At 70.9% G+C, this 57,671-nt stretch carries 40 protein-coding genes (1 of these 40 running past the window's edge); 25 read left to right on the top strand and 15 right to left on the bottom strand.

Features of this window, described 5'->3' with window-relative positions; all coding sequences use genetic code 11:
* On the bottom strand, positions 1 to 885 hold the 5' portion of the coding sequence (locus K8625_RS35110) for an SRPBCC family protein (RefSeq protein ID WP_370642014.1). The gene continues 357 nt to the left of window position 1, outside the view; 885 of the gene's 1,242 nt are visible here — the first part of the coding sequence; it begins with the start codon at positions 883 to 885; its stop codon lies off the left edge, out of view.
* A gap of 171 nt (positions 886 to 1,056) precedes the next feature.
* Between K8625_RS35110 and K8625_RS35105 the strand changes: the two genes are divergently transcribed.
* Positions 1,057 to 1,317, top strand: coding sequence for a hypothetical protein (locus tag K8625_RS35105; RefSeq protein ID WP_223785143.1), 261 nt, complete (start codon positions 1,057 to 1,059; stop codon positions 1,315 to 1,317).
* Between the two features lie 6 nt (positions 1,318 to 1,323).
* Here K8625_RS35105 and K8625_RS35100 read toward each other — a convergent pair whose 3' ends face one another.
* The gene (locus K8625_RS35100; RefSeq protein ID WP_223785142.1) at positions 1,324 to 1,953 is read right to left on the bottom strand and encodes a hypothetical protein; all 630 of its coding nucleotides are present in this window, start codon (positions 1,951 to 1,953) and stop codon (positions 1,324 to 1,326) included.
* A gap of 885 nt (positions 1,954 to 2,838) precedes the next feature.
* On the opposite strand from K8625_RS35100, the gene K8625_RS35095 reads away from it, so the two are divergent.
* From K8625_RS35095 to K8625_RS35030, 11 genes are all read left to right on the top strand, one after another.
* Positions 2,839 to 3,510 (top strand): phosphoribosyltransferase, encoded by a 672-nt coding sequence (locus K8625_RS35095; RefSeq protein ID WP_223785141.1) that lies wholly within the window; start codon positions 2,839 to 2,841, stop codon positions 3,508 to 3,510.
* Positions 3,511 to 3,634: 124 nt separating this feature from the next.
* The gene (locus K8625_RS35075; RefSeq protein WP_223747607.1) at positions 3,635 to 5,758 is read left to right on the top strand and encodes a PAS domain-containing protein; all 2,124 of its coding nucleotides are present in this window, start codon (positions 3,635 to 3,637) and stop codon (positions 5,756 to 5,758) included.
* Positions 5,755 to 7,116, top strand: coding sequence for a sigma-54 dependent transcriptional regulator (locus tag K8625_RS35070; protein WP_223747606.1), 1,362 nt, complete (start codon positions 5,755 to 5,757; stop codon positions 7,114 to 7,116). The genes K8625_RS35075 and K8625_RS35070 overlap by 4 nt, the downstream gene beginning before the upstream one ends.
* A gap of 110 nt (positions 7,117 to 7,226) precedes the next feature.
* The gene (locus K8625_RS35065; RefSeq protein WP_046718138.1) at positions 7,227 to 7,601 is read left to right on the top strand and encodes a response regulator; all 375 of its coding nucleotides are present in this window, start codon (positions 7,227 to 7,229) and stop codon (positions 7,599 to 7,601) included.
* Positions 7,601 to 9,412, top strand: a complete 1,812-nt coding sequence (locus K8625_RS35060; RefSeq protein ID WP_223785140.1) for an OmpA family protein — start codon at positions 7,601 to 7,603, stop codon at positions 9,410 to 9,412. The genes K8625_RS35065 and K8625_RS35060 overlap by 1 nt, the downstream gene beginning before the upstream one ends.
* Positions 9,409 to 10,581 (top strand): FecR domain-containing protein, encoded by a 1,173-nt coding sequence (locus K8625_RS35055; RefSeq protein WP_223785139.1) that lies wholly within the window; start codon positions 9,409 to 9,411, stop codon positions 10,579 to 10,581. The genes K8625_RS35060 and K8625_RS35055 overlap by 4 nt, the downstream gene beginning before the upstream one ends.
* Positions 10,582 to 10,590: 9 nt before the next feature.
* Positions 10,591 to 12,018 (top strand): CHASE2 domain-containing protein, encoded by a 1,428-nt coding sequence (locus tag K8625_RS35050; protein ID WP_223785138.1) that lies wholly within the window; start codon positions 10,591 to 10,593, stop codon positions 12,016 to 12,018.
* 87 nt (positions 12,019 to 12,105) lie between these two features.
* Positions 12,106 to 13,905, top strand: coding sequence for a diguanylate cyclase domain-containing protein (locus K8625_RS35045; RefSeq protein WP_223747602.1), 1,800 nt, complete (start codon positions 12,106 to 12,108; stop codon positions 13,903 to 13,905).
* An 11-nt stretch (positions 13,906 to 13,916) separates the two neighbouring features.
* Positions 13,917 to 14,519, top strand: a complete 603-nt coding sequence (locus tag K8625_RS35040; protein WP_223747601.1) for an aspartyl/asparaginyl beta-hydroxylase domain-containing protein — start codon at positions 13,917 to 13,919, stop codon at positions 14,517 to 14,519.
* Positions 14,509 to 14,715, top strand: coding sequence for a Nif11-like leader peptide family natural product precursor (locus K8625_RS35035; protein ID WP_223747600.1), 207 nt, complete (start codon positions 14,509 to 14,511; stop codon positions 14,713 to 14,715). The genes K8625_RS35040 and K8625_RS35035 overlap by 11 nt, the downstream gene beginning before the upstream one ends.
* The gene (locus K8625_RS35030; protein ID WP_223747599.1) at positions 14,712 to 15,701 is read left to right on the top strand and encodes a sulfotransferase family protein; all 990 of its coding nucleotides are present in this window, start codon (positions 14,712 to 14,714) and stop codon (positions 15,699 to 15,701) included. The genes K8625_RS35035 and K8625_RS35030 overlap by 4 nt, the downstream gene beginning before the upstream one ends.
* Here the strand turns inward: K8625_RS35030 and K8625_RS35025 are convergent.
* The 3 genes from K8625_RS35025 to K8625_RS35015 form a co-directional block, all read right to left on the bottom strand.
* Positions 15,695 to 16,153: a DUF4823 domain-containing protein gene (locus tag K8625_RS35025; RefSeq protein ID WP_223785137.1), complete on the bottom strand. Its 459-nt coding sequence runs from the start codon at positions 16,151 to 16,153 to the stop codon at positions 15,695 to 15,697. The two genes, K8625_RS35030 and K8625_RS35025, sit on opposite strands and share 7 nt — an antisense overlap.
* Before the next feature lie 55 nt (positions 16,154 to 16,208).
* Positions 16,209 to 17,174: a ribokinase gene (locus tag K8625_RS35020; RefSeq protein ID WP_223747597.1), complete on the bottom strand. Its 966-nt coding sequence runs from the start codon at positions 17,172 to 17,174 to the stop codon at positions 16,209 to 16,211.
* Between the two features lie 218 nt (positions 17,175 to 17,392).
* The gene (locus K8625_RS35015; RefSeq protein WP_223785136.1) at positions 17,393 to 18,235 is read right to left on the bottom strand and encodes a hypothetical protein; all 843 of its coding nucleotides are present in this window, start codon (positions 18,233 to 18,235) and stop codon (positions 17,393 to 17,395) included.
* 246 nt (positions 18,236 to 18,481) lie between these two features.
* Here K8625_RS35015 and K8625_RS35010 point away from each other — a divergent pair, with 246 nt between their 5' ends.
* From K8625_RS35010 to K8625_RS34990, 5 genes are read left to right on the top strand one after another with little or no spacing between them, the layout of a single operon-like run.
* Positions 18,482 to 19,147, top strand: coding sequence for a TetR/AcrR family transcriptional regulator (locus K8625_RS35010; RefSeq protein ID WP_223747595.1), 666 nt, complete (start codon positions 18,482 to 18,484; stop codon positions 19,145 to 19,147).
* Positions 19,144 to 19,941 carry a CoA transferase subunit A gene (locus tag K8625_RS35005; RefSeq protein ID WP_141325865.1) on the top strand — a complete coding sequence of 266 codons (798 nt, stop codon included), beginning with the start codon at positions 19,144 to 19,146 and terminating at the stop codon, positions 19,939 to 19,941. The genes K8625_RS35010 and K8625_RS35005 overlap by 4 nt, the downstream gene beginning before the upstream one ends.
* On the top strand, positions 19,938 to 20,678 hold the full coding sequence (locus K8625_RS35000; protein WP_223785135.1) for a CoA-transferase subunit beta: 741 nt from the start codon (positions 19,938 to 19,940) through the stop codon (positions 20,676 to 20,678). Before K8625_RS35005 ends, K8625_RS35000 begins: the two co-directional genes overlap by 4 nt.
* 46 nt (positions 20,679 to 20,724) lie before the next feature.
* Complete coding sequence (locus tag K8625_RS34995) at positions 20,725 to 21,762, top strand: alcohol dehydrogenase catalytic domain-containing protein (protein ID WP_046714462.1); 1,038 nt, start codon at positions 20,725 to 20,727, stop codon at positions 21,760 to 21,762.
* Between the two features lie 57 nt (positions 21,763 to 21,819).
* The gene (locus tag K8625_RS34990; RefSeq protein ID WP_223785134.1) at positions 21,820 to 23,082 is read left to right on the top strand and encodes a hydroxymethylglutaryl-CoA synthase family protein; all 1,263 of its coding nucleotides are present in this window, start codon (positions 21,820 to 21,822) and stop codon (positions 23,080 to 23,082) included.
* A gap of 158 nt (positions 23,083 to 23,240) precedes the next feature.
* Here K8625_RS34990 and K8625_RS34985 read toward each other — a convergent pair whose 3' ends face one another.
* The gene (locus K8625_RS34985; RefSeq protein ID WP_223785133.1) at positions 23,241 to 23,522 is read right to left on the bottom strand and encodes an amidohydrolase family protein; all 282 of its coding nucleotides are present in this window, start codon (positions 23,520 to 23,522) and stop codon (positions 23,241 to 23,243) included.
* A gap of 35 nt (positions 23,523 to 23,557) precedes the next feature.
* On the opposite strand from K8625_RS34985, the gene K8625_RS34980 reads away from it, so the two are divergent.
* Positions 23,558 to 24,541, top strand: a complete 984-nt coding sequence (locus K8625_RS34980; protein ID WP_223785132.1) for an aldo/keto reductase — start codon at positions 23,558 to 23,560, stop codon at positions 24,539 to 24,541.
* Between the two features lie 6 nt (positions 24,542 to 24,547).
* Here K8625_RS34980 and K8625_RS34975 read toward each other — a convergent pair whose 3' ends face one another.
* The 3 genes from K8625_RS34975 to K8625_RS34965 are packed head-to-tail and all read right to left on the bottom strand — an operon-like array spanning position 24,548 to position 30,014.
* A complete protein-coding gene (locus K8625_RS34975; protein WP_223785131.1) occupies positions 24,548 to 25,696 on the bottom strand; it encodes a HAMP domain-containing sensor histidine kinase in 1,149 nt (382 codons plus the stop codon).
* Positions 25,697 to 25,699: 3 nt separating this feature from the next.
* Positions 25,700 to 26,509: a protein-glutamate O-methyltransferase CheR gene (locus tag K8625_RS34970; protein ID WP_223747588.1), complete on the bottom strand. Its 810-nt coding sequence runs from the start codon at positions 26,507 to 26,509 to the stop codon at positions 25,700 to 25,702.
* 28 nt (positions 26,510 to 26,537) lie between these two features.
* On the bottom strand, positions 26,538 to 30,014 hold the full coding sequence (locus tag K8625_RS34965) for a response regulator (RefSeq protein ID WP_223785130.1): 3,477 nt from the start codon (positions 30,012 to 30,014) through the stop codon (positions 26,538 to 26,540).
* Between the two features lie 303 nt (positions 30,015 to 30,317).
* On the opposite strand from K8625_RS34965, the gene K8625_RS34960 reads away from it, so the two are divergent.
* Positions 30,318 to 31,091: a hypothetical protein gene (locus K8625_RS34960; RefSeq protein WP_223785129.1), complete on the top strand. Its 774-nt coding sequence runs from the start codon at positions 30,318 to 30,320 to the stop codon at positions 31,089 to 31,091.
* A 3-nt stretch (positions 31,092 to 31,094) separates the two neighbouring features.
* Here the strand turns inward: K8625_RS34960 and K8625_RS34955 are convergent, their stop codons facing one another.
* Positions 31,095 to 33,578: a WD40 repeat domain-containing protein gene (locus tag K8625_RS34955; protein ID WP_223785128.1), complete on the bottom strand. Its 2,484-nt coding sequence runs from the start codon at positions 33,576 to 33,578 to the stop codon at positions 31,095 to 31,097.
* A 118-nt stretch (positions 33,579 to 33,696) separates the two neighbouring features.
* A complete protein-coding gene (locus K8625_RS34950) occupies positions 33,697 to 34,326 on the bottom strand; it encodes a glutathione binding-like protein (RefSeq protein ID WP_223785127.1) in 630 nt (209 codons plus the stop codon).
* 104 nt (positions 34,327 to 34,430) lie between these two features.
* Here K8625_RS34950 and K8625_RS34945 point away from each other — a divergent pair, with 104 nt between their 5' ends.
* On the top strand, positions 34,431 to 35,384 hold the full coding sequence (locus K8625_RS34945) for a LysR family transcriptional regulator (RefSeq protein ID WP_223747583.1): 954 nt from the start codon (positions 34,431 to 34,433) through the stop codon (positions 35,382 to 35,384).
* Here the strand turns inward: K8625_RS34945 and K8625_RS34940 are convergent.
* Positions 35,367 to 36,479 carry a Gfo/Idh/MocA family protein gene (locus tag K8625_RS34940; RefSeq protein WP_223785126.1) on the bottom strand — a complete coding sequence of 371 codons (1,113 nt, stop codon included), beginning with the start codon at positions 36,477 to 36,479 and terminating at the stop codon, positions 35,367 to 35,369. The two genes, K8625_RS34945 and K8625_RS34940, sit on opposite strands and share 18 nt — an antisense overlap.
* Positions 36,480 to 36,791: 312 nt before the next feature.
* On the opposite strand from K8625_RS34940, the gene K8625_RS34935 reads away from it, so the two are divergent.
* The 3 genes from K8625_RS34935 (at position 36,792) to K8625_RS34925 (ending at position 39,461) form a co-directional block, all read left to right on the top strand.
* The gene (locus K8625_RS34935; protein ID WP_223785125.1) at positions 36,792 to 37,916 is read left to right on the top strand and encodes an NAD(P)-dependent alcohol dehydrogenase; all 1,125 of its coding nucleotides are present in this window, start codon (positions 36,792 to 36,794) and stop codon (positions 37,914 to 37,916) included.
* Between the two features lie 18 nt (positions 37,917 to 37,934).
* Complete coding sequence (locus tag K8625_RS34930) at positions 37,935 to 38,780, top strand: SDR family oxidoreductase (protein ID WP_223785124.1); 846 nt, start codon at positions 37,935 to 37,937, stop codon at positions 38,778 to 38,780.
* A gap of 84 nt (positions 38,781 to 38,864) precedes the next feature.
* Positions 38,865 to 39,461, top strand: a complete 597-nt coding sequence (locus K8625_RS34925) for a hypothetical protein (RefSeq protein WP_141325854.1) — start codon at positions 38,865 to 38,867, stop codon at positions 39,459 to 39,461.
* A gap of 13 nt (positions 39,462 to 39,474) precedes the next feature.
* Here the strand turns inward: K8625_RS34925 and K8625_RS34920 are convergent, their stop codons facing one another.
* Genes K8625_RS34920 through K8625_RS34910 form a run of 3 tightly spaced genes read right to left on the bottom strand, consistent with a single transcriptional unit; the run spans position 39,475 to position 44,412 of the window.
* Positions 39,475 to 42,150: a DUF5916 domain-containing protein gene (locus tag K8625_RS34920; RefSeq protein WP_223747579.1), complete on the bottom strand. Its 2,676-nt coding sequence runs from the start codon at positions 42,148 to 42,150 to the stop codon at positions 39,475 to 39,477.
* Positions 42,151 to 42,158: 8 nt separating this feature from the next.
* Entirely contained in the window at positions 42,159 to 43,502 is a 1,344-nt protein-coding gene (locus K8625_RS34915; RefSeq protein ID WP_223747578.1) for an MFS transporter, read from the bottom strand.
* Positions 43,426 to 44,412, bottom strand: a complete 987-nt coding sequence (locus K8625_RS34910) for a TauD/TfdA family dioxygenase (protein WP_223785123.1) — start codon at positions 44,410 to 44,412, stop codon at positions 43,426 to 43,428. The genes K8625_RS34915 and K8625_RS34910 overlap by 77 nt, the downstream gene beginning before the upstream one ends.
* On the opposite strand from K8625_RS34910, the gene K8625_RS34905 reads away from it, so the two are divergent.
* Both K8625_RS34905 and K8625_RS34900 read left to right on the top strand, forming a co-directional pair.
* Entirely contained in the window at positions 44,361 to 55,517 is an 11,157-nt protein-coding gene (locus tag K8625_RS34905; RefSeq protein WP_370642011.1) for an amino acid adenylation domain-containing protein, read from the top strand. The genes K8625_RS34910 and K8625_RS34905 overlap by 52 nt on opposite strands.
* A gap of 37 nt (positions 55,518 to 55,554) precedes the next feature.
* Positions 55,555 to 57,671, top strand: a 2,117-nt coding sequence (locus K8625_RS34900) for a condensation domain-containing protein (RefSeq protein WP_223785121.1), incomplete at its 3' end; no start/stop codon positions are given.

Genomic DNA, 57,671 nt, shown 5'->3' with positions numbered 1-57,671 from the left:
ACGGACCTTCCAGCGGGAGCGACCGCGCTCGTCGACGCGCACCTCGTCCACGTGGGTCATGAAGCGCGGGAAGTTCTGCATCGCGTCCCAGAAGGCGAAGACCTCCTCCACGGGCGCGTTCACGGTGATGTCCTTGTGCAGGGTGATGGCGCGAGGCCCCGCGCCGATACCCGTGAGCCGGCGCAGCTCCAGGTTGCTGAGCGCGCGGATGCCGAGGACCGCGCCGCCGAGTCCCAGGAGCGAGCCCAGGACACCGCGTTGCTGGAGCGCCCAGGATGCGAGGGAGATACCTCCGAGCGCGCCGAAGAAGCGTGACGAGGGGGACCAGTGCCTGGAGCCGAAGGGGCGTCGCCGCGCGATGCCGCCCTGGAGCTCGGACTGGCGGCCGGGCTGGGCGAAGGGGAGCAGTCGATTGTCCACGCCGCGCACGCCTCGGACGCGGCCGAGGTAGGGAACGGCGGACTTGAGCTCCTCGAGCAGGATGGAGCCCTCGAGCGTGACGATGCCGTCCCTTGCGGACACCTTCACGGAGCCCGGATGCGAGCAGACCCGTCCGAGGGCCGCGCGGACACGCTCGGTGAGGGTGACGTCGTCGACGGGCTCCGAGCGGAAGCGACTGACGGACTCGAAGAACAGGCCTCGCGAGCGCTGGGCCAGGTCGCGGCGGACGACGTCGACCGCGGAGCTGGCCTCGTGGGCGGCGTGCACGGCCCTGCCCTGCAGATGAGACCTGCGCCAGCGGCCGCTGCGTGGATCGCTCCAGTACATCAGCCCCACGCCCAGCCCCAGTCCCCCGAGCCCCCAAATGGCTGCCTTCATGAAGTGCCTCCTGTTGGGTTGTCGATAAGTCCCATCGGGAGAACCTGACGGCGGACATGGCGCGATGCAGCAACCACGGGACGTCCGAGCCGGGCCCCGTGAGCACGGCCCCCGCGCGTGAGGGCCACGAGAGCCTGGGTGGCCCACGCGAGCGTGTGCGGGAAGGTGCCCGCATGGCTGGGCGTGCACACCTTGAGCGGGCAGACGGACCGAATCTCTTCAAGGAGCGCCGCAAGAATGCCCACGCAGCAGCCGCTGATCCCCGGGACTCCGCACCCGACGCCCCTGCCTCCCGAGCCCGAGCCCAACGCGCCGGTCAAGGAGCCGGACCCTCGGCAGCCCCAGCATGAGCCGCCCTTCCGGCAGCCTCCCGCCGAGGAGCCGCCGCGCAAGCAGCCGCCGGAGATCGAGCCTCCCCTGCCTCCTGACATCTCGCCGCCGGGGATTCACGACCCGCCGCCTCCCGGGCAGCCGGGCAAGCCGAACATCATCGCGTAGAGAGGCTCACGGCGACCACGGGTCGCCCGCGCGAACGTCCGATGCGCGCTGGGCGATGGTCAGCCAGGAGAACCGGGCCGCGAGGGCGTCGAGCACTTCATCCGAGTGCACGTGCGCTCTCGCTGCATCATTGAAGAAGAGTGGGTCCAGCTCGAACACGACGCGCGAGCCGTTCGACGGGCCTGTCCTTGAGTCCTGCAAGGGAGAGATGAGGCCGCCTCGAGAATAGGCACTCTCGCAGCATCGCTCTCCGTTCGAGACCTGCAGGAGTACGCGGGATGACAACGCACTGAGTAGAATGCCGTGGCCATCGAGGAACTCCCAAGTCCTTGGGCCCCCCGCGAAAAGGTTCAACATTCTCCACTCGACGGAACTGAGGGTGGAGCGCCCACGGCCAAGAAACTCGGACGAAGAACACTGCCAGGGGCAGGTCATCTCGAATGCGGGGCCTGGCCAGAGCCGGAGCACGACCGGAAGCCGCTCGGCACCATTTCCTGTGATGGCCATGCTCTCGACAGTCAACTTGAGCAACACCTCGGCCTGCGAGCACGGATCAGAGGCACCCTCCAAGTACATCCCCGGACGAGCCCGGATGGCTTCATGCGGCCAGAGAATCTTGATGTTCACGGTCGTCATGGATGCAAACTCTCACCCTGAGTGGTCGCCCACGTCTACGTCGACCTCGCAGGACGACGAACTGCTTCACGGGCCAGAGATCATGCCCACAGGGCCCAGACGGGCCGTGCCCGAGCAGGGACCCCATCCCCTCTGCGTCGACCACGAATAGGGAATGTCCGGCAGCAGATAGCGACCCGGTCATCCCAGACAGTGGCCAACCGGCCAACCCGGGCTCCATTCTCAGAGCAACCAGACACTGGATGCAGTATCTGGCCGCCCTGGCTCTCCCCTATGACCAGGGTCTCTTCTTCAACCCCTGGCCTGAACCATGTCGATCCCCAATCGGACATTCTTGTGGATGTTGAGCTGTGCACTGATGCTGGGAGCATGTGGCCCCGAGCACAATGACAGCCTTGGCGAGAATCAAAGTCTCCCACCCATGGACAACACAGCGGAGGCGTCGCCCGAGATGTACTCCGAGACTTCATCACCAGTCTCCGGAGGCGAACCTGAATCCCTATCCGTCCAAACATGCAGACTCGAATGGCACGACGTCTGTCGGTCGGACCTCACGACCTGCAACGTAAGGTGCTGTGATGGCTACTACGACAACACGCATGTGGCCTGCTCCGACTGTGAGCCTTGGGCCCGGGGCAAGTGCATCAACCGTGGTGGAGTGAAACGCATCCGTTGGACACCGTGACGCGTACCCAAGCAGAAACATTCGCAGACCCTGAGTCATGGCGTGTGAAAAAGAGAAGCGCCATGCCACGCTCCATGGGCCCGAGCCAAACAGGGCTCGGGCAGCAGGATGTGACTAGGCCGTCCGTGCACCTCCGCTGAGTGCATGACCACGTTGAACTCCGAGGCACGTCCACCCACCCACGCACCGAGGAGCCACACATGACAGGACCCGCGTTCCAGGATCGCTCCACGGCAGGCCGGGCCCTCGCGCGGCTGCTCGGCCACCACTCCCACCGTCCCGACACCCGCGTGCTCGCGCTTCCGCGCGGCGGTGTCCCTGTCGCCTATGAAGTCGCCCGCGCGCTCGGCGCCCCGCTGGACGTCTTCATCGTCCGCAAGCTGGGCACGCCCGGCCACGAGGAACTCGCCATGGGCGCCATCGCCACTGGCGGCACACGCGTCCTCAACCCCGAGGTCATCGACGAGCTCGGCATCACCTCCGCGCAGCTCGACGCCGTCACCGCGCATGAAACCCGCGAGCTCCAGCGTCGCGAAGTCAGCTACCGCCAGGGCCGCCCCGCCCTCGATGTCCACGGATGCGACGTCATCCTCGTCGACGACGGCCTCGCCACCGGCTCCACCATGCGCGCCGCCGTCGCCGCCCTGCGCCTGCAGCACCCCTCCCGCATCACCGTCGCCGTCCCCGTCGCCCCTCCCGACACCTGCGACGCCCTGGCACCACTCGTCGACGAGATGGTGTGTGCCCGGACCCCGGAGCCCTTCGGCGCCGTGGGCCTGTGGTACCGGCACTTCGACCAGACCTCCGACGAAGAGGTCCAGGACCTCCTCGCCCGCTCGGCCCATGACGCCGCGCCGCGGCCAGGAGTCTGAGCCACCCCCGCGGCGCCCCCCGGACCCGCCCCCTTGCCCACCAGACGACGAGAGCACCCGTCCCTGGGCCTCGATGCACGGCGCGCCCCTGGATTCCAGGTAGGCTCGCGCGGCCCACGCCCCCATGCACGAGTTCCCCTCACGCAGTCAGATGCTCCTGGCCGCCTTCACCGCCGCCGCGCTCGCCGCCCTCATCGAATGGGCCTGGACCAGCGCGGACGCGGCCAATCCCCTGCCCCGCATCCTCGCCACCTCCGCGCTCGTCCTCACCTGCGCGGGCGTCCCCGCCCTCCTGCTCGCCCACGCCCGCGAGCGCACCCGCCGCGAGCGCGACGCAGCCCTCCGCAGCGCCGGTGACTCCAGCGCCCTGCGCGACGCCCTCATGGACGTCACCCCCGTCGGCTTCGCCTTCTTCGACCGCAACCTGCGCTACATCCACGTCAACACCGCGCTCGCCGCCATGAACGGCCTGCCCGCCGGTGGACACCTGGGCCGCCACGTCACCGAGGTCATGCCCGAGCTGGGCCGACTCCTCGCCCCACGCCTCGAGCGCGCCCTCGGCACCGACGCCCCCGTCCAGGACACCTGCCTCGAAGTCGAAACCCCCGCCGCCCCCGGCGAGCCCCGCTTCTGGTTCGGCAGCTACTCGCGCGTGCGCGGCGCCGGCGGCGAAGTCCTCGGCGTCATCGCCTCCCTCTCCGAGCTCACCGAGCGCATGCGCGCCGAGCAATCCCTCCAGGAGCACGAGGGCCGCCTCGACGTCCTCACCCGCTCCCTGCCCGACTACCTCTGGGGCGGCAAGCTGCGCGACGGCAGGCTGCGCGACTTCTACTGCACCCCCGTCATCGAGCGCACCACCGGCTACCCCGCCTCCGCCTTCGTCGAGCCCTCCCCCGGCGGCGGCCCGCCCCGCCTCTGGGCGGAGATGATCCACCCCGAGGACCGCGCGCGCTACCGCTCCCGCATCGAGTCGCTCGCCCCCGGCTCCGAGGTGGAACTGGAACACCGCCTCATCTGCGCCGACGGCCGCGTGCGCTGGGTCCGCAGCCGCGCCGCCGCCTCCGCGCGAGACGCCCAGGGCGAGCTCCACGTCGGCTGCGTCGTCACCGACATCACCGACCGCTACCTCGCGGACGAGCTGCGCCAGCGCCTCCACGACAGCTTCCGCCGCTCCGCCCAGGAGTGGACCCGCACCTTCGACGCCGTCGCTGCTCCCCTGCTCGTGCTCGGCGCGGACGGCGTCATCCACCGCCTCAACGCCCCGGCCTGCGCGCTGTTCGGCGGCCTGGACCCCTCCGGCCAGCCCCTGTCCACCGCCGCCAGCAGGCCGCCCTGGTCCAGCACCCCGCCCCTCATCGACGAGCTGCGCCGCACCCACGGCACCATCACCCGCGAAGTCACCGACCCGCACTCGCGCCGCACCTGGGAGCTGTCCGCCGCCTGGGTCGACGAGGCCGGAGGCGACGACTCACGCATCATCCTGGTCGCCACCGAAGTCACCCGACTGCTCGAGCTGCAGGCCAGCCTGCGCCGCAGTGAGACCATGGCCGTCATGGGCGCCATCGTCGCGGGCGTGGCCCACGAGGTGAGAAACCCCCTCTTCTCCATCTCCGCCGTGGTGGACGCGGTGGAGGCCACCGTGGGCCAGCGCGCGGACCTGGCCCCGTACATGGACGTCCTGCGCGGCGAGGTGCGCCGCCTCAACCACCTCACCCAGGAGCTGTTCGAGTACGGCCGGCCCACGCGCGGCGAATGGGTGGAGGGCCCCGTGCACCCCGTCGTCGAGGAGGCCCTGGCCGCGTGCGCCCTCACCGGCGAGCAGGCCCGCGTGGCCGTCACGCCGCTGCTCACCGAGTCCCTACCGCCCGTGCGCATGGACTCGCGGCGGCTGTTCCATGTCTTCCGCAACGTGCTGGAGAACGCCGTGCAGCACTCCCCCGCGGGAGCCACCGTGCGCGTGTCCACCGCGGTGCTCGAGGAGGAGGGCCGCGCCTGGGTGCGCTGCACCGTGCGCGACGGCGGCCCGGGCTTCCGCGAGGAGGACCTGCCCCACGTCTTCGAGCCCTTCTTCAGCAAGCGCCGGGGCGGCACCGGCCTGGGCCTGTCCATCGTCCAGCGCATCCTCGAGGAGCACCAGGGCGCCATCCGCCTGGGAAACCACCCCGAGGGTGGCGCCGAAGTCACCCTGCTGCTACCAGCGGTTTCCTCGCCTCCGGCCACCGTGCCCCTAGACTCGCTCGCCTCATGACCCGTACCCGCATCCTCCTCGTGGACGACGAGCCCGGCGTCCGGCTCGGCATGAGGGGCTATCTCACCGCCCACGGCTTCGACGTGGACGAAGCCCAGAGCCTCGCCGAGGCCCAGGAGGTCTTCCGCACGCACCGCCCCGACGTGGCCGTGGTGGACTACCGCCTCACGGACGGCACCGCCCTGGAGCTGCTCCCGCGCCTCAAGGAGATCGACGCGGCCGTGCCCCTGGTCGTCCTCACCGGCCATGGCTCCATCGAGCTGGCCGTGCAGGCCGTGAAGGAGGGCGCCGAGCAGTTCCTCACCAAGCCCGTGGAGCTCGCCGTCCTCAAGGTCGTGCTGGAGCGCCTGGTCGCCCAGCGCCGCGAGCGGCAGCGCCTGCGCGCGGACCTGTCGCGCACCGCGCGCGCCTCGGTGGACCCGTTCCTGGGCACCAGCGTCGCCATCCAGAACCTGCGCGCCGAGGCCGAGCGCATGCAGCACAGCGACAGCCCCGTGCTCGTCACCGGCGAGACGGGCAGCGGCAAGAGCGTGCTCGCGCGCTGGCTGCATGAAGGCGGCCCCCGCGCCGACGCGCCCTTCGTCGACCTCAACTGCGCGGCGCTGTCCCGGGACCTGCTCGACTCGGAGCTGTTCGGCCACGAGAAGGGCGCCTTCACGGGCGCGGTGGCCAACAAGCAGGGCCTGCTGGAGGTCGCCGACCGGGGCACCCTCTTCCTCGACGAGATTGGCGACATGGACCTCACCGTCCAGCCCAAGCTCCTCAAGGTGCTGGAGGAGAAGCGCTTCCGGAGGCTGGGCGACGTGCGCGACAGGCGCGTCGACGTGCGCCTCATCGCCGCCACGCACCAGGACCTGGGCACCGCCACCCGCGAGAAGCGCTTCCGCAGCGATTTGTACTTCCGCGTCAGCACCCTCATCCTCCACGTGCCCGCCCTGCGCGAGCGCCCTGAGGACATCCCCGTGCTGGCCCGGAGCTTCCTCGCGGAGATGGGCACCGCGCGCGGACGCGGCGGCGTGGGACTCCAGCCGGACGCCGAGACGGCCCTGATGCGCTACGCCTGGCCCGGCAACATCCGCGAGCTGCGCAACGTCCTGGAGCGCGCCGTGCTGCTCTCCGGCGGCGGCGCCCTGTCCCGCGGCGACCTGCGCTTCGAGTCCTCCCCCGACGAGCCCGCCGCCGAGGATGACCTGACCCTCGAGGAGCTCGAGCGCCGCCACATCGAGCGCGTGCTTCGCCGGGAGAACGGCCACGTCGAGCGCGCCGCCGTCCGCCTGGGCATCCCCCGCTCCTCCCTCTACGAGCGCCTCAAGCGTTTGGGAATCAACAGATCTGGATTCCAGAAATCGGATCCGTGATCTGGACGCAAGGCGGACGAGGCACCGGGCGACAGCCCGCAAGTATCGGGAAAGTCGTATCGCGGGGGGCCTGAGTACGGTTGGCCCCAGGCTTGCTCTCCGGCGGCCGCGTGTCTCAGAACCTCCTCATCGTCGACGACGAATCCACCCTGTGCTGGGTGTTGGGGCAGTTCTTCTCGGGGGCCGGCTACCGCGTGGACTCGGCGCAAGCGCTCGATGAGGCGCTGGGGTTGATGACGACGGGCCGCTACGACCTGGTCATCAGCGACCTGCGGCTGAGCGGCACGCAGTCCGAGGAGGGGCTGGTGCTGGCGGACTTCGTGCGCCGCTTCACCCCGGACACCCGCGTGGTGCTGCTCACGGCCTTCGCTTCTCCGGAGCTGACGGCCCGGGCCCGTGAGCTCGGCGTCGACCTGGTCTTGCCCAAGCCGCAACCCCTGCCTTCCCTGGCCCAACACGTGTCGCAATTGTTGGCGGCACGTTGATGTGGGTGGTGCCCTTCTGGCACCGTCGGAGCATGCGAGTGCTTTTTCCTCCCACCCGCCCGTGGGCGTGGTTCGCGCTGGTGCTGTTGCTGGCGAGCGGCGCCCAGGCTCAGATTCCGGCCTCCCAGGCCATCGACGTGCAGCAGTACAAGCCCGGCCCGGGCGCCTATGACGTGCTGGGGCTGCACGGCGCGCGCGTGGGCCGGCACCTCGACTGGAACCTGGGGCTGTCGGTCAACTACGCGGATGATCCGCTCAACCTGCTGGACCCGAGGCGGGACGCGTTCGTCTACCGCATCGTCGACAGCCAGCTCACCGTGGACGTGCTGGGCGCGCTGGCGCTGTTCGACTGGCTGGAGGTCGGCGTGGCGCTGCCCATCTCCACCACCACGTCGCAGCCCGCGGGCGAGGTGGCCCCGTCGCTGGCGCAGGGCGTGGATGCCACGGGCATCGGGGATTTGCGGCTGGTCCCCAAGGCGCGCCTCCTGTCCACGGACGGAGGCCTGCACCTGGCCGTGGCCGCGTCGGTGACGATTCCCACCTCGGGAGGCGACGAGTTCCTGGGCTCCGACGGGCTCACCTTCCAGCCGAGGCTCATCGCCGAGTGGGCCACCGAGCGCGTGCGCCTGCTCGCCAACGTGGGCGTGAACCTGCGCGGCGAGGAGCGGCTGCGCAACCTGCGCGTGGGCAGCGAGTTCGCGTACGGAATCGGCGCCGAGGTGCCGCTCACCGAGAAGCTCTCGGTCGCCGCGACGCTCGCGGGCGCGCTGGGGTTGAAGGAGACGAACACGGAGGAGCGGCCCCTGGAGGCGCTCGGCGCGGTGAAGTACCGCTTCACCCGTGAGCTCGCGGCCCATGTGGGCGCGGGCCCCGGCCTCACCCGAGGCTACGGCACCCCGAGCTTCCGCGTGCTGGGTGGACTGAGCTGGACGACGTCCTCGGCGCCCTCGTCGGCCCCCGCGTGCACGCTCGGCCCCGAGGACTACGACGGCTTCCAGGACGACGACCACTGCCTGGACCCGGACGACGACAACGACGGCATCCTCGATGGACCGGACGTGTGCCCCGGCGAGCCGGAGACCTTCAACGGCTATCAGGACGAGGACGGCTGCCCCGATTCGCCTGGCGAGCACGCTCCCGCGTCCGAGGACGCACCCACCCAGGCCCCCGAGGCGAGCGCGCCGATGACGCTCCCCCCCGCCCCCGTGGACACGGACCAGGACGGCATCGTCGACAGCGAGGACCGCTGCCCCAGCGAGCCCGAGGACCTGGATGGCTTCGAGGACGCGGACGGCTGCCCCGACCCGGACAACGACAGGGACGGCATCCCCGACACGGCCGACGCGTGCCCGCTGGAGGCGGAGACCATCAACGGCGTGAAGGACGAGGACGGCTGCCCCGACCAGGGCACGTCGAGCGTGCGCCTGGAGGGCTCGCGCATCGTCATCCTGGAGAAGGTCTACTTCGCCACGGGCAAGGACGTCATCCTGCCCAAGTCGTTCAGCCTGCTCGCGCAGGTGGCCTCGGTGCTCAAGGCGAACCCGCAGCTCCAGCTGGTGCGCGTGGAGGGCCACACCGACAGCCAGGGCTCGGACGCGAAGAACCTGGACCTGTCGCAGCGCCGCGCCAACAACGTGAAGGCCTTCCTGGTGAAGTCCGGCATCGCGCCGGAGCGCCTGGAGGCGGTGGGCTTCGGTGAGACGAAGCCGGTGGACACCAACAAGACGCCCAAGGGACGCGAGAACAACCGCCGCGTCGAGTTCAACATCGTGAAGGCCGCCGACTCCTCGGCGGGGGAGGCCACGCCATGAGTCGGTCCACTTCCTGGCTGATGGTGCTGACGCTCTCGGGCTCGCCCGTGCTCGCGCAGTCGCAGGGCGCGGAGCCGTGCGGCGGCGTGCGCTTCAACAATGGCCGCGTGGAGCTGGGCCGCACGCTCGCACCCCAGGGCCCGGAGACGGAGCAGTGCCTGAAGCACGTGGGACAGGCGCTCGTGGCCCGTCCCGCCATCCGCTCGGTGACGGTGGCCGCCCGGCTGCCGGACGCGGAGCGGCTGGGAGGCCAGGGCCTCGCGGTGGCGAAGGCGGCGGCGCAGGTGCTGGTGGCGGCGGGCGTGCCCCAGACGCGCGTGTCCGTGGTGGCGCCTCCCGCGGTGCCAGGACAGCCGGGGCAGCTCCAGCTCGCCTACGTCGAGCGCCCCGCGCAGCCCCGCGTGGCCCGCGTGCGCGCGGCGGGTGGAAGCATCCTGGCGGGCGCCACGGAGGACGCCCTGCAGCCGCGCGCCATCGGTGACTCGCTCCACACGGGCGAGCTGTTCCAGACGGCCAGCGACGCGAGCGCGGAGCTGGAGCTGGCGGACGCGAGCCGGGTGCGTGTGCAGCCCGACAGCCTCTTGCGGCTGGGCACCCTGGAGCTGAGCGCCCAGGGCACGCGCGTGGTCCGCCTGGAGCTCTTGAAGGGCTCGGTGGAGACGGTGGCCGCGCCCGGTGGCGAGGGCTCCGTGTTCGAGGTGCGCACGCGCGGCGCGGTGGCCGGGGTGCGCGGCACGCAGTTCCGCGTGACGGCGAAGGAGGACGGCGTCAGTCGCCTGGAGACGCTCGAGGGCAAGGTGGCGCTCGGCGCGCAGGGGGCGGAGGTCGACGTGGGCGCGGGCCAGGGCTCGCGCGTGCTGCCGGGGGTCGCGCCCGAGGCGCCCCGGGCGCTGCTCACGGCGCCGCGTCTCGAAGGGCCCCGCGGCGGGACGTTCACCACGCCGCCCACGCTGAAGTGGTTCGAGGTGAAGGAGGCGAAGCACTACCGCGTGGAGCTGGCGCGGACGGCGGACTTCGCCGCGGGCGTGCGGACCCACGAGGCCACGGGACTCACGCTGACAGTGCCCGGGGAGCACACGGGCAAGTGGTTCTGGCGCGTGTTGCCGGTGGACAAGGACGACTTCATCGGCTTCCCTTCCAAGATCCATGCGTTCGAGCTGAGGCCCTGAGACGCGCCGATGAACCCGAGCCCCGACACGCCTGCGCGAGGCCCCTGGCTTCCCCGCCCCTCTCCGGGGCTGCTTCGCGTGGTGGCGGCGGGAGTGGGCGTGGCGCTGGCGTGCGTGACGGCGGCGACGGGCGGAGCGCCGGGGCCCCTGGAGCGCTCGCTCTATGACCAGGTCGTCAGCCGGCTCTTGCCGGGGGTCCCACGCAGCGCGGACCTGGTGCTGGTGGAGGTGGATGACCGGGCGCTGATGGCGCTGGGTGAGCGCTGGCCCCTGTCGCGGGCCACGTGGGCGCGGGCCTTCAAGGCCCTGGCGGCGCAGCGTCCGGCGGCGGTGGCGGTGGACGTGGTGTTCGACCAGCCCGGGCCGCGCGACGCGCTGGAGCTGGGCGAGGACGTGCTGGCGGCGCTGCGGGAATCGGGGCTCGCCGGGCAGCCCGCGGGCGCGGCGCTGGTGGCGGACCTGGAGGACCGGCTGCGCGAGCAGGACGGCGACGCGCGACTGGCGGAGGCGCTCGGGGAGAACGGCGCCGTCATCCTGGGCGCCGCGGCGTTGATGGACGAGGTCTCGATGATGGCGCCGCTCGAGGACACCGCGGCCGCCGATTCGGTGTCGATGCCCGTGGACCGGCTGCGGCTCCAGGCCCGGAGCGTCGCGGGCAGCATCGCCCCGCTGCGGATGGCGGCGCACGGCAGCGGCACCTTGAACATGCTGGTGGACGCGGATGGCGTCATCCGGCGCTACCCGTTCGCCGTCGACGTGGACGGCCGGAGGTGGCCCTCGCTGGCGCTGGCGACGGCGCTCAAGCTGATGCCGGAGCAGTCGGAGTCCCTGCTGCGCCGGGCGAGCGTGGACCAGGGCGCCCCGCTGATGCGGCTGCCTTCACCCGACTGGCTGCCGAGGGTGAGCCTGGCGGACGTGCTCCAGGCGGACCCGCGCTCGGTGGGGCTGGACCTGGCGCTGCGGGGCAAGACGCTCTTCGTCGGCGTCACCGCGACGGGGCTGCACGGCCAGAGCACGCTGCCAGGCCAGGTGGCGGTGCCGGGAGTGGAGATCCACGCCTTCGCGCTGGACAACCTCCGCGCGGACCGGCTGATGCGCTCGTCGGGCGGGGTGGCGCTCATGGGCCTGCTGGAGACCGTGGCCCTGCTGTGGCTCTTCGGCTGGCGCTGTCGCCGCGTGCGGACGCTGGGGGCCGTGGGGAGCACGGCGCTGGTGCTCGGCATGCTGCACGTGGCGCTGGTGGGGTGGCTGGCGGCGGACCTGGGCTGGGTGTTGCCGCTGGTGCCCGGGTGCCTGGGGTTGGGGCTGATGCTGCTGGTGGACTCGGCGCTCCGGGCGGAGGAGCTGGGCCGTCAGCGTGGCGCCCTGCGTCGACTCTTCGTGCGCTATCCCCAGTCCGCGCCGGGGACGTCGGCCCCGCCGGGCGAGGGCCGGTAGCGGCCGGGCGGGCAGCGTTGCCCGAACAACCTCGCGCGGTGGCGACCATCACCGGCGCGGGCCCATCCGTGGCAGCATCGGAGAGACATGGCCCGCTACGCCCTCATCGCCGAGCCCGACCCGCACCGCGCCGCCAGCCTGCTCACCCTCGTCGCGGGGGAAGGGCTCGAGGGCATCCTGGCCCGGGATGGCGCGGAGGCCCAGGAGGTGGTCCGCCAGCGCAGCGCCCCGGCCCTGTTGCTCACGGACCTGGCCTTGCCGCGCGTGGATGGCTTCACGCTGCTGTCGTGGCTGCGCGAGCGACAGGACGCGGGCGGCACGCAGGTGGTGGTGGTGACGGCGTTCGACGAGCTGCGGGTGCGCGCGTGGCAGCTCAAGGAGGCGCTCGGCATCCACTCGCTGCTCAGCCGACGCGCGCCGACGGAGACGGTGCGGGACACCGTGCGCCGGGTCCTCGCGGGACAGCGTCCCCTGCCCGCCACGCCCACGGAGAGCGGCCCCGACGACGAGCACCAGCGCCTGGCGCACATCGACGCGCTGCACCTGGTGGACGACGGCCCTCCGGAGGCGGAGCTGCAGGAGCTCGTCACGGAGGTGGCGCAGGCCTTCGGTGTGCCGGTGGCGTTGCTGACCTTGGTGCTGGGCGACAGGCAGTGGTTCAAGGCGCACGTGGGGCTGCCGCACGCGCTGGCGCGAGACAGGGGCACGCCCCGGGACTGGGCCTTCTGTCACCACGTGGTGATGGGGCGCGAGTCGCTGGTCGTCCCGGACGCCACGCGGCACCCGGTGTTCAAGGACAACCCGCTGGTGCGCGACGGCATCGTCGGCAGCTACGCGGGCGCGCCGCTGGTGACGCCGAGCGGTGAGGTGCTGGGCACGCTGTGTGTCATCGACACGCGGCCCCTGGTGCTCGGCACCGAGGACATGGCGGCGCTGCGGGAGCTGGCCCGGCGCGTGGCCGGGGACCTGGAGCTGAAGTCCCGGGCGAGGACGGAGGCGAGGGACTGGAGCCGCTCGCGGCAGGAGCCCTCGCGCTCGGAGCTGGCCGCGCTGACGCAGGTGCGGGACGCGATTCAAGCGCTCGACGTGGCGACGCTGCTGGTGGCTCCGGGCCGGCAGCCCTTCGCGGGCAACGCCGCGCTGGCGGAGCTGCTGGGGCTGCCGTTGGAGGGGATTGCGAAGCTGACCTTCGACACCTTCCGTCAGCACGTCGCCAGCCTGACGGCGGACCCGACGGGGCACTCGCCGTTGCTCGACCTGGCGTCGGACACGTCGCGGGGGCTGCACCTGTCGCTGACGCTGGAGCACCCACGTCCCCGTCGCATCCGGTGGGTGGCGCGGCCGTTCGCCATCCCGGGCGGCATGGCGCAGCTGCTGACGCTCTCGGAGCCGGGGGGCGTGTCTCCGCGCGACGAGCGTGAGCGGATGCTGCGGGTGGATGCGCTGACGGGACTGGCCACGCGACGCGCGGGTGAAGAGCGCCTGCTGCGTGAGATTGGCCGATGCCGGAGGGACGGCGTGCCCTGCGGCGTGTTGCTGGTGGACCTGGTGGGGCTCGGTCGGCTCAACCTGCGGCACGGGTTCGACGCGGGCGACACGGCGCTGCGGGATGTGGCACGGCATCTGGAGCCGGTGGGGGCGCCCACGGGCTTCGCGGTGCGCTGGGAGGGCGGCACGCTGCTGGTGGCGCTGCCAGGGCTGGACGCGGGCGCGACCGAGGCGCTGCGGGAGCACCTGCTCTCCGAGCTGGAGACGTTCGAGGTCCACACCGTCGCCGTGGCGGTGGAGGGCGAGGAGGACCCGGGGCAGACGCTCGCCCGGGCCCATGCGGCGCTCGCGCGGGTGAAGGCGGAGCACCGCGGGTTGAGGGACCGGGGAACGGTGTAGAACAGGGGCTCATGGCCCCGCCCTCCGTGCCCGACCGGCTGCGATTGCCTCTTCGCTTCGACGTGAGCCGTCTCCAGGAGGAGCTGGCGCGGGTGCCCTCGGAGGCGTGGGTGCCGCACTTCAACACCCGCTTCTACGAGGGCGAGTGGAGCGGCGTCCCGCTGCGCTCGGTGGGAGGGATGGAGGGGCGCATCTACCCCGACCCCACCGCGCGACAGGAGTACGCGGACACGCCGCTGCTCGGGCGTCACCCCGCGTTCCGGGAGGCGCTCGCGATGTTCCGGTGTCCCATCGGCTCGGCGCGGCTGTTGAAGCTCGCGGCCCGCGCGAACATCCGCGAGCACACGGACTACAACCTGGCGTTCGAGGATGGCGAGGTGCGCATCCACGTCCCCATCGTCACGCATCCGGAGGTGAGCTTCGTGCTCTCGGGCCAGCGCGTGGACATGAGGCCCGGGGAGTGCTGGTACCTGAACTTCAACCTGCCCCACCGCGTGGACAACTCCGGGGACACGGACCGCGTGCACCTGGTGCTCGACTGCGTGGTGGATGACTGGCTGCGGGACGTCTTCGCGAGGGCCGCGACGGAGGAAGGCGGCGCTCGTGTCGCTTGAGGACTTCGAGCGCTTCCGCGTGCGGGTGCTGGAGGACGGGGTGCTCCAGGAGGCGCTGCGCGGGCCGAAGGATGTGCCTGGGTTCATCGCGCTCGCCATCCGGTTGGGGGCGGAGCGGGGCTGTCACTTCACGGAGGCGGAGCTTCGCGAGCTGATGCGCGAGGAGCGCAAGCGGTGGCTGGGGACGTGGGTATGAGCTCGCGGCTGGACGGGTGGATACCAGCACGACTGCAGGTCGAGGGTGAGCAGCCCTGGGTCGACTGGTGTCACCTGGGGAGCCAGCGCTTCACGGACCCGTTCTTCGACGAGACGCTGGAGCGCCGGCTGCGGCATCCGTTCCCCCTGCTCTTCCGACATCGGACGTCGATGGAGACGCTGGTGGAGAGACAGACGTCGCACCCGGGGTTGCCGGTGCGAGGGCTCGTGTTCCACATGTCCCGCTGCGGCTCCACGCTGCTCGCGCAACTGCTGGCGTCGCTGCCCCGCCACATCGTCCTGTCCGAGGCAGCCCCCGTGGACACGGTGCTGCGCATCCATTCGCGGCTCCCGTGGGTGGATGAGGCGCGGCGAATCGAGTGGCTGCGCGCGGTGGTGGCCGGGCTGGGGCAGAAGCGGAACCCCGAGGAGCAGGCGGTGTTCCTCAAGCTGGATGCGTGGCACGTGTTGGAGCTGCCGTTGCTCGAGCGGGCGTTTCCCGGGGTGCCGTGGCTGTTCATGTATCGGGACCCGGTGGAGGTCATGGCCTCACATCAGAAGCACCGGGGCGCGCACATGCTGCCGGGGGTGCTGGAGCCCGCACGCGTGGGGCTCGGCACGGCGCAGTTGTCCGAGCTGTCGCTGGAGGAGTACGGCGCACGGGTCCTCGCGCGACTATGCCAGGCGGGGCTGGAAGGCTATCGCGCGCGGAAGTCACCGGCGTTGCTGCTGAACCACCGGGGGCTCCAGGACACCGCCGTGTCCCGGCTCGTGGAGCTGTTCGGGTTGGAGCCTGATGCCCTCGAGCTGGAGTTGCTGACCCAGGCCGCGTCCCGTGACGCGAAGAACCCCGTGCTCCCGTTCGAGGACGACACGAGGCAGAAGGCCGAAGCGGTCAGCGAAGCCTCACGGAAGGCGGCCGAGAACTGGGTGCGCCCCGTGTACGAGGCGCTGGAAGCGGAGCAACCGCGGGCCGAGCCTCAGTAGAGCGACGACACGAACTGTTCGAGCGGCTTCGGCAGCAGGGCCTCCGGGCGGCTGCTCATGTGCGACATGCTCTCGCTCGTCGCCTTCAAGCGGGTGCTGTTCACGACCTTTCCCGTGGCAACGTCGATCAACTCGAGCTTCACGTCGATCTGATCAGGCTTCCCTGACCACTGGGTGGCGCGGTCCTCCCAGTGCACGAGGGTCGGCCGGACCAGGTACTTGCTCTGGGCCGCACGCGCGGCCTTCATCCCCTCCTCGAAGCTCTCCGTCAGGTTCCCGAGCTTCACATGCTGGGTGCGTTTGTAGAAAGCGACGAACACGGCCTTGGAGGTCGCCAGGGCCGAGCCAGCAAACCGCTTGCTTTCATAGACACCGTCCGCGGGAACGAACATGAAGGTCGCCGACCCACGCTTGTTCGAAGAGCTGTCCCAGGCCCCCGGGTTCATCTGCATCCGAGCCCGTCGAGCGGCCTGAGCCAGAGACCCGCGACGGGCGCTGGCGCCTCCGTCACCACCGGGCCGACTCGCCCGACAGCGCCGACATGGCCAGACGCGCCATGAAGGACTCCACCTGCTCGCGGTTCGGCAGCCCCGACAGCGCCCCCAGCCGCATCGTGGCCAGGGCCGACGTGGCGTGCGCGAAGCGGGCCGCGTCGGATAGAGAGCGCCGCTCACCCAATGCCACACATAGGGCCGCGGAGAAGGCATCTCCCGCCCCCGTGGTATCCACCCAGTCCACGGGGAGGTTGGGCAACCACAGCTCAGCCTCGGACCCGAGGAGCAGGTTGCCCTGCGGCGCGGCGACCACCGCGGAGCCGACGCCCCGACGCAACAGGTTCTCCGCCGCCTGACGGGCGGACTCGCGGTCCACCACCTCGACGCCCGTCAGCACCTCCGCCTCCAGGTCATTGAGCCGGATGACATGGACCGCCTCGAGCAGCTCCTCGGGCAGCGCCGTGGGCGGCGCCGGGTCCAACACCACATGCGTCCCCGCGGCCCGCGCGACATGGACCGCCGCGACGACGACCTCGAGCGGGACCTCCAGCTGCACCAGCAGGACATCCGCGCGGGAGATTCGCTCCTCGGCGGCGAGCACGTCGGGGACTCGCATCCGTCGGTTGGCCCCTTCCGCGGACAGGCTCTGCCGGTGCCCTGACTCATCCACCATCTCGAGCACGACGCCCGTGCTCGCGCCCGGGTCCCTCGTCACGGCGAGCGTGTCCACGCCCTCGCCCTCCAGTTGCTCCAAGAGCCCGAGTCCCCGGGCATCCGCGCCCACCCGCCCCACCAGCGTCGCCCGGGCCCCCAGGCGCGCGGCGGCCACCGAGGCGTTGGCGCCCTTTCCTCCCAGGCTCTCCAGGAACAGGTGCCCCTCCACGTTCTGCCCCTGCCTCGGGAGCCGAGGCCCCTGGACCAGGAAGTCCGTGCTGATTCCACCGACCACCAGGATGTCCGCCTGTCGACGCGCAGCCATGACCGTCATCCCCCTCCCCACCCCACCGTCCGATGCCACGACGCGCGCGGGAGCACCCCGAGCGCGAAGCCTCATCAAGCTAGGCATCACCGGGACACGGCACGGCGGACGGCCAGTCGTGCCACCGCCGCGCCGGCATCCCGAATGGACGGCGGCGTCGCACTCCCCGCATCGGCTCCGAACAGGGATTCAGGACCCGGGACGCACCTCGCGTCCGCTCAACAACCTCGGCCGTACGCGAGCAGGAACACGTCGTGATCCACCTGATTCACCACGCCGTTCCCGTCGATGTCCGCCCACAGGGAACCACTGCCCCAGTACGCCATGAAGGCAGCGGCATCCATCACGTCGACCACGCCGTTCGCGTCGAAGTCCGACGAGCAATACAGCAGCAGGTCCATGCTCCACGCCCCCGACACGCCCCCCGACGCGGGCCCTCTCGCATCCACCGAGGCCGAGACATCGCCCTGCAAGGTGTACGGCCCGGCCGGCAGCCAGCCCGCGAGCTCTTCCGTGTCGCTCTCCGAAGGAGACACATCGAAGGACAGGACCGGCACCCCGCTCTCCAGATTGGCCAGATGCAACAACGTCGAGACACCACCGAAGGACTGCCCCCCGTTGCTCGCGTTCGACCAGGCCGACACCGTCACGAACGCCCTGTAGCGCGCGCGGCGGTTCAACTCGAACGTGAGGTACATGTCCGCGTTGCTGGTGCCCTGCCCCCGCGCGGAGGCATCCACCGCGGTGCCAGAGGCCCAGGCACTCAGCGAGGCCCGGATGCGTCGCTCCGACATCTCCGACGACTGGCTCCCACCCGCCGTCGCGTCCAGTCGCGGATTCGGAGCCTGGGGCGGCGACGCCGACAACGCGAGGGACGCGTTGAACGACTCGAACCCCTCCGTCTCCACGAAGTCCGAGTCCTCCGACTGGCCCGCCGCGTCCACCGTCAGGAAGCTCGCGGAGACGGAACGGCGGCCTTCAACCGGGGTGATTCGCTGGGCGTACGCCGACGTCGACAACAGCAAGGAAACCGCACCGGCCCACAACACGCTCGGACGCATGCCGACCTCCACGGGTGTGACGAGGGAAGCCCACCACGTTAGGCCGCTCGCTCTCCGCAACCCGAATACCCCGCGCGCAATCCCCTCCCCGAAGTCCCAGCGCTTCCCCAACCCACTGAAACTCCTATGCGGAGCCCACAATCCCCGACCCACGAGCGCGTTGACACCTCGCGTCGACCGGTGCTACCTACCGGTCGGTAGGTCGTGGCTTTTGAAAACTTTACAGTCCACCGTGACGAGGCACACGTGACGCATAGCGGACGGAAGCCGGATGAAGGCGAGCGCTACAAGGCCATCCTGGAGACGGCGGCGCGGCTCATCTGCGAGCGCGGCTACGAAGGCACCTCGATGCAGGAGATCGCCGCCGCGTGCCGGATGACGAAGGCGGGGCTCTACCACCACATCCAGAACAAGGAGCAGCTGCTCTTCGCCATCATGAACTACGGGATGGACCTGTTCGAGGAGCAGGTCCTGTCGCGCGTGCAGGACATCGCGGACCCGGTGGAGCGGCTGCGCGCGTGCATGCGCCACAACATCCTCTTGGTGACGCGCGGGTGGAGCAAGGAGGTCATCATCATCCTCCACGAGCACGCCACGCTCACCGGTGAGGCGCGCGCGTTCATCGACAGCCGCAAGAAGCGCTACGTCGACTTCCTGGAGGAGGCCTTCTCGCAGGCCGCGCAGCAGGGGCGCATCCGTCCCGTGGACCCGACCATCGGCGCGTTCTCGTTCCTGGGCATGGTGCTGTGGGTCTACAAGTGGTTCAAGCCCGACGGCCGCCTCTCGGATGAGCAGATCGCCGACGGCATGGTGGAGCTGCTCTTCCCGCCCATCGTCGCCGCCGCCGTGGATGGCCAGCCCGGGGTGTCCTCGCTGCGCATGGTGTCTCGCTCCGGAACGGAGGGGACGTGAAGACCGCGCGCTGGTGCTCGCTGGAAGACGCCGTCGCGTCCATCCCCGACGGCGCGTCGCTGGCCACGGGCGGCTTCATGCTCGGCCGCGCGCCCATGGCGCTGGTGATGGAGCTCATCGCCCAGGAGCGCCGCGGCCTTCGCCTCATCTCGCTGCCCAACCCGCTGCCCGCCGAGCTGCTCGTCGCGGGCGGGTGTCTGGCCCACCTGGACATCGCCTTCGGCGCGCTGAGCCTGGAGGGCCGCGTGCGCCCCATGCCCTGTATCAAGCGGGGAATCGAACAGGGCACCCTGTCGTGGCGCGAGCATGACGGCTACCGCGTCGTCCAGCGCCTGCGCGCCGCCTCCATGGGCCTGCCCTTCATCCCCGCGCCGGACGCCGATGTGTCGGGGCTGGCGCAAGCCGAGCCGCCACGCACCGTGGTGGACCCGTTCACCGGTGAGAGCGTCCCGGTGGAGCCCGCGTACTTCCCGGACGTGGCGCTCATCCACGCGCGCGCCGCGGACGAGCGCGGCAACCTGTACATGGAGGACCCCACCACGGACCTGCTCGTGGCGGGCGCCGCGCGCCGCGTGATTGCCACGGTGGAGGAGCGCGTGACGAAGCTGCCTCGCGCCACCATCCCCGGCTTCCAGGTGGACCGCATCGTCCTCGCGCCCGGCGGCGCGCTGCCCACCGGCTGCGCGGGGCTGTATCCCCACGACGACGCGATGCTCGCGCGCTACCTGTCGCTCGCCGAGACGGGCCAGGAGGCGGAGTTCCTCGCCTCGCTGAAGACGCGGAGGGCGGCATGAGCGCGGCCCTGGACATCACCCCCGCGGAGACCGTGGTCTCCCTGCTCGCGCGACAGATTGACGACGGCGCCGTGGTGGCCACGGGCGTCGCCTCGCCGCTGGCCATCCTCGCCATCGCCGTGGCCCGCGCCACGCACGCGCCGGGCCTGACGTACCTGGCCTGCGTGGGCTCGCTGGACCCGGACATCTCCTCGCTGCTCCCCTCCTCCGAGGACCTGGGCTACCTGGAGGGGCGCTCGGCGGAGATCACCATCCCCGACCTGTTCGACCACGCGCGCCGGGGCCGGGTGGACACCGTCTTCTTCGGCGCCGCCGAGGTCGATGCCACCGGCAGCACCAACATGACGGCGAGCGGCAGCCTGGCGCACCCGCGCACCAAGTTCCCCGGCGTGGCCGGCGCCGCGACGCTGCGCCAGTGGGTCCACCGCCCCGTGTTGCTGGTGCCGCGCCAGTCCCGCCGCAACCTGGTGCCCGAGGTTCAGGTGGCCACCACCCGGGACCCGCGCCGCGACGTGCGGCTCATCTCCGACCTGGGCGTCTTCGAGCTGGGCGCCTCCGGCGCAAGGCTGACGGCGCGCCACCCGTGGGCCTCGACCGAGGACATCGCCGAGCGCACGGGCTTCGACTTCACGGTGGACGACTCGCTCACCATCACCCCGCTGCCGGACGCGCGCACCGTCGCCGCCATCCGCGCGTTGGACCCTCGCGGCCTGCGAGACCAGCTCGTCGGTCGCTGAATCCAGACATCCCTGTTTCGACTTTTGTGTCTCGCGGAGGTACGAGATGAAGGCCATTGTTCTGCGCAGTTTTGGTGAAGCCGGCAACTTGAAGCTGGAGGACGTCCCCGTGCCCGCACCGGGCAAGGGTGAGGTCTTGCTGCGGGTTCACGCTTGCGGGGTTTGTTATCACGATGTCATCAACCGTCGCGGCAACCTGCCTCGCACCCACGTGCCAGCGATTCTCGGCCACGAGGCCGCGGGTGAAGTCGTCGCGGTGGGGCCTGAGACACCGGGGTGGAAGACAGGCGACCGGGCGGCGACGCTCCAGCGGATGTCCTGTGGCACCTGCGCGCTGTGCCGCAGCGGGCGTAACAGTCTGTGCAAGACGGACAACCGCTTCTTCGGCGAGGAGCTGCCGGGCGGGTATTCCCAGTTCATGGTGGCGCCCGTCGCGGGACTGGGCCGCGTGCCGTCGTCGCTCCCCTGGACGGAGGCCGCCACGGTGTGCTGCACCACGGGCACGGCGGTGCACACCCTGCGCACGCGCGGTCGCATCCGGGCGGGCGAAACAGTGCTCATCACCGGGGCCAGCGGCGGCGTGGGAATGTCCGCGGTGCAATTGGCCAAGCTGGACGGAGCGCGAGTCATCGCCGTGACGTCTGGCGAAGCCAAGGTGCAGCCCTTGCGGGCCGCCGGCGCGGATGAGGTCATCCTGTCTCGGGGGCTGGATTTCGCGGCGGAGGTGCGCAAGCGGACGCAGGGCCAAGGTGTCGACCTCGCGGTGGAGATCGTCGGCAGCGCCACCTTCGACCAGACGCTCAAGGCCATGGCTCCCGGCGGCCGGCTCGTCGTGGTGGGCAATCTGGAGTCGGGGCTCGTGCAAGTGAATCCCGGGCTCATTATCGTCAAGGAGCTGGAGATCATCGGTGCGTATGCCACGAATCAGGCCGAGCTCGATGAAGCACTCCGGCTGACGGCGACGGGCGGGGTGCGCCAATTCGTCACGGACACGGTTCCGCTGGCTGAAGCAGCGCGGGCGCATTTCCGACTGGAGAACCGCGAGGTGGCGGGCCGGTTGGTCTTGGTGCCGCCAGAGGCGTGAGCAGAAAAAGTCCTGCAACCCCAGACATCGACGCTCGAGTTGGAAATGAGGAAGCCCATGCAGAGAAAAGTTGGAATCGAGGCCCTGGCGGTCGCGGTGCCCTCCCGGTACGTGGACATCGAGGACCTGGCGCGCGCCCGGAACGTGGACCCGGCGAAGTTCACCTCGGGGCTCGGCGCTCGGGAGATGGCCGTCACGGACCCGGGTGAGGACACGGTGGCGCTGGCCGCCACGGCGGCGGCGAGGCTCATCCGGCAGCAGGGCGTGGACCCGTCGCGCGTGGGCATGCTCGTGGTGGGCACGGAGACGGGCATCGACCACTCCAAGCCTGTCGCGTCCCACGTCCAGGGTCTGCTGAAGCTGCCGCGGACGATGCGCACGTATGACACGCAGCACGCCTGTTACGGCGGCACCGCGGGGCTGATGGCCGCGACGGAGTGGATCGCCTCCGGCGCGGGTGCGGGCAAGGTCGCCATCGTGGTGTGCGCGGACATCGCCCGGTATGGCTTGAACACGGCGGGCGAGCCGACGCAGGGAGGCGGCGCGGTGGCGCTGCTGGTGTCCGAGCAGCCGGACCTGCTGGCTCTGGACGTGGGGCTCAACGGCACGTGCACCATGGATGTGTATGACTTCTGGCGGCCCATCGGCCGGCGGGAGGCCGTGGTGGACGGGCACTACTCCATCAACTGCTACCTGGAGGCGCTGTCCGGCGCGTACCGGGGCTGGCGCGAGAAGGCGCTGGCGGCGGGGCTGGTGCGCTGGTCCGGCTCGCTGCCGGGGGAGCAGTTGGCGCGCATCGCCTACCACGTGCCCTTCTGCAAGATGGCGCGCAAGGCGCATACGCAGCTGCGGCTGTGTGATCTGGAGGACGCGAAGGACTCGAAGGTTGGGACGCCGGAGGCTCGCGAGGAGCTGGCGAAGTCGGCCGCCAGCTATGACGCGCAGGTGGCCTCGTCGCTGGGGCTCAACGCGCGCATCGGCAATGTGTACACGGCGTCGCTGTACCTGGCGCTCGCGGGGCTGCTGCATGGCGAGGGCGCGAAGCTCGCGAACCAGCGCATCGGGCTCTTGTCCTACGGCAGCGGCTGCATGGCGGAGTTCTTCTCCGGCGTCGTCGGGGAGAAGGCCGCCGAGCGCATGGCGCGCGCGGACCTGGACACCGTCCTGGCCCGGCGCGAGCGCGTGCCCATCGAGGAGTACGAGCGGCTGATGAAGCTGGGCTCGGATGCGCCCGAGACGAAGGCTCCGCCCCCGGGCGCGTTCCGCCTCACGGAGATTCGCGACCACAAGCGCCTGTACACCGAGGGCGGCGCGGCCTGAGGCTCACGGCTCCGTCCCGCACTCAGCGGGACGGAGTGAGCCTGCGGACCCGCCACGGCTCCGCGCGGAGGACGAACGCGCGCGGGGCCACTTCACCCCGGGACGGAGGGCTGCGTCTCGCGCTCCATGGCAACGAGGGCGCGGGGAGCCCCTCCTGCTCAGGGCGTGAGTTCCTCCACACCGCCACTCACCCTCTTGCCCCGGTGCCACACGCCGACGATGCGGCGGGTGTCCAGGATGTCCGCCGCGGGGTGGCCCTCCACCAGCACGAAGTCCGCGCGCTTGCCGGCCGCCAGCGTCCCACGGTCATCGAGCTTCAAGAGCGCGGCCGCGTCCCGCGTACATCGCCTCGCGGTGCCGGGAAGTCCCTCGTGTGAAAACCAGCGCCGGGCCCCGCGCCACACGCTCGCGCCTTGACGGGCGGGGCCACGCCACGTCATCCACCTCCCCCGCCACCGAAGTCACAGGAGCCCGTATGACCCAGATGACCTACCGCCGCCTCGGCCGCTCCGGCCTCACCGTCTCCACGGTGGGCCTGGGCTGCAACAACTTCGGCCTGCGCATCGACGCGCAGGGCACGCGCGCCGTCGTGGACGCGGCGCTGGACGCCGGCATCACCTTGTTCGACACGTCGGACTCCTACGGCACGTCGGAGGAGCTGCTGGGCGAGGCGCTGGGCAAGCGCCGGGGCGACGTCATCCTCGCCACCAAGTTCGGCAGCGACCTGAAGGGAGACAACGGCGCGGACTGGGGCGCGCGCGGCTCGCGCCGCTACATCCGCCGCGCCATCGAGCGCTCCCTGCGGCGGCTGCGCACGGACTGGATCGACCTGCACCAGCTGCACTGGCCCGACCCGGCGACGCCGCTCGAGGAGACGCTGAGCGCGCTCACCGAGCTCGTGCGCGAGGGCAAGGTCCGCTACATCGGCTCGTCGAACCTCAAGGGCTGGCAGGTAACGGAAGCCGAGTGGCTCTCCCGCACGCGCGGGATGGAGCGCTTCATCAGCGCCCAGAACGAGTACAGCCTCATCGGCCGCGGCGTGGAGGAGGACCTGGTCCCCGCGCTGCAGGAGCACGGCATCGGCCTGCTCCCCTACTTCCCGCTCGCCAGCGGCCTGCTCACCGGCAAGTACCAGCGCGGCGCGAAGGCGGGCGAGAACACCCGCGTGAAGCAGTGGAACATGGGCGGCCTGCTCGCCGACAAGGTCTTCGACGCCATCGAGAAGCTGGAGACCTTCGCGAAGGAGCGCTCCCTCTCCCTGCTCGACGTGGCCATGGGGGGACTGGCGGCCCGGCCCACCGTGGCCTCCGTCATCGCCGGCGCCACCTCCGCCGAGCAGGTGCGCGCCAACGCCAAGGCCGGCCTGTGGACGCCCAAGCCCGAGGACGCCGCCGCGCTCGAGGCGCTCCTGCCCAAGGGCCGCGGCATCAGCGTCAACGACGTGCTGCGCGGCGAATAGCCGCCGCTACAGCTTGATGACCTCGGTGCCCCGGCGCGGCAGGCTCACCCGGAACTCGGTGTAGGGGCTGGAGCCCGACTCCACCTCCACCGCGCCGTGGTGGGCCTGGATGATCTGCTGGACGATGTAGAGCCCCAGCCCCAGGCCGCCGGTGCGCCCTCGTCGCTGGGCGCCGCCCCGGAACGGGTCGAACAGGTGCGGCTGGAGGTCCAGCGGGATGACGCCCAGGTTCCTCACCGAGAAGCGCACCGCGTCCACGTCCGTCCCGTCCAGCCGCAGCTGCACCGGCGCGCTCGCGTCGCCGTGCTGGAGCGCGTTGCCGATGAGGTTCGACGCCACCTGCGCGAGCCGGTCCGAGTCCCAGTCCCCCACCAGGTCTCCCTGCTGGGACACCTCGATGGTGGGCCGCGTCGACGCCGACTGGTGCTCCTGCACCATGCGCAGCACCAGCGCGCCGAAGTCCGTCTCCCCACGTCGGAGCGGGATGCCACCGGCGAGCCGCGCCCGCGCCAGGTCCAGCACGTCCTCGATCATGCGCCCCATGCGCTTGCCGCTCGACAGCATCCGGCCCGCGGTCTTCCGGACGTGCTCGTCCTCCGAGCGCCGCTGGAGCAGGTCCGCCGCCGTGAGCATGGCGCTCAAGGGGTTGCGCAAATCGTGGCCCAGCACCGCGGTGAACATCTCGTTGAGCCGCAGCGTCTCGGTCAGCTCGTCGAGCTGGCGGGCCAGCTGCTGCTTCTGCCGGTGGAGCTGGAAGAACACCTCCGCCTTGTTGCGCAGCACCAGCGGCTCCAGCGGTTTGTAGAGGAAGTCCACCGCGCCCGTGTCGTAGCCCTTGAAGAGGCGCCGCTTGTCGGTGGAGCCCGCCGTCACGAAGATGATGGGGATGTGCCGCGTGCGCGCCATGCCGCGCATCAGCTCCGCCAGCTCGAAGCCGTCCATCTCCGGCATCTGCACGTCGAGGAACGCCAGCGCCACGTCGTCGTGCTCCAGCAGCAGCTCCAGCGCCTCGGCGCCCGAGCGCGCCTGGAGGACCTCCACGTCGTCGCGCTTGAGCAGCGCGTCCAGCGCGATGAGGTTCTCCTCCAGGTCATCCACGAGCAGGCACTTCACCGCGGGCGACGACTCCTTGTTCTCCTTCCTGGGAGCAATCACCGGTCACCCCTTCTGGAAGATGCGGTCGTCCCGGGACACCACCGAGAACGCCGACTCGTGTTGGGAGAAGCGAATGGACTCGCGGGCACCCAGGCCCAGGAAGCCCTTGCGGCACAGGGAGTCCTTGAACAGCCCCAGCGCGCGCTCCTGCAGCTCGCGGTCGAAGTAGATGAGCACATTGCGACACGACAGGAACTGGACCTCGGCGAACACGCTGTCGGTCGCGAGGCTGTGGTCCGAGAAGACGACATGCTTCTTGAGCGAGCGGTCGAACACGGCGTTGCCGTACGCCGCCGTGTAGTAGTCCGACAGGGAGCTTCGCGCGCCGGACGCCACGTGGTTCTGGGTGAAGGTGGCGATGCGGTCCACCGGATACACCCCCGCCTCCGCCTTCTGGAGCGCGCCGGGGTTGATGTCCGTCGCGTAGATGAGCGTGCGCTCCAACAGGCCCTCCTCCTTCAGCAGGATGGCCAGCGAGTAGACCTCCTCGCCGGTGGAGCAGCCCGCGACCCACAGCTTCAGCGACGGATAGGTCCGCAGCATCGGCACCACGGACTCGCGCACCGCGCGGAAGTACGAGGGGTCGCGGAACATCTCGCTCACCTGCACGGTGAGGTAGTCCAGCAGCGCCGGGAAGACGAGCGGCTCGTGCAGCAGCCGGTCCTGGAGCTGGGAGAGCGTCTTGCAGCCGAAGTTCTCCGCCGCCAGCACCAGCCGCCGCTGCAGCGACACGGTGGCGTAGCGACGGAAGTCGTAGTGGTACTTCAGATAGATGGCATCGAGCAGGAGCCTCAGCTCGATGTCCTGGGCCATGGAGTCCATGCGCGGAAGCAGGCCCGGCCTAGGCCTTGGGCATCCAGACGCGGATGAGCGACAGCAGCTTCTCCACGTCCAGCGGCTTGGCGATGTAGTCGTTCGCGCCCGCCGCCAGGCACTTCTCCTGGTCGTCGCGCATGGCCTTCGCCGTGAGCGCGATGATGGGCAGCTTCTGCCACTCGGCGCGCTTGCGGATCTCGCGCATCGCGGTGATGCCATCCATCTCCGGCATCATGATGTCCATCAGCACCAGGTCCACGCCCTGCGTCGTCTGCGCCAGGCTGTCCGCCAGCCGCTCCAGGGCCTCGCGGCCGTTGCGGGCGATCTCCACCTTCGCGCCCCGGGGCTCCAGCACGCTGGAGAGCGCGAAGATGTTCCGCACGTCGTCCTCCACCACCAGGATGCGCCGTCCGTCCAGCGCCGCCTCCCTGTCGCGGGCGACCTGGAGCATCCGCTGCCGGTCCGGCGGCAGCTTCGACTCCACCTGGTGCAGGAACAGCGTCACCTCGTCCACCAGCCGCTCGGGCGAGCGCGCACCCTTGATGATGATGGACTTGGAGTAGCGGCGCAGGCGCTGCTCCTCCTCGCGGGTGAGCGAGCGGCCCGTGTAGACGATGACGGGCGGGAACGACACGGTCTCCAGCTCCGCCATCTGCTCGAGCAGCTCGTAGCCGCTCAGGTCCGGCAGGTTCAGGTCCATCACCATGCAGCCGAAGGTGTTCTGCTGGAGCCGCTCCAGCGCCTCCGCCGCGGTGGCGACGCTGTCGATGCGCACGTCCTCGCTCTCCAGCAGCTTCTCGATGCTCTCGCGCTGGCGGGCGTCGTCCTCCACCACCAGCACGCGCTGCACGCCCGGCGACAGGCGCGTCTCCAGCTTGCGCACCGCCGCCATGAGCTGCTCGCGCTTGACGGGCTTGAGCGCGTAGCCCACCGCGCCGCGCTCCAGCGCCTCGCGCGAGGCGTCCGTGACGGAGATGACGTGCACGGGGATGTGCCGCGTCCTCGGGTCGCGCTTGAGGTGGTCCAGCACCATCAACCCGGACTGGTCCGGCAGGTTCATGTCCAGGAGGATGGCGCTCGGCTGGTATGCGACGGCCGCGTCGAAGGCCGCCCCGCCCCGGTCCGTGGCGACGCACAGGAAGCCCAGCTCCCGGGACAGGTCCCTCAGAATCTCCGCGAAGCGCACGTCGTCCTCGACCACCAGGATGAGGCGCGCGCCGGGCGTGTGCCGCTCGCGGTCATCCTCGATGGACGCGCTCAGCCCCGAGACGCCGTCCGTCTCCGACGGCGCCGGCAGCTGGGCCACCGCGTTGGCCACCCACTGCGTGGACGAGGGCTCGGCAGAAGCCTCGGGCCTGGCGCCCGTGCCCGACGTGGCGAGCACCACCGGCACCGTGACGGTGAAGGTGCTCCCCCGCCCCGCCTCGCTCACCACCGTGACGTCGCCGCCCAACAGCCGCGCCAGGTCCCTGGAGATGGACAGCCCCAGCCCCGAGCCGCCGTACTTGCGGTGCGTGCTGCCGTCAGCCTGTCGGAAGGCCTCGAAGATGAGGCCCTGCAGGTGCGCGGGGATGCCGATGCCGGTGTCGCTCACCGCGAACGACACCTGCCCCGGCCCCGCTGGCGACACGCGCAGCGACACCTCGCCCCGCTCGGTGAACTTCAGCGCGTTGGCGAGCAGGTTGCGCACCACCTGCCCCAGCCGCTGCGGGTCCGTCTCCAGCGACTCGGCGCACCCGGGGTCCACGCGCGTGGAGAAGCCAATCTTCTTCTCCTGGGCCAGCACCTGGAACGAGCGCCCCAGCCCCTCCACGAAGCGCGGCAGGCTGAAGACCTCGGGCACCACCTCCACCTTGCCCGCCTCGATTCTCGACAGGTCCAGGATGTCGTTGATGAGCGCGAGCAAATCATTGCCCGCGGAGCTGATGGTCTGCGCGAACTTCACCTGCTCCTCGGTGAGGTTGCCCGTCTTGTTGTCCGCCAGCAGCTTGGCCAGGATGAGCGAGCTGTTGAGCGGCGTGCGCAGCTCGTGGCTCATGTTCGCCAGGAACTCGGACTTGTAGCGGCTGGTGCGCTCCAGCTCCGTGGCCTTCTGCGTCAGCTCCGCCTGCGCCTTCGTGAGCGAGTCGCGCTGGCGCTCCAACAGGCGCGTCTGCGTCTCCAGCTGCACGTTGGTCTGCTCCAGCTCCGCCTGCTGCTGCTCCAGCCGGCCCTGCGAGTCGCGCAGCACGCGGCTCTGCTCCTCGATCTCCTCGTTGGACGCGCGCAGCTCCTCCTGCTGGGCCTGCAGCTCCTCGGACTGACGCCGCGTCTCCTCCAGCAGCTGCTCCAGGCGCGTGCGGTCATTGGCCGAGCGCACCGCCATGGCGATGGGCTCCGCCACCCGCTGGAGCAGCTCCAGGTCCGAGGGGTGCACCGCGTGCAGGAAGCCCAGCTCCACCACCGCGTTCACCTTGCCGTCCACCTGCGTGGGGAACACCACCAGGTGCCGCGGCCGCCCCTGCCCCAGGCTCGAGTTGATGGGCAGGTAGCCCTCCGGGACGTCCTTCACGTGGAAGGTGCGGTTCTCCTTCAGCGCCTGCCCCGCCAGGCCCTCGCCGGGGCGCAGCCGCGAGTCCCCTGCTGGGAAGGAGGCGGGCAGCGCGTAGCCCGCGAAGCGGTGGAAGTGGTCCAGCCCGTCCGCCAGGTAGATGGCGCCCACGTGCGCGTCCAGGTACGTGGCCAGGAACTGGAGCACCTGGTCGCCCAGCTGCTCCAGCCCCGGCCCCCCTTGCATCCGCGCGGCCAGCAGCGTCTGCCCCTGCTGCATCCAGCCCTGGATGGAGCGGGCGCGGTAGTCGCGGGACGTCATGTACGCGGAGATGCCCATCAGGGACAGCAGCACCGCGGCGCCCAGCCAGCTGATGACCAGCGACAGCGTCGCCGAGGCCTGGAACGCCGTCGTGCGGTCCGCGAGCAGCCGCCGCTCCTCGTTCTCCATCTGGTCCACGAGGACGCGGATGCGGTTCATCAGCTCGATGCCCTCGTTCGAGCGCACGCGCACGAGGGCTATCTCCCCCTGCCCACCCGTCTTCAAATCAATGGTGGCCTGCAGCTCGGCCAGCTTCGCCTCGACGAGCGGCCTCAAGGCGTCCACCCGCTGCACCTGCGCGGCGTTGTCGGACACGCTCTCGCGGATGCCCACGAGCTGCTCGGAGACGGCGCGGCTGGCGCTGGTGTAGGGCTCCAGGTACGTGCGGTCCCCCGTGAGCAGGAAGCCGCGCTGGCCCGTCTCCGCGTCCTTCAGCGTGGACAGGAGCGTCTTCATCCGCTCGACCACTTCCATCGTGTGGCGCACCAGCGCCGCCGCGTCCGCGTGGGACTCGAGCGAGCGGTACGACAGGATGGCGATGACGAAGATGGCGAGCGCCGCGACGATGAAGCCCGCCAGGGTGGCGGTGGGCAGCAGCGGGCCGAAGCGCGTGGCCCTCGAGCGCGAGCCGTCCGGGGCAGGCGGAGTCACGACTCACGCCCTCCACGCGAGGAGGACTGTCCCTCCTGGGAAACCATCCGACGGACCCGAGGTCCGCGCACACAGCACGGGAGAACACCTGTCATGGGAGAGCGCGTCCGGCAGCGGGGGACCACACGCGGAAGCCTCCCGTAACATGGCTCCGACGACGGCCCGCACCTCCGCCTCGCGCACGATGTCGGCTTTCGTACGTTGAGCGCGGACCTCGACCCGGAGTGCCGCCCTTTCGATGCTCGCGGTCCCGGTCCGCATCAGGGATCTCCCGCATCCGGACGGCTGGAATAGGCTGCGGGCATGCCGACGGACCTCACCCGCCTCCGAGTCTCGGGCTTCCGCTCCCTGCGGGAGGTCGAGCTGCGCCCAGGCGCCATCTGTGTCCTGGTGGACACCGAGGGGACGGCGACGCGCGACTTCGTCCACCTGTTCGAGCTGCTGCGGGCCCTGGCCGAGGGACAGCTCCAGCGGCACCTGAGGGAGGCAGGCGGCTCACCGGCCGCGCCCGGGGGGGAGTCCATCCGGTTGCAGCTGGGCCTGCGGACGGACGACTACGGCGTCGAGCTGCGGCGGACGGGCACGGACACGTGGCGGGTGTGCTGGGAGCTGGCGGACCTGCTCGTCGGGTTGTCCGCGCTGCTGGTGGACCCGGACCTGGACGCGCCTCGCGAGGAGTCCTCGCTGGCGGAGCTGGCCCCCCAGGAGCCGTCGAGAGATCCCCCCGCGGGCACGAGCACCGACGACCTGGAGCGCTGGTACGTGGGCAACGTCCTGGAGAGCGTGCTGTGGGAGATGCGGTGCTTCCTGCGGGGTGTGCGAGTGGAGGGCCGGACGCCCCAGGACGTGGGGACGCTGGTGCTCTTCCAGGCCCCCGACGCGGACCCGCCGCCCGCCGCCATCTGGGACACCGTCCAGCGCGTGCGAGAGACCTCGCGCCATGCCCAGGTGCTGCTGTGCACGGCGTCGGAGTCGCTGGCCGAGGCGTTCGACCCCCGGGAGGTCCTCCGCGTGACGACGCATGACGGGAGCTCGCGGCTCGAGCTCCCCCCGGACGCCTCGCTCAGGCCCCGGTGAGGCTCACGGCGCGAAGCGCCACACCCGCACGGCCACGTCACCACCGCCCGTGGCGATGAGGTCCTCCGCGGAGCGCCACGACACGGCGGCGACGCCCCTCTCGTGGAAGCCGATGACTTCGGCGGGGCTCTCGAACCGGGCCGTGTCCCAGACCAGGACCTGTCCAGCCAGGGTCCCTCCCACAAAGCGGCGCCCGTCCGGACTCCACGTGAGCGACAGCGGCCAGACGGAGGTGGTCGCCGACATGACGAGGCTGCCCGTGGCGACCTCGCGCACGAACAGGCCGACGTTGTTGCCCAACACGAGCCGCGTCCCATCCGGGCTCAGCGCCGCGGCGCGGAACAGGTCCGCGCCATGCGCCGGGACGGTCGACACCTCGCGGGTGGTGGGGTTCCAGATGGACCAGCCCACGTCCACGAAGGTGGCGACCAGCTGGCCCTGGGGCGTCCACTGCAGCGACAGGACTCGCCGCTCGCCCTCCGGGAAGCGGAACACCTCCGCGCCCGTGCCGACACGGAAGACGCGGATGACACCCCGCTCGATGGGCAGACCCGGCGAGCTCGCCGCCGTGGCCAGCAGGGTTCCATCCGGGCTCAGGCCGACGTGGTCGATGGCCAGCGTCGCCGGTGACTGGGTGATGGGGAGCTGCGCGAGCGTCCCGTCCGCCGCGTTCCAGAGATGCACGAGGCCGTCATCGCCTCCCGACGCCAGTCGCGTTCCATCCGCGCTCCAGGCGAGCGCCCGCACCCGCTTCCCGCCGGGGCGGGTGAGCGTCCGCAACCACTCACCGCCGGGCCCCCACAGCTGGACCTTTCCCTCGCCCCCGCTGGACGCGAGCATCGCGCCCGTCGGACTCCACGCCACATTCTCCACCGACAGGTCGTGCGCGAGCAGCTCGCTTCGGACCACCGTCGCCTTGTCCAGCTCCAGGGTGAAGACATCGAGGACCGACGTGGGCAGGTCATCCACCACCGCGAAGCGAGGCTCGGTGGGATGGAAGCTCAGCGCGTCGTAGCCCGTGGCGGTGCCCGTCGGCGGCGTCTGGCTGGCATCCACGAGCACGGCGCCCGTGGCCGCGTCCAGCACGAACAGCTTGCGCATCGGGTCGCCCACCGCGAGCCAGCGCCCGTTCGCGCTCCACTCCACCAGCGTCGCCCGGCTCCAGTCGCCCTTGTACGTGGACTCCAGGAGGTAGCCCGCGGTGAGGTAGACCCGGACCTCGCCCTCGAAGCCCACCGCGAAGCGCGTCCCGTCCGGACTCCACGCGAAGCCGCCGGGGATCTCCAAGAGCTCCTCGAGCGTCCGCGTCCCCACGCCGTGGAACTCCACCCACTGCGAGAAGGCGCCGCCCCACCGGCCCGCCTCCATCGCGAGCCGTGAGCCATCCGGGCTCCACGTCAGCGCACGCACGCGGTCCACCGCCGTCAGGGGCGCGCCCTCGCGCTCACCGGTGGCGGCGTCCCAGACATGGACCTCCTTGCTCGCGTTCGTCGCCGTGGCCAGGCGCGCGCCATCCGGGCTCCACGCGAGCGCCTCCACGGCCCCGCCCTGGACGGCCCACGTGCGCAGCGTGGCGCCCGTCACCGCGTCCAGCAGGACCACGCGGCCCGTCGACAGCCCCGCGGCCAGCGTGTTGCCCTCCGGCTTCCACGCGAGCCCGACGAAGCGCGCGTCGGCCGGCGCGAAGATCATCCGCGTCACCGCGCCGCTCCGCGCGTCCCAGATGCGCAGCGGCCCGCCGCTCGAGGTCCCCTCCAACGCGGTGAGCCGCGTCCCGTCGGGGCTCCACTGCGGCGACCCGGGCAGGCGCGCGCCCGAGCGCTGCCAGGACAGCGTCGCGTCGGTCTCCGGCGCGAAGAGCGCGGTCACGAAGCGGTCGCCGTCGATGACCACCTCGCAGCTTCGCGCCGCGCCCTGGCAGGGTTTCATCTCCAGCAGGCGCCACCCCTCGGCGGGCTCGGCCTCCACCGTCATGCGCGTCCCGGTGGCGAAGCGCGCGTCACACGCCTCCGAGCAGTCGATTCCCACCGGAGTGCTCGTCACGCGCCCCTTCCCCACGACGCGGACCCGCAGCTCCCAGGTGCCCGCCGGCGAGGCGTCCCGGACGGTCAGCGCCACCGCGGCAGACCACTCGCCCGCGGTGCCATGGGAGTCCACCGCGCGGCAGCGGACCTGGAACGTCCCTTCCCGCTCGAAGGTCGCGACCACGCCGGACGTCGTGCCGCTCGGGACCTCCGGAGAGGTGACCAGGCTCGTCGTACCGCCCCAGTCGAAGACATACGTCACGGCGTCGCCATCCGGGTCGGACGCGGTGCAGTGCATGGGCGTCGGCGCGCCGGGCTCCACCACCACCGTGTCGAGCTGGAGCCGGGCCACCCCGGGGGCACGGGAGGGATTGGGGGGGGGCGGCTGTCCACCGGAGGAACAGGCGCCGAGCCACGAGACCAGCAGCAGCACGACGCACAGGGACACGGGACGAGAAGTCATGGGCTCTCACTCGCGCGTCCCGGCCCCCCAGATGCGCGTTGCGCCCATCCCTAATCCCAGACCCCGCCCTTGTCAAAGCCTGTCGTCCCGGCGGCGGGGACTGGATTGCCCCCCGCGGCTACGTTTGCGCGGCCTTGCGCTCCGAATAGAGGGCCCACTCCTCCTTCACCGCCCTGGCGAAGTTCGGGCGCTCGCGCAGCCTCGCCACGTAGGCGCTCAGCGCGGGCCACCTCTTCAGGTCCAGCGTCGTGGCGCCACACCAGTTGAGGACGACGAAGAGATAGGCATCCGCCACGCTGAAGGCGTCGAGGAGGAACTCGCGACCCGACAGGTGCTGCTCCACGACGTCGAGCCTCGCGGGCGCCTTCGCCAGCGCATACTCCTTCACGGCGTTCGGTGAGTGCAGGTCGAACACGGGCGCGAACACCACCTTGTGCAGCTCCGTGGCGATGAAGGACAGCCAGCGGTGGAGCTGCTCCCGGCCCTGCGGGTCCACCGGGGCCAGCTTCGCCTCCGGCCAGCGGTGGGCGATGTACTGGAGGATGGCGGTGCTCTCGAAGAGCAGCGCCCCATCCTCCTTGCGCAGCGCCGGGACGAGCGCCAGCGGATGGACCTCGCGATAGTCCTGTCCCTCCGCGGTCTGCTTCGTCTTGCGGTCCACCGGGATGAAGCGGACGTCCGCGCCGGCCTCGTAGAGGGAGATCCGGGTCGCGAGCGAGCAGGACATCGGCAGGAAATACAGCTGCATGGGCATACCTCCACGAGGCGGGGCTGGATGCCCCTCGGGAACGCCCGTGACTCTGCCCCTCCCCACCCTATGCGTCCAACGCATCCTTGGCATAGGCTCGATGCATGGATGACATCGCTCCGCCTCCGAGCACCCGCCTGGACATCAAGGACCTGCGGGTGGTGATGGCGCTGGCCTCGGCCGGCACGACGGCGCAGGCCGCGTCCCTGCTCCACCTCACCCAGCCCGCCGTCAGCCGCGCCCTGCTCTCCGCGGAGGACAAGCTGGGGGCCTCCCTGTTCGACCGCACGCCGCGCGGGCTCGTGCTCACGGACGCGGGGCGCCGGCTCGTCGCCGGGGCCGGCAAGCTGCTGGTCGAGCTGGGAGAGCTGGAGCGCGAGGTGCGCACCCCCGCCACGCCGCCCGTCCGCCTGCGGCTGGTGTGCGAGTGCTACACGGCCTATCACTGGCTGCCGTCCCTGCTGATGGAGCTGCGCCGCTCCATCCCCCGGCTCACGGTGGACCTGGCGGTGGAGCACACGCTGTCCCCGCTCCCCGCGCTCGAGGCGGGCGACATCGACGTGGCGCTGCTCACCAACTCCCCGCTGCGCCGCTCCTCCACCTTCGAGGTGCGCCCGCTCTTCCACGACGAGCTGGTCTTCGTGGTCGCTCCGTCCCATCCCCTGGCGGCGCGAAAGACGTTCACCGCCGAGGACCTCAAGGCCCACACCCTGCTGACGTCGCACACCCCCAGGGCGCAGGACGTCTGGTTCGTGAACCAGATCTTCGGCCGGGAGCGCCCGCGCCTGCGCGTCGAGCGCATCCCGCTCACGGAGGCCCTGCTGGACCTGGCGCGGGCGGGGCTCGGTGTCGCGGTGCTGTCGGAGTGGATCGTCGCGCCCCACCTCGCGCGCGGCGACCTAGTCCTGCGGCGGCTGGACACCGGGCCACTGGAGCGGCCGTGGCGCATCGCCTGGCGGAGGGAGGCGGGGGACGCCGCCGCGCGCCTCGGCAAGGCGCTGCTCGGGCTGGCCCCCCAGCGGGTCGCGGAGCTGGACGTGTCACTCCAGCGTGGGTGACGGCGCGTTCACCGGCTCGGGCGGCGTGAAGGCCGGACGGGTGATGAGCTGGTCGATGGACGGCCGCTCGCGGCGCTCGAAGGGCGGCAGCTTCACCGCGCGCCCCGTGCGCGCCGACTCCTGGAGCGCGACGACCACCCGCACGTCCGCCAGCCCCTCCCAGCCCGACGGCTCCGGCTCGCGCCCCTCCAGGATGCACCGCGAGAAGTAGAGCAGCTCCGGCGCGAACTGGTCCTGGTCCGCGAAGCTCCGCTCCTTTGTCTTCCCATCCACGGTGAGGAAGTGCTTGCGCTCGGTGCCGTAGCCGAAGCCCGGCTCCACGCGCAGATCCCCCTTGGAGCCGACCACGCGGTAGGTGGAGACCTCCGACGCGGCGTGGCTGATGGCGAACTGCGCCAGCCGCCCGCCGGAGAAGCGCAGCAGCGCGAGCGCCGTGCCGTCCACGCCCTCGAAGCGCGCGTCCGGGTCCTCCTGCGTGAAGCAGACGACTTCCGTGGGCTCGGCGCCGAAGAGGTAGCGCGCGGCGTTGATGGGATAGGGCCCCTCGTCGAGCAGCGCCCCGCCGCCCACCTCCTGGCGCGTGCGGATGTCCCCCGGCCGCGCCTGCTGCGTCATCACCGCGGCGAAGAGCGACGGCTCGCCCAGCGTGCCCGCGCGCAGCAACTCGATGGCGCGCAGGTTCGCCTCCTCGAAGTGGAGCCGGTAGGCAATCATCAGCCGGACGTCGTGCTCGTCCGCGACGCGAATCATCGCCTCGCAGTCCTCCACCGTCGTCGCCATCGGCTTCTCGCACAGCACGTGCACGCCCACCCGCGCGGCGCGCTCGGTGAACTCGCGGTGCATCGTGTTGGGCAGGACGATGTAGGCGGCGTCCACGCGCGCGTCGCGGCACACCTGCTCGAAGTCCTCGTAGCCGGCGCACTCCACGCCGTACTGCTTCTTCAAGGCCGCGCGCTTCTCCCGGTCCGAGGAGAAGATGGCCACCAGCTCCGAGTTGTCCTTCGCGTTCTGGAACGCCGGGAGGATGGCCACCTGGGCCAGGTTGCCCGCTCCCACCACCGCATACCGGATTCGCCGCTCACCTTGTCGGGCCATGGACACACGTCCTCCTCTGCGCGTCACGCTGGGCGCCCGGGCCGTGCGTCACAACCCCCGCAGGCACGGCGGCGGGCCCGCACGCGTGCAGGGCGAGCGACAGGGTTCGAGGAAACGAACCGCGCTGCCCAGGTGCGCGCCTCCGCGTCTGGGAGAAGGAGGCACCCGGCGCATGCCTGGAGGCTCGTCCGTCCCGGCGGGCGGGCACGGGCGGGCCTGCCCGCGCTCCCTTCGAGGCACAGGGCAGGTTCCCCCGCCCTCCGGGCCATCCGTACCGTTGGCGGGTACCGAAAGCGACGGAGGACGAAGTCCATGAGCGAGCAAACCCAGGCCAGGGCCGCGGTCGTCTGGAAGAAGGGCGGTCCCTTCCAACTCGAGGACGTCACCATCGACGCGCCCCAGGCCGACGAGGTGCTCGTCCGCATGGTCGCCACCGGCATGTGTCACACGGACATGATCGTCCGGGACCAGTACTACCCGGTGCCCCTGCCCGCGGTGCTCGGACACGAGGGCGCGGGCATCGTCGAGCGCGTGGGCAGCCGGGTGACCAAGGTGGTGCCGGGCGACCACGTCGTCATGGCCTTCACCTTCTGCGGCAAGTGCGACCTGTGCCAGTCCGGGCACCCGGCCTACTGCCGCGAGTTCTTCGCGCGCAACATGGGCGGCGGGCGCATCGACGGCTCCACCGCCACGCAGAAGGAGGGCAAGCCGCTGCACGACCACTTCTTCGGTCAGTCCTCCTTCGGCACGCTGGCCATCGCCACCGAGCGCAACATCGTCAAGGTGCGCAAGGACGTGCCGCTGGAGCTGCTCGGACCGCTCGGCTGCGGCATCTCCACCGGCGCGGGCGCGGTGCTCAACTCGATGAAGGTCACCGCGGGACGTTCGTTCGCGGCGTTCGGCTCCGGCGCGGTGGGCCTCTCCGCCATCATGGCCGCGAGGCTCGCGGGCGCCACCACCCTCATCGCCGTGGACACCAGGCCCCACCGGCTCAAGCTCGCGCTGGAGCTGGGCGCCACGCACGCGGTGAACGGCCAGGACGAGGACGCGGTGGAGTTCATCCGCCGCGTCACCGGCGGCAAGGGCGTGGACTTCACGCTCGAGTCCACCGGCCACCCCAAGGTGCTGCGGCAGGCCGTGGACGCGCTCGACATCCTGGGCACGTGCGGCGTCGTGGGCGCGCCCCCCATGGGCACCACCGCGAGCTTCGACGTGAATGACCTGATGGTGCCCGGCAAGAGCATCCGGGGCATCGTCGAGGGCGACAGCGTGCCGGACGTCTTCATCCCCCAGCTCATCGACCTCTACTCGCAGGGCAGGTTCCCGTTCGACAAGCTGGTGAAGTTCTACCCGCTGACGCAGATCAACGAGGCGGCCAAGGACTCCGAGAAGGGCGACACGCTCAAGCCCGTCATCCGGATGACGCAGTCGAACTGAGACCCCGAAGGAGAGTCCATGGCGGAGCCATCGATTGCCGTCACCGGTTGCACGGGCAAGCTGGGCGGGCGCGTCGCGCGACAGCTCGCCGAGAAGGGCGTCCCCCAGCGGCTCATCGTCCGCGACGAGAAGCGCGCCCCCCACCTGCCCGGCGCCGAGGTGCGCGTCGCGACGTATCAGGACCGGGCCGCGCTCTCCCGGGCGCTGGAGGGCATCAAGACGGTGCTCTTCGTGTCCGCGAAGGAGGCCCCCACGCGGCTCGATGAGCACTTCGCCTTCATCGAGACCGCGGCCTCGGTGGGCGTCCAGACGCTCGTCTACACGTCGTTCCAGGGCGCGGCCCCCCACGCGACGTTCACCTTCGCCAGGGACCACTGGGCCACCGAGAAGAAGCTTCGCGAGCAGCGCTTCGCGTCGGTGGTCCTGCGCGACAGCCTCTACCTGGACTTCCTGCCGATGCTGGCCGGTGAGGACGGCATCATCCGGGGACCCGCGGGCAACGGGCGCGTCGCCGCCGTCGCCCAGTCGGACATCGCCGACGTCGCCACCGCCGTGCTGCTCCATCCGGAGCCGCATCGGGGACAGACGCTCACGCTGACGGGCCCCGCGGCGCTGGGCTTCGACGACATCGCCCAGGTGCTCACGCGGAGGCTCGGCAGGCCCATCCGCTACTACGCCGAGAGCATCGACGAGGCCTACCGCTCGCGCGCCCACTACGGCGCGCCCCAGTGGCAGGTGGACGCGTGGGTCAGCACCTATACGGCCATCGCCTCCGGGGAGATGTCCACCGTCACCTCCGACGTCGAGCGTGTCACGGGCCACCCTCCCCTGGGGCTCGAGGACCTGCCGCTGTCGCCCCCGTGAGCGTGCGTCGGGACGCACCGCGGCACGGAGGGAGGCGGTCGCGACCCACGCGGGAAAAGTGACGAAGGCCCGTAGGATGGCCGCATGAACGCATGGCTTCGTCGCGCGGCGGTTCCGGGTGTCGTCACGCTCCTGCTTACCACGGCCTGTGGAGATCCTCGGGAGGCCCGGGGGGAATGTCGAGGAACCCTCCAGGGAGAACAGGTGGACTGGCCCATCGACGGCGAGTACTCGCGCCTGACGCGAGACCGCTTCGGGGTCATCGACCCGTTGTTGTTCATCAGCTACCTGCCCGACGGGCAGGCGACGCTCTCCGACTTCGGCGTGGACATCGAGCTCGTGGATGGCGCGGCGTTCGACAGGGGCGACGCCCCTCGCACCGCGCAGCTCGTCAACACCGGCGCTGCCCTGGCCCCCGAGGAGGGCTCCGGGGTGAAGCGCTGGCGCCCCACGCGCTCGGACTCGGGGGGCAGCGGCACGGGCTACCCGGAGCGCTCGGGGGTCCCCGCGAGCGGCACGTTGACGGTGGAGGTGCTGGCGGATGATCACGCCGAGGGCCACTTCGTCTATCGCTATGCGAGTGGAGACGAGCTGAAGTGCACCTTCGACATCCCCACGCCCGCGGCCGCCGGGAGCGTCTGGGATGGCGCGGGCGACGGCGATGACGATGACGACGACTGAGCCACCGTGAAGCTCAGCCCGCGGGGAACCACCACGACAGCTTGAGCGCGAAGGTGTGTCCCCCCGGGCTCAGCAGCGCGTCGCCCAGCGCCTTGGGCGCCAGCGCGTTGCCCCCGAGCGAATCCGCGGAGCGGTCCTGCTGCCACACCGCGTAGAGCGTGCTGCCCGGGCGCCACTCCCAGCGCAGCACCACGTTGCTGCGGAAGGAGCGGACGTTGAAGTCCTGGTTGGCTAATTGGAAGCCGCTCGCGCCGTCCGTCACGTCCCAGTCCCCGCCCTCGCCTCGAGACAGCGACGTGCCGTCCTGGCCGTACCTGCGCAGCTGACGTCCGCGCGCGCGGGCCAGCTCGCCGGGCGCGCTGAAGACGCCGCTGGACGCGAACGGCTCCGCGTAGGCCTCCAGGCTCAGGTCCGGGGTGATGAAGAGGTTGGCGCGAAAGCGCAGCGCCAGCTCGCGGCGTCGCACCGCGCCGAAGACGTAGCGCCGCGCATACGTCTCCTCGCGGCCGCCGTCCAGCGTGGCCATGTACTGACGGGCCTCCGTGTACAGCGAGCCCACGGGCTCCACCGACAGGCGCAGGTTGCGCAGGGGCTGCACGGTGACGGTGCCCGTCAACGTGCCACCACCGCTGCCGTCCTCGTATGTCCACGCCAGCGCGTCCACCTCCCACAGGTTCGTCCCGGAGGCGTTGTTGTTCAGGAGCAGGTTCGCCTCCAGTCCCTGGGGCGTCTGCATCAGCGGACCGCCGCGCGTGAGCTGGTCCGAGAACGCGCGGGGGTAGTAGGTGACGAGCAGGCTGGCCTCCCAGAAGTTGGGGAAGGTCACCTCGCCGTTGAGCATGAACTGGTTCACGGTGCGCGTGCCGCCGTGGTTCCAGTTTCCGTACGTCAGGAGGCCCACCTTGTAGCCGCGCAGGAACGTGCCGGGGTTCGTCTCGCGGTAGTACAGCCCCAGGTTCAGGTCCACGTCGTCCGTGGTGCTCAGCCGGCCCAGCTCGTTGAGCTCGAAGCCCGGGGACTCCACGCCCACGCTGCCGTTCCACAGCCAGTGCTCGCCACTCTGGCGCACCACCTTCGCGCCCACGGTGTAGCCCGACATCGAGCGCGCCTCCGGATCCAACCGGACGTAGGTCTGGTCCGGCCGCTGGAAGTAGCGCGCGCTGGAGCGCTGCAGCCGGCTGATGGCCGCCGGGTCGCCTCGCACCAGGCTGCCGCCCGCGAAGCCGGAGACGATGTACTCGCCGTCGCGCAGCCGCAGCCGGAAGTCCGCGCCGCCCGTGTACGCCTCGCGCGCCAGCTCCCCCGTGCGCCCCTCGCCCTCGCCGATGTCTCGGTGGACGGTGGTGAGCGTGGCGCCCACCGTCGAGCCCCTGCCCAGCTCCTGCTGCGCGCGCAGCACGCCGAAGCCCGTGCGCGAGTCCACCTTCACGCGCCCCTGCTCCTGGGTCGCGAAGTCGTACGTGTCCGCGTAGCCCTCGCCCGTGAGGGCTCCCAGCACGCCCAGCGACAGCCCCGACGACAGGCGCCCGGTGAGCTTCGCCGCGCCCCAGATGGGCGTCGCCCGCGAGGGCTCCACGTAGTCCGCGCTGGCGCGCAGCCGCGGCGCCGCGCCGATGCGCCGCGAGTAGAAGTACGCGGGCCCGTTGTTGTTCGTGTTGTTGTTGTTGAACAGCTGGCTGCCCTCGGTGAAGAAGGGCCGCCGCTCGTCGACCACCACCTCGAAGTCCGTGAGGTTGACCTGGGCCGGGTCCGCGTCGATCTGCCCGAAGTCCGGGTTCACCGTCACGTCCAGGTTCAGGTTGGGCCCCAGCCCCACCTTGCCGTCCACGCCCACGCGCGCCGAGTACGCGCGCCGGTCCTCGAAGGGCGTGCCCTCGCGCGGGTTGGCGCCCGAGTCCAGGCGCCAGTCCCCCGTCACGTACGGCAGCAGCTCGACGCGACGCGAGGGCGCCACGCCGCGCAGGCCCGACAGCTCGCCGAAGCGCGAGGACCAGCCGGTGATGTCGCGCGGCACCACCACCCAGAAGTCGTCCTCGTTGCGACGCGGGATGACGCGCTGGATGTTGAGGCCCCACACCTGCTCGTCGGCCGCGTCGAAGCGCAGCTGCGAGAAGGGGATGCGCAGCTCCGCCACCCACCCGTCCGCCGTCCGCGTGGTGCGCGCCTCCCACACCGGGTTGAAGGACAGGTCGACGACGTACTCGTGGTCATCCGGGTGGTACCAGTCCACCCGCACCCCGGCCGCGGTGACGGCGAAGCTGTAGGCCGTGCGCCTGTCGCGGTACGTGTCCAGGGAGATGATGAGCCGCTCGGCCGAGCCGCTCTCGTCCCGCCGGGTCATCACCGTCTCGATGTCCTCCGGGCCCAGGCTGGACATGCGCGCGCCCACGTAGAGCGCGTCCGCGTCGTACACGAAGGCGACCTCGGTCTTCACCGAGGCGGGCATGCCCTGCACGGGCTCCTTCTGGAGGAAGTCGCTGGTGAAGGCGGCGCTGCTCCACGCGTCGTCATCCAGCACGCCGTCCAGCGAGGGCCCCTTGTCCACCCGGCTCGCCTGGAGGCGGCGCCCCTCCACCTCCACCGTGGGCACCTGCGCGAGGACGGACGGCCCCCACGCCAGCAGCAGGAGGACGAGCCAGCCTGGTGCCCGGCCCACGCGTGCACCGCGCCTGTCGACGAGGGCCTCCACGCGTCCGCTCACTCCACGCTGACGGCCGCGCGAGGGGGCTCCACCCGGGGAGCGGCGCGCAGCGCGGTGACGGCCCGGGCCAGTCGGGTGCCCGCCACCAGCGCCGCCACCATCAGGATGACGCCCGCAAGCCCCGTGATCCGCCGCGTGTCCACCAGGTCGATGAGGTAGCCCGCGCTGCTGGCGCCCAGCAGCAGGCACGCGGTGCTCACGGAGCGGAAGACGCCCATCACCCGGCCCAGCAGCCCCAGCTCCACGTGCGTCTGCATCAGCGGCCCCAGGCCCACGTTGAGCAGCACGTTGCCCAGGCCGATGAACACCATGCCGCCCATCGCCACCGCGAGCGTCGGCGCCACCGCCATCAGCAGCACGCCCAGGCCACACACGCCCAGCCCCAGCCCCGGCAGCCACTCCAGCCGGAGCCGCCGGTGAAGGCTCCCCGCCACGGCGAAGCCCGCGAACATGGACACGCCCAAGGTCGTGCCCAGCCACGCCAGCCGCTCCTCGGGCAGCCCCAGCTCCCGCGTCACCAGGTAGAGCTGCACCACCTCGATGAGCCCCGAGGCCGCCATCGCCAGCGCGCCCAGCCCCAGCAGGCTGCGCACGAACACGCTGCCCCGGACGTACGCGAGCCCCTCCTTCGCCTCGCGCAGCACGGACGTGCCTTGCGCGGACGGCACGCTCACGCAGCGCGCGCGGATGGCCAGGTTGATGCACATGGCCACCAGGAAGGACGCCGAGTCGAGCGCGAAGCTCACCCACGGCCCCAGCACGAAGTAGATGCCCGTGCCCAGCGCCATGCCGAGAATCATGATGGCGCTCGTCGTGGCCTGCCTGAGCGAGCTGGCCGCCACCAGGTCCTCGCGTGGCACCGTGGAGCGGATCAACGCCACCCGCGCCGGGTCATACAGCTGCTCCACCGCGCTGGAGCAGAAGGCCACCGCGTACGCCAGCGGCAGGCTCTGCTTCGCCACCGCCACCAGCTGCAACAGGCTCAGCACGCACCGTGCGGCGTCACAGAACACCATGACGCTGCGCCGCTCCCACCGGTCCGCCAGCGTCCCCGCCGTCAGCCCCAAGAGGAGCGCGGGCGCCGTCGTCGCCACGGTGATGGCCGCCGTGGCCACGGGGGACTCGCCCCCCGTGACGGAGAAGACCCAGAACAAAAGCGCCATGTTGCGCAGCCAGTCCCCGAGCCCGGAGACCAGCTGGCCACACCAGATGAGCGCGAAGTCACGATGTCTCAGGACCGCGAAGATGGGAGCCCCCTGCCGCTCAGCTGTCGCGCTCGGAGCGCATCTCGCCCATCGCCACCACCACCCGACGCGCCCCCGCGAAGGGCGTCCGGCCATGGGTCACGAGCATGTTGTCCAGCAGCATCACGTCCCCCGCCTGCCAGGGGAACGCGAACGTCGTCTTCAGGAACGCCTCGCGCACCTCCTCCAGGTCCGCATCGCGGATGGGCGTGCCATCCCCGTACAGGCTGTTGCGCGGCAGGTCCTCCTCCTTGAAGACCATCCGCATCGCCGCGCTCACCTTCGGCCCCAGATTGGATACGTGGAAAAGATGCGCCTGGTTGAACCAGACATCCTCTCCGGTGAGGGGGTGCTTCATGACCGCAGGACGCACCGAGCGGGTCCGCAAGCGGTTTCCGCCCAACCACTCCGCCTGCATTCCCACACGCTCACAGTACGCGTCCACCTGGGCCCGGTCCTCGGTCTGAAAGACTTTCTGCCAGGGGAGGTCAACGCCCGTGCCGTAATTTCTCACATACATCACCCGATTCCGGGTGAAGCGCTCACGCACTTCGGGTGAGAGGCATTCCAGGACGGCCCGGCTGTCTGCGATGGGTGTGGCGCCACCCTCCAGAGAAGGTTGTACGCAGTGAAAGAACAACTTCATCGGCCAGGCCGACGCGTACGACATTTCATTGTGTTGCGGAATGGTTTCGTTCGCGGGGTACTCGGTGGATGTGTACACCTTGCCACTGACTTCCGTACGTGGCGTGGAACGCTCCTGATACTCGGCCAGGGACGGCTGGATACACTCCGCGAAGCGCTCGAACGCCTCCACGCCCGGCACACGAAAGCCGCGAAAGAGCATGGCCGGCCGTTGTGAGAGCAGGTGCCTCAGCGCCTCTGCGTGAGCCCGTCCCCACTCGACCAGGTCCACGCCCTCCCGCTCGGGGCCGAGCGCCAGCAGACACGGCGGTGCCCCTGGCAGCGCACGCTGCGACACGTCCGACAGTACTCGCAGATCCAACGGCTTCTCCTACTCCACCAGAGCCCTCGGCTCCGCGCGGACATGGACCCTGTGTGACACACCCTCATGCCGGGCGTGCTTCACGGACCCCTCTTGACTTCCACGCATTACCACTTAAAAGATTTGAATTCGATAAGCAACAGTCACCGGGATTGAGATGGACAGACAACGAGTCGAGCCGCGCGTGCGCCGTTGTGGGTCCCCACTCCGCGAATAAATCAGACAGGGGCATTCGCTTGCCTTCCGCCAGCAATCAGCACCGGTCCCCCTCGGGCCGGCCTCATTCCCGTTGTGTCACATCCGGCCAGCGGCGCTTCTGGTTCCTGGACCAGTTGGAGCGCCACAATCCCTTCCACAATCAGCTGGTCTCGCTGGAACTTCACGGGGTGGTTGAACCGTCCGAGCTGGCGCGACGTCTCACGGCCTTGACCCTGCGACACGACATCCTGCGCGCGCGATTCACGGCGCACGAAGGACAGCCGTTGCAACAGATACAGCTGGAGCAGCCTCCGGCGTTCCGCCAGGTGGACCTCCAGGGTCTCCCGCCCGCGGAGCGCGAGGCCCGGGAGGCGGCGCTCGCGAGCGAGGAGGCGCTGCATCCGTTCGACCTGGAGACCGGGCCGCTGCTCCGCGCGACGCTGGTGAAGCGGGACGCGGCGGCGCACCTGTTGCTTTTGTCATTCCATCAGATGGTCTGCGACGCGGGCTCGGTGCCGGTGCTGGTGGAGTCGCTGGCGGCGGTGCTCAGCGGGCGCGACGACGTGGCGGGGCCATACGTGGAGGTCGCCGAGCGGCAGCAGCAGTGGCTGCGCTCGGCGGAGGCGAAGGAGCAGGTGGAGGCGTGGCGCGTGGCGCTGGACGGCGCGCCCCAGGTGCTCTCGCTCCCCACGGACCAGGCGCGGCCGACGGTGCAGACGTACAACAGCGCGACCGGGCGCCAGGGCGTGCCGCTGGAGCTGACGCGCCGGCTGGAGGCGCTCGCCCGGGCGGAGGGCGCGGACCTCTTCGACGTACTGCTCGCGGCGCTCCAGGCGGTGCTGTATCGCTACACCGGGCAGGAGGACCTGTGCATCGGCACACCGTCGAGCCTGCGTGAGCCGTCCGAGCGCGGCGTGCTGGGCTGGTTCGGGAACATGCTCGTGCTGCGCGGTCACCCGCGGGCCGCCACGTCGTTCCGCGAGCAGGTGTCCCAGGCGCGCCGGACGCACCAGTGGGCGCTCGCGCACGCGGCCGTGCCGTTCGAGCACCTGGTGGAGACGCTCCAGGTGGAGCGCAGCCTGGTCTACACGCCCTACTTCCAGGTGACCCTGGAGCTGGAGTCCACCCCGCCCCCGTCGTTCGAGACGCCGGGCGTGAGCGTGCGGCAGCTCCCGCTGGAGAACCGCTTCGCGCGGTATGACCTGTCGCTGACGGTGACGCCTGGACCGGCGGGGCTGGAGCTGGCCTTCACCTACAACGCGGACCTGTTCCACGCGGACACCGTGCGCGGACTGCAGGGCCACCTGCTCAACGTGCTGCGACACGCGGTGGAGGCGCCGGAGACCCGGCTGGGCGAGCTGTCGCTGTTGTCCGCGGAGGAGCTGGAGCGGACGCTCCGGACGTGGAACGAGACGACGGCGGCCTACCCGCGCGAGCGGCTCATCCACGAGCTCATCGCCGAGCAGGCCCGCCTGCGGCCCGACGCGGTGGCCGTCACGCATGGCGAGGGGCGCCTCACGTATGGCGAGCTGGAGCGCCGCTCGAACCAGATGGCCCACGCGCTGAGGGCGCGGGGCCTGGGGCCGGGGCGGCTCGCGGGCATCTGCGTGGAGCGCTCGCTGGAGATGCTCGTCGGGCTGCTCGGCATCCTGAAGGCAGGCGGCGCGTACCTGCCGCTGGACCCGACGTATCCCCGGGAGCGGCTGCGCTACATGCTGCGCGACTCGGGCGCCGCGCTGCTGGTGACGCAGGAGCGGCTCGTGGAGCGGCTGCCGTCCCAGGACGTGCCCGTGCTGGTGCTGGAGCAGCAGGCCCTGGACGCGCTCAGCGCCGAGCCGCCCCTGGTGCGCATGACGTCCGAGCAGCCGGCGTACGTCATCTACACCTCCGGCTCGACGGGCAAGCCCAAGGGCGTGCTGCTGTCGCACCGGGGGCTGGTCAACCACGTCACCTCGCTCCAGGGGACGTACCAGCTCACCGCGGAGGACCGCATCCTCCAGTGCACGTCCATCAGCTTCGACATCTCGCTGGAGGAGATCTTCCCCACGCTGGCCACGGGCGCCACGCTGGTGCTGCTGCCCTTCGAGCGCCTGCCGTCCGTCGCCGAGTTCCTGCGCATGGTGGAGCACGAGCGTCTGACCGTGCTGAACGTGCCCACGGCGTACTGGCACGAGTGGGTCACCGACGCGACGCTCCGACAGGCCCAGCCTCCGCCGGACGTGCGGCTGGTCATCGTGGGCGGAGAGCGCGCGGCGCCGGAGCAGCTCGCCGCGTGGCGCGCGCTCACGGGGGAGCGGCTCGGGTGGTTCAACGCCTATGGCCCCACCGAGGCCACCATCACCTCCACGCTCTTCGCGCTGCCGCCCGGCGCCCCCACGCCCGGCGCGCACCTGGGCATCCCCATCGGCCGGCCCATCGCCAACACGCGGGTGTACCTGCTGGACGCGAACGGACGCCCCGTGCCCGTGGGCGTGCCGGGTGAGCTCTACATCGGCGGCGATGGCCTGGCGCACGGCTACCTGGGCCGACCGGAGCTGACCGCCGAGCGCTTCGTGCCGGACGCGTTCAGCGGCGAGCCGGGCGCGCGCCTGTACCGCACCGGTGACCTGGCCAGCCAGTCGCCGGACGGGCAGCTGCGCTTCCTCGGGCGCGTGGACCACCAGGTGAAGGTGCGCGGCTTCCGCATCGAGCTGGGGGAGCTGGAGGCGCACCTGATGGAGCACCCCGCGGTGCGCGACGCGGTGGCGGTGGCGCGCGAGGACTCGCCGGGGCAGCCCCGGCTGGTGGCCTACGTGGTGCCCTCGCCCCCGGGCGAGGCGTGGGGTGACGCCATCGACGAGCAGGAGCTCAACGACGAGCAGATCTCCCAGTGGCAGACGCTCTACGACGACGCCTACCACCGCGCCGCCGACGAGGAGGACGGCGAGTTCAACACCGCGAGCTGGAACAGCAGCTACACGGGCCAGCCCATCACGGCCGAGGAGATGCGCGAGTTCGTGGACCACTCGGTCCAGCGCATCCTGGACCTGAAGCCCCGGCGGGTGCTGGAGATTGGCTGCGGCACGGGCCTGTTGCTGGTGCGAATCGCGCCGCACTGCGAGCACTTCACCGGCGCGGACTTCGCGCAGGGCGCGCTCAAGGGCCTGCAGCGCTTCGTGGACAAGATGTCGCCGAAGCTCGGCTCGGTGGCGCTCCTGCACCGGGGCGCCGAGGACTTCACGGGCATCGAGCCCGGCTCACACGACACGGTGGTCATCAACTCCGTGCTCCAGCACTTCCCCACGGTGGACTACCTGGTGAAGGTGCTCGAGGGCGCGGTGGCCACGGTGGGCGAGCGGGGCCGCGTCTTCGTGGGCGACGTGCGCAGCCTGTCGCTGCTGGAGTCCTTCGCGCTCTCCGTGGAGCTGTTCCGGGCGCGGGACACGCTGCCGCTGGAGCAGCTGTCCCAGGCCGTCCGGCGGCGCGTGTCGCTGGACAACGAGCTGGTGGTGGACCCGGCGTTCTTCCTCGCGCTGCGCGCCCACCTGCCCCGCATCCAGCGGGTGGACCTGTGGCCCAAGCGCGGCCAGCACCACAACGAGCTGACGTGCTTCCGCTATGACGTCGTGCTGCACGTCGGCGACGCGGCCGAGGCCGTGGACCCGTACGCGGGCACGGTGCTCGACTGGAAGCGCGACGGGCTCAGCATGGCGAAGCTGCGTCGGAGGCTCGAGACGGAGCGGCCCGAGCAGCTCGCGGTGACGCGCATCCCCAACGCGCGCCTCACGGAGGTGCGGCGGGCCCGCGAAATCCTGGAGCGCGACGAGCGGCCCTCGACGGTGGGAGAGCTGCGCGCCGAACTGCGCAGCCAGCCCGAGCCCGACTGCGTCAACCCGGAGGAGCTCTGGGCCCTGGAGGCGGAGCTCCCCTACGCCGTCAGCCTGCACTGGTCCGGCGGCGAGGAGGACGGCGCCTTCGAGCTGCGGCTCCTGCGGAGGGGCGCGGTGGCGCCGCCGCTCACGCCGTCCACCGAGCGGGCCTTCGTGGCGAAGCCGTGGCGCGCGTACACGAACCAGCCGCTGCAGGCGGCGCTGACGCGGCAGCTGGTGCCGCTGCTCCAGGAGCACCTCAAGCAGCGGGTGCCCGAGTACATGGTCCCCTCGGCCATCCTCAGCCTGGATGTCCTGCCGCGCACGCCCAACGGCAAGGTGGACCGCAAGGCGCTCCCCGCCCCCAGCCAGGCGACCCTCGCGCGGCAGGTCGAAGCGGAGGCGGCGCGGACGCCGGTGGAGGAGCTGCTGGCCGGCATCTGGGCGGAGGTGCTCGGAGGCAACGCCTTCGGACTCCACGACAACTTCTTCGAGCTGGGTGGCCACTCGCTGCTCGCCACGCAGGTCATCTCGCGCGTGGGCCGGGCCTTCGGGGTGGAGCTGCCCCTGCACGCGCTGTTCGAGACGCCCACGCTTCGCGGGCTCGCGGAGAAGGTCACCCAGGAGCTGAGGACCCGGCGGGGCGTGAGCATCCCCCCCGTTCGCGCGGCGGCCCGGGGCGACACCGTCCCCGCGTCCTCCGCGCAAGCACGGCTGTGGTTCACGCAGCGGATGGACCCGACGGGGGTCTCCTACAACACGCCGTTCGCCCTGGAGCTGAAGGGGCGGCTGGACGTCCCCGCGCTGGAGAAGAGCCTCCAGGCGCTGGCGCGACGCCACGAGGCGCTGCGCACCACCTTCCGTGAGGTCGACGAGGCGCTGGTCCAGGTCATCCACGCGTTCGAGCCTCGGCCCCTGCCCGTGGTGGACCTGGGCGGGCTGCCCGAGTCCGAGCAGGAGCAGCGGCGCCAGGAGACGCTGGACGCGAACATCCGGACGCCGTTCGACCTGGAGCACGGCCCGCTGCTGCGTCAGGTGCTCATCCGCATGGGCGAGGAGGACCACCTGCTGCTGCTGACCCTGCACCACATCGTCTCCGACGGTTGGTCCATGGGCGTGGTCGTCCAGGAGCTGGGCCGGCTGTACGCGGCCTTCCGGGATGGGCTGGAGTCACCACTGGAGGAGCTGACGCTCCAGTACGCGGACTATGCCCTGTGGCAGCGGCAGTGGCTCCAGGGAGAGACGCTGGAGCGGGGGCTGACGTACTGGAAGCAGCAGCTCGGCTCGTCGTCGGGCGAGCTGGTGATGCCCACGGACCGCCCGCGTGCCTCGGCGACGCACCACCGCTCCGCCATCCAGCGGGCCCGGGTGAGCGCGGCGCTGGTCGCACAGCTCGACGCCCTGTGCCGTCGTGAGGGCGTCACCCTGTTCATGACGCTGCTGGCCACCTGGAACATCCTGCTGAGGCGCTACAGCGGACAGGTGGACATCAACGTCGGCACGCCCATCGCGAACCGGCACCGCGCGGAGATCGAGGGGCTGGTCGGCTTCTTCGTCAACTCGCTCGTCCTGCGCACGGACATGTCGGACGCGCCCTCGTTCCGCGCGCTGATGCACCGGGTGCGAGACGCCGCGCTGGAGGCCTACGCGCACCAGGACATCCCCTTCGAGCGCATCGTCGAGGCGGTGAGCCCCGAGCGCCGGTTGGACCAGCATCCGCTGTTCCAGGTGATGTTCGCGCTGCACAACGCGCCGCTCCAGCCGCCGACGTTCGACGAGCTGAGCATGTCGTTCGAGGAGCTGGGCACGGGCACGGCCAAGTTCGAGCTCATCCTCACGACCGAGCAGGACGGGTCGGAGCTGGACCTGGCGCTGGAGTACGACACAGACCTGTACGACGCGGCCACCATCGAGCGCATGCTGGGCCACTACCAGGCCCTGCTCGCCTCCGCCGTCCGCGCGCCCGACACCTCCATCACCACGCTCCCGCTCCTCACCGACGCCGAGCGCCAGCAGCTCCTCGTCGACTGGAACGCCACCTCCACCGACTTCCCCCGGCACCAGTCCATCCACCAGCTCTTCTCCGAGCAGGCCCGGGCCACGCCGGAGGCCATCGCGCTCCACTTCGGTGAAGAGGTCCTCACCTACGCCCAGCTGGAGGCGCGCGCCAACCAGCTCGCCTGGCACCTCCAGTCCTTCGGCGTCCGTCCGGACACGCTCGTCGGCCTCTACCTGGAGCGCTCCCCCACGCTCATCACCGCGATGCTCGCGTGCCTCAAGGCGGGAAGTGCCTATCTGCCGCTGGACACGTCCTATCCCCCTGAGCGCCTGGCCTTCATGCTCCAGGACGCACGGGCGCCGCTCCTCGTCACCACCGAGGCCCTCTCCGCCAACCTCCCCGTCCCGAGCGGCGTGCACGTCATCGAGCTCGACTCGGATGAGCGCGCCATCTCGCGGCAGCCCACGCGGGCCCCCGCGACGGAGACGGCCCCGTCGAACCTCGCGTACGCCATCTACACGTCGGGTTCGACGGGTCAGCCCAAGGGCATCGTCGTCCCCCACCTCGGCGTCGTGCGCCTCGTGCGCGACTCCAACTTCGTCCAGCTCTCCGCGGCCGACCGCATCGCGCAGATCTCCAACGCCTCCTTCGACGCCGCCACCTTTGAAATCTGGGGTGCGTTGCTCAACGGCGGCGCGCTCATCGGTGTCCCTCGCGACGTCTCGCTCTCACCTTCGCTCTTCGCCGAGTACCTGCGTCGCGAGCGCATCTCCGCCCTCTTCATCACCAGCGCCCTCTTCACGCAGATCGTCCACCAGGTCCCCGACGCCTTCGCCACGGTGTCCACCGTCCTCTTCGGCGGGGAGATCGCGGACACGGGGGCCGTGCGCTCCGCCCTCCTCGGCGGACCTCCCCAGCGGCTCATCAACGCCTACGGCCCCACGGAGAACACCACCTTCAGCACGTGGCACCTCATCTCGCGGGCACCTCCGCCGGGCCACGCGGTGCCCATCGGCATCCCGCTCTCCAACTCCACCGTCTACGTGCTCGACGAGGCGCTCCAGCCCGTGCCCATCGGTGTCCCGGGTGAGCTGTACCTGGGCGGCGAGGGCCTGGCGCGCGGCTACCTCCACCAGCCCGCGCTCACCGCGGAGCGCTTCGTCGCCCATCCCTTCGAGCCCCAGGCCCGGCTCTACAAGTCGGGCGACATCGTGCGCTGGCTGCCGGACGGCCACCTGGAGTTCGTCGGCCGACGCGACCACCAGGTGAAGATTCGCGGCTTCCGCATCGAGCTGGGCGAAATCGAGGCCGCGCTCACGCGGTCCCCGGACATCGACGAGTGCGTTGTCCTGGCGCGCGAGGACAGCCCCGGAGACCGGCGGCTCGTCGCCTACTTCACGTCGTCGCAGGCCCCGGCCGTCCCGGAGCTTCGCGAGCGGCTCAAGGGCTCGCTGCCGGAGTACATGGTCCCGTCCGCCTTCGTCCGCCTGCCGAGCCTGCCCCTCACGCTCAACGGCAAGGTCGACCGGAAGGCGCTCCCCTCACCCGACGGAGTCTCCGCGCCCACCGACAGCTACGTCGCGCCGCGCACGCCCATCGAGGAGCTGCTCGCCAACCTCTGGGCCCACCTGCTCTCGGTCCCCCGTGTCGGCGTCGAGGACAACTTCTTCGACCTGGGCGGGCACTCCCTGCTCGCCACGCAGCTGCTCTCCCGCATCCGCGCGAACTTCGGGAAGGAGCTGCCGCTTCGAGCCCTCTTCCAGAACGCCACGGTGGCGGGACTCGCGCAGCTCTTGTCCTCGCCCATGGAGGACACGGAGACGGGCCCACTGGTGCCCATCTCGCGCGACCAGGAGCTGGAGGCCTCGTTCGCGCAGCAGCGCCTGTGGCTCGTCGACCAGCTCGAGCCGGGCAGCTCGTTCTACAACGTCCCCATGGTGCTCCGCGTGAAGGGGCCGCTGCAGCCGCGAGTGCTGGAGCAGGGCCTGGATGCGCTCGTGCGCCGCCATGAAGCGCTGCGCTCCACGTTCGAGCACCGGGGTGGACGGCTCCTGGTCCAGGTGGCCGAGGACGCCCCCGGGCACACCCTCCCCCTCGTCGACCTGACCCACGTCCCGGCCGAGGAGCGGGAAGCGCGGGCACGACAGCTCATCGAGACCGAGGGCCAGCGCCCGTTCGACCTCGCCCGCGGCCCGCTGCTGCGCACCCTGCTCGTCCGCCTGGGCGAGACCGAGCACCTGCTGCTGCTGACGGTGCACCACATCATCTCGGATGGATGGTCGCTGACGGTCCTCTTCCAGGAGCTCGGGACCTGCTACGAGGCCTTCGCCGCCCACGAGACGCCGAACCTCCCGCCGCTGACCATCCAGTACGCGGACTTCGCGCACTGGCAGCGCAAGTGGCTGCAGGGCTCGGTCCAGCAGACGCAACTCGACTACTGGAAGAAGCAGCTGGCCGGAGCGCCCTCGCTGCTGGAGCTGCCCACGGACCGTCCTCGCCCCGCCACCCAGCGGCACCGGGGCGCCACGCGGTGGTTCAACCTGGAGGCCCCGCTGGTCGAGGCGCTGCGCAAGCTGAGCCGCCAGGAGGGAACCACGCTGTTCATGACGCTGCTCGCGGCGTGGCAGACCCTGCTGTCCCGCTACAGCGGGCAGGTGGACATCAGCGTCGGTACCCCCTTCGCCAGCCGCAATCGCGCGGAGCTGGAGGGGCTCATCGGCTACTGCATCAACTCGCTGGTCATGCGCACGGACCTGTCTGGTGCGCCGTCGTTCAAGGAGCTGCTGCGCCGCGTGCGCGAGGTCGCGCTGGATGCGTACGCGCACCCGGATGTCCCCTTCGAGCAGGTCGTCGAGGCGCTCCAGCCCCAGCGGGACCCGCGCCACACGCCGCTCTTCCAGGTGATGTTCAACCTCCAGAGCATCTCCACGACCCCGCTGTCGATTCGCGGCTGCGAGGTCCACCCCGAGGAGGTCCAGACGGGCGCCGCCAAGTTCGACATGCTGATGGCGCTGGAGGAGACCTCCACCGGCATCGTCGGCGAGTTCGAGTACGACACGGACCTGTTCGACGCGACCACCATCGAGCGCATGCTGGGCCACTTCCAGACCCTGCTCGCCTCCGCCGTCCAACACCCGGGCGTCTCCATCACCGCGCTTCCGCTCCTCACCGACGCCGAGCGCCAGCAGCTCCTCGTCGACTGGAACGCCACCTCCACCGACTTCCCCCGGCACCAGTCCATCCACCAGCTCTTCTCCGAGCAGGCCCGGGCCACGCCGGAGGCCATCGCGCTCCACTTCGGTGAAGAGGTCCTCACCTACGCCCAGCTGGAGGCGCGCGCCAACCAGCTCGCCTGGCACCTCCAGTCCTTCGGCGTCCGTCCGGACACGCTCGTCGGCCTCTACCTGGAGCGCTCCCCCACGCTCATCACCGCGATGCTCGCGTGTCTCAAGGCGGGAAGTGCCTATCTGCCGCTGGACACGTCCTATCCCCCCGAGCGCCTGGCCTTCATGCTCCAGGACGCACGGGGGCCGCTGCTCGTCACCACCGAGGCGCTCTCCGGGAAGTTCCCGGTCCCCGATGGCCTGCACGTCATCGAGCTCGACTCCGACGAGCGCGCCATCTCCCGGCAGCCCACGACGGCGCCCACGACGAACACCGCGCCGTCGAACCTCGCGTACGCCATCTACACGTCGGGCTCGACGGGCCAGCCCAAGGGCATCGTCGTCCCCCACCTCGGCGTCGTGCGCCTCGTCCGCGGCTCCGAGTACATCCAGCTGTCCTCCCAGGACCGCGTCGCCCAGGTCTCCAACGCCTCCTTCGACGCCGCCACCTTTGAAATCTGGGGTGCGTTGCTCAACGGCGGCGCGCTCATCGGTGTCCCTCGCGACGTCTCGCTGTCCCCTCCGCTCTTCGTCGAGTACCTGCGCAACGAGAAGGTCTCCGTCCTCTTCATCACGACCGCGCTGTTCAACCAGCTCGCGAACCAGGTCCCGGGCGCCTTCTCCACGCTGTCCACCGTGCTCTTCGGTGGCGAGAACGTCGACGCCGGCGCGGTCCGCTCCGTCCTCCTCGGCGGTCCCCCCTCCCGCCTGCTCCACGTCTACGGGCCCACGGAGAACACCACCTTCAGCACGTGGCATCTCGTCCCCCGGGCCCCCCTGCCCGTGCACTCGGTGCCCATCGGCGTCCCGCTCTCCAACTCCACCGCCTTCGTGCTCGACGACGCGCTCCAGCCCGTGCCCGTCGGTGTCCCGGGTGAGCTGTACCTGGGTGGCGAAGGCCTGGCGCGCGGCTACCTCCGCCAGCCCGAGCTGACCGCGCAGCGCTTCATCCCGAACCCCTTCGCGACCGGGGGCCGGCTCTACAGGTCGGGCGACATCGTGCGCCGGTTGCCGGATGGCCATCTGGAGTTCGTCGGCCGACGCGACCACCAGGTGAAGCTCCGTGGCTTCCGCATCGAGCTGGGTGAAATCGAAGCCGCCCTGCTCACGCAGCCCTCGGTCGACGCGTGCGTCGTCATCGTCCGCGAGGACGTGCCGGGAGACCGGAGGCTCGTCGCCTACTTCACCTCCACGCAGCCGCCCTCCAGCACGGACCTGCGCGAGAGCCTCAAGCGCTCGCTGCCGGAGTACATGGTCCCGTCGGCCTTCGTCTGTCTCGCGGCCCTGCCGCTGTCCCCCAACGGCAAGGTCGACAAGAAGGCGCTCCCGTCGCCCGACGCGGAGGGCTCGCGGACCGATGACTTCGTCGAGCCCGGCTCTCCGGTGGAGAAGGTCGTGGCGGAGCTGATGGCGGAGATCCTCAACGTCTCACGCCTCGGCGCGCACGATGACTTCTTTACGCTGGGCGGCCACTCCCTGCTCGCCACGCGCTTCATCTCCCTGGTCCAGGAGATCCTCCAGGTCACCGTCCCGCTGCGAGTCCTCTTCGGGAATCCGACGGTCGCGACCTTCTCGGAGGCCCTCCTGAATCCCCCGGCGGACCGGGAGGAGCTGCTTCGCACCGCGGAGCTGGTCCTCTCGCTGTCGTCCCAGCCCGACGAAGCGGCCCTCGACTGAGCGCCGCGCCTCTCTTCGAAGAACGAGACCTTCATCCATGAGCAAGTTTTCGGACCGCATCCTGAACGCCAAGGCCCGGGCGTCGCTCGCCGCGCTCAAGAAGGACGCGCCCGCGCAGCAGGCCATCACGCCAAACACCTCGCGCGGCAATCAGGTCGCGCTGTCCTCCGCGCAGCGTCGGCTCTGGTTCCTCGACCGCCTGGAGCCGGGTCAGGCGCAGTACAACGTGCCGGTCTTCGTGCGCCTCCAGGGGCCGCTGGATGAACGCGCCCTGCGCGTGGCCCTGAACCAGCTGCTGCGCCGCCACGAGTCGCTGCGCACCTGCTTCACCGTCCAGAGGGACGAGCCCCTTCAGCTCATCGCGGAGGAGCTGTCCCTGGACCTCCAGGTCGTCGACCTCGGCGGCCTGTCCGAAGTGGAGCGCGAGCAGCGCCTCCGGGACCTCGCGACGGAGGAGTCTCGCAAGCCGTTCGACCTGAGCCAGGCCCCGCTCGTCCGAGCCACCCTGCTGCGCGTGGCCCCCGAGGACCACGTCCTGCTCCTGGCGATGCATCACATCGTCTCGGACGGCTGGTCGATGTCCGTCTTCTTCTTCGAGCTGGGGGCGCTCTACAGCGCCCTCCGGCTGGGCACCGAGCCCTCCCTTGCTCCCCTCAAGCTCCAGTACGCGGACTTCGCGCTCTGGCACAACGAGTGGCTCCGGAGTGACGCCGTCCGTGAGCAGCTCGAGTACTGGAAGAAGCAGCTCGCCGGAGCGCCGCCGCTGCTGACGCTGCCCACGGACCGCCCGCGCCTGCCAGTGAAGCGCCACCAGGGCCGGGCGGCGCGGTTCTCCATTCCGCTGGATGAGGTGAACGCGCTCAAGAAGCTGGGCCGCGAGGAGCGGACCACGCTCTTCATGACGGTGCTGAGCCTGTTCAACGTCCTGATGAGCCGCTACGCGGGCCAGACGGACGTCTGCGTGGGGACGCCCATCGCCAACCGCAACCGTCCGGAGCTCGAGGGGCTCATCGGCTTCTTCGTCAACACGCTCGTGCTCCGCACGGACCTGTCCGGCGCGCCGACCTTCCGACAGCTCGTCCAGCGCGTGCGCGAGGTCTCGCTCGGCGCCTACGGGCATCAGGACCTGCCCTTCGAGCACGTGGTCGAAGCGCTCCACCCCGAGCGCAACCTGGGCCAGAACCCGCTGTTCCAGGTGATGTTCTCGCTGCAGGAGTCCGCCACCGCGTCCGCGTCGCTCGATGGGCTCACGCTCACCACGCTGCCGGTGGAGACGGGCACGTCGAAGTTCGACCTGTTGATGGCGTTGGAGGAGACGCCGTCGGGTCTCACGGGAGAGCTGGAGTACGACACCGACCTGTTCGACGCGGCCACCATCGAGCGGATGCTGGGGCACTTCCGGACCCTGCTCAGCGCCGCCGCGACGCAGCCCGACACCGGCATCACCCAGCTGCCGATGCTCACGGAGGCGGAGCGGCAGCAGCTCGTGGTCGACTGGAACCACACGTCCACCGACTTCCCGCGCCAGCATTGCATCCATGAGCTGTTCTCCGCCCAGGCCTATGCCTCGCCGGATGCCATCGCGGTCCGCTTCGGAGACGAGTCGCTCACCTACGCGCAGTTGGAGGCCCAGGCCAATCAGCTCGCGTGGCACCTCCAGGGCCTCGGTGTCGTCCCCGATACGCTGGTCGGGCTCTACCTGGAGCGCTCGCCGTCGCTCATCGTCGCGATGCTCGCGTGCCTCAAGGCCGGCGGGGCATACCTGCCGCTGGACACGTCGTATCCGGCGGAGCGCCTCTCGCTCATGTTGCGGGACTCTCGCGCGCCCATCCTGCTGACCTCACGCGCGCTCGCGGGAGCGATTCAAGCGCCCGAGGGAGTCCGCGTGCTCGGCTTGGAGGAGCTCGCGCCGACGCTCGTGAAGCTGCCCACGCGCGCGCCCTCGACGCTCACGACGCCCTCGAATCTGGCGTACGCCATCTACACGTCGGGCTCGACGGGCCAGCCCAAGGGCATCGTCGTCCCCCACCTCGGCGTCGTCCGTCTCGTCCGCGACTCCGACTACATCCAGCTGTCTTCCCAGGACCGCGTCGCCCAGGTCTCCAACGCCTCCTTCGACGCCGCCACCTTTGAAATCTGGGGCGCCCTCCTCAA

It is taken from the genome of Myxococcus sp. AS-1-15, from assembly GCF_020037055.1.
GTDB lineage: Bacteria > Myxococcota > Myxococcia > Myxococcales > Myxococcaceae > Myxococcus > Myxococcus fulvus.
This window is presented reverse-complemented; position numbering and strand designations above follow the sequence as displayed.

Excerpts from the sequence above, each read along its gene's own strand:
- K8625_RS35105 (WP_223785143.1), top strand. The coding sequence starts at position 1,057 with ATGCCCACGCAGCAGCCGCTGATCCCCGGGACTCCGCACCCGACGCCC.
- K8625_RS35100 (WP_223785142.1), bottom strand. The coding sequence starts at position 1,953 with ATGACGACCGTGAACATCAAGATTCTCTGGCCGCATGAAGCCATCCGG.
- K8625_RS35095 (WP_223785141.1), top strand. The coding sequence starts at position 2,839 with ATGACAGGACCCGCGTTCCAGGATCGCTCCACGGCAGGCCGGGCCCTC.
- K8625_RS35075 (WP_223747607.1), top strand. The coding sequence starts at position 3,635 with ATGCACGAGTTCCCCTCACGCAGTCAGATGCTCCTGGCCGCCTTCACC.
- K8625_RS35070 (WP_223747606.1), top strand. The coding sequence starts at position 5,755 with ATGACCCGTACCCGCATCCTCCTCGTGGACGACGAGCCCGGCGTCCGG.
- K8625_RS35060 (WP_223785140.1), top strand. The coding sequence starts at position 7,601 with ATGTGGGTGGTGCCCTTCTGGCACCGTCGGAGCATGCGAGTGCTTTTT.
- K8625_RS35055 (WP_223785139.1), top strand. The coding sequence starts at position 9,409 with ATGAGTCGGTCCACTTCCTGGCTGATGGTGCTGACGCTCTCGGGCTCG.
- K8625_RS35050 (WP_223785138.1), top strand. The coding sequence starts at position 10,591 with ATGAACCCGAGCCCCGACACGCCTGCGCGAGGCCCCTGGCTTCCCCGC.
- K8625_RS35045 (WP_223747602.1), top strand. The coding sequence starts at position 12,106 with ATGGCCCGCTACGCCCTCATCGCCGAGCCCGACCCGCACCGCGCCGCC.
- K8625_RS35040 (WP_223747601.1), top strand. The coding sequence starts at position 13,917 with ATGGCCCCGCCCTCCGTGCCCGACCGGCTGCGATTGCCTCTTCGCTTC.
- K8625_RS35030 (WP_223747599.1), top strand. The coding sequence starts at position 14,712 with ATGAGCTCGCGGCTGGACGGGTGGATACCAGCACGACTGCAGGTCGAG.
- K8625_RS35025 (WP_223785137.1), bottom strand. The coding sequence starts at position 16,153 with ATGCAGATGAACCCGGGGGCCTGGGACAGCTCTTCGAACAAGCGTGGG.
- K8625_RS35020 (WP_223747597.1), bottom strand. The coding sequence starts at position 17,174 with ATGGCTGCGCGTCGACAGGCGGACATCCTGGTGGTCGGTGGAATCAGC.
- K8625_RS35015 (WP_223785136.1), bottom strand. The coding sequence starts at position 18,235 with ATGCGTCCGAGCGTGTTGTGGGCCGGTGCGGTTTCCTTGCTGTTGTCG.
- K8625_RS35000 (WP_223785135.1), top strand. The coding sequence starts at position 19,938 with ATGAGCGCGGCCCTGGACATCACCCCCGCGGAGACCGTGGTCTCCCTG.
- K8625_RS34995 (WP_046714462.1), top strand. The coding sequence starts at position 20,725 with ATGAAGGCCATTGTTCTGCGCAGTTTTGGTGAAGCCGGCAACTTGAAG.
- K8625_RS34990 (WP_223785134.1), top strand. The coding sequence starts at position 21,820 with ATGCAGAGAAAAGTTGGAATCGAGGCCCTGGCGGTCGCGGTGCCCTCC.
- K8625_RS34985 (WP_223785133.1), bottom strand. The coding sequence starts at position 23,522 with ATGACGTGGCGTGGCCCCGCCCGTCAAGGCGCGAGCGTGTGGCGCGGG.
- K8625_RS34980 (WP_223785132.1), top strand. The coding sequence starts at position 23,558 with ATGACCCAGATGACCTACCGCCGCCTCGGCCGCTCCGGCCTCACCGTC.
- K8625_RS34970 (WP_223747588.1), bottom strand. The coding sequence starts at position 26,509 with ATGGCCCAGGACATCGAGCTGAGGCTCCTGCTCGATGCCATCTATCTG.
- K8625_RS34960 (WP_223785129.1), top strand. The coding sequence starts at position 30,318 with ATGCCGACGGACCTCACCCGCCTCCGAGTCTCGGGCTTCCGCTCCCTG.
- K8625_RS34955 (WP_223785128.1), bottom strand. The coding sequence starts at position 33,578 with ATGACTTCTCGTCCCGTGTCCCTGTGCGTCGTGCTGCTGCTGGTCTCG.
- K8625_RS34950 (WP_223785127.1), bottom strand. The coding sequence starts at position 34,326 with ATGCAGCTGTATTTCCTGCCGATGTCCTGCTCGCTCGCGACCCGGATC.
- K8625_RS34945 (WP_223747583.1), top strand. The coding sequence starts at position 34,431 with ATGGATGACATCGCTCCGCCTCCGAGCACCCGCCTGGACATCAAGGAC.
- K8625_RS34940 (WP_223785126.1), bottom strand. The coding sequence starts at position 36,479 with ATGGCCCGACAAGGTGAGCGGCGAATCCGGTATGCGGTGGTGGGAGCG.
- K8625_RS34935 (WP_223785125.1), top strand. The coding sequence starts at position 36,792 with ATGAGCGAGCAAACCCAGGCCAGGGCCGCGGTCGTCTGGAAGAAGGGC.
- K8625_RS34930 (WP_223785124.1), top strand. The coding sequence starts at position 37,935 with ATGGCGGAGCCATCGATTGCCGTCACCGGTTGCACGGGCAAGCTGGGC.
- K8625_RS34925 (WP_141325854.1), top strand. The coding sequence starts at position 38,865 with ATGAACGCATGGCTTCGTCGCGCGGCGGTTCCGGGTGTCGTCACGCTC.
- K8625_RS34915 (WP_223747578.1), bottom strand. The coding sequence starts at position 43,502 with ATGGCCGGACGCCCTTCGCGGGGGCGCGTCGGGTGGTGGTGGCGATGG.